Raw genomic sequence first — 57,671 nt, 5'->3', positions numbered from 1 at the left:
AATCATTGCCGGCAGCAGCCACTGGCGTTTGCATCTGTGGATCATGTGCAGCACTTTCGTGGTGTTCCCGATTCTTGGCTTGCTGCTGGTGTGGTGGCATCCGGTGAACGTCGGGCCAGAGATTTATACCGGCTTCATTTATCTGTGTATTCTGCCTGCCACCGTGCAGTCTGCGATTGCCTTCACCTCCATGGCGGGGGGGAACGTGGCGGCTGCGGTCTGTGCCGCTTCGGCATCCAGCCTGCTGGGCGTATTCATCTCGCCGCTGCTGGTGAATCTGGTGATGAACGTCCATAGCGATGCGCCGAGCAACGGTCTGGAGCAGATTGGCAAAATCATGCTGCAACTGCTGGTGCCGTTTGTGATTGGTCATATGTCTCGTCGCTGGATTGGCGGCTGGGTGGAGAAACATCGCAGCCTGATTGGTAAAACTGACCAGACCTCGATTCTGTTAGTGGTCTACTCCGCGTTCAGTGAAGCGGTGGTCAATGGTATCTGGCATCGCGTGGGTGTGGATACGCTGCTGTGGATTCTGGCAGGCAGCGTGCTGATTCTGTTTGTGGCGCTGGCGATTAACCTGGGTGCCTCGCGTCTGTTTGGTTTCAGCCGCGCCGATGAAATCGTGGTGCTGTTCTGTGGTTCGAAAAAGAGTCTCGCTAATGGCGTGCCGATGGCCAATATCCTGTTCCCGGCCAGCTCAGTGGGGATTATCGTGCTGCCGCTGATGATCTTCCATCAGGTGCAGTTGATGGTCTGCTCCTTCATCGCTCAACGCTATAAAGCGGGCAATGAGAAGCGGCTGGCGCAACAGCAAGTTGAAGCACAAAAATCATAAGTAAAATGGCCCGCGATTGCGGGCCATTTTGTTATTCACTGCGCTTGAGGGGTTTAACTAACCCCTGCAATCCTTCAATTTTGATCGCTAAGGTCAGTTGCATCAGCTCGCCCAACTTCCCTGCCGGAAATTCATTTTTACGCGCAAACCACAGCAGATACTCCTCTGGCACATCAATCAGCATACGGCCTTTATACTTGCCGAACGGCATAGCGGTATTGGCAATTTCAACCAGCTGATGTTTGTCCACGTTAAGCTCCCAGTAGCCGAATCATTTCCGCTTCATCAATCACCGGAATACCAAGCTCCTGCGCTTTCGCCAGTTTGGAACCCGCTGCTTCGCCAGCGATCAGTAAGTCTGTTTTCTTCGACACGCTGCCGCTCACTTTCGCGCCCAGCGCGACTAAACGTTCTTTGGCATCATCGCGATTCATCTGTGACAGCGATCCGGTCAGCACCACGGTCTTGCCGGCAAAAGGACTGTCGATCTCTTCAACATTCACCACTTCCAGCTTTGGCCAATGCACACCCACCTCTTCGGTGAGTTCGCGGATGACTTCGCGATTGCTCTCTTCTTCCATGAAATTACGCACGTGTGCCGCCACCACTTTACCCACGTCCTGCACCGCAATCAGCGCATCCAGATCGGCGTTCATCACCTTCTCAAGATCGCCAAAATGATTGGCCAGATTGGCCGCAGTGGCTTCGCCGACTTCACGAATCCCCAGCGCATACAGGAAGCGAGGGAGCGTGGTGAGTTTGGCTTTTTCAAGCGCATCCACCACATTTTGCGCTGATTTAGGCCCCATGCGATCCAGTCCGGTCAGCTTGCCCGCCGTCAAACGGAACAAATCGGCAGGTGTTTGTACGTACTCTTTTTCGACCAGCTGATCGATAATTTTGTCGCCCATGCCGTCAACATCCATCGCACGACGAGAAACAAAATGCTTAAGCGCCTCTTTACGCTGAGCACCACAAATCAGCCCACCGGTACAACGGGTAACGGCTTCGCCTTCCACGCGCTCCACATCGGAGCCACACACCGGGCAATGGCTGGGGAAGACGATTTCACGGGTATCATCCGGACGTTCGGATTCCACCACGTTGACCACCTGCGGAATCACATCTCCGGCGCGGCGAATCACCACTTTGTCGCCAATGCGCAGGCCAAGACGCGCGATTTCATCGGCGTTGTGCAGTGTGGCATTACTCACCACCACGCCGGCTACCTGCACCGGCTCCAGACGCGCAACAGGCGTAATCGCGCCGGTACGTCCCACCTGGAATTCAACATCGCGCACGAAGGTCATCTGCTCCTGCGCCGGGAATTTAAAAGCAACGGCCCAGCGCGGGGCGCGGGCGACAAAGCCTAATTGTTCCTGCAGTGCCTGCGAATCGACCTTGATGACCACACCATCAATATCGAATCCGAGTGTCGGGCGATCCTGCTCAACCTGACGATAAAATTCCAGCACCTCTTCCGCGGTATGCGCCAGACGAATACGGTCGCTGACCGGTAAACCCCAGGCTTTAAATTGCTGCAGGCGCTGCCAGTGGCTGGCGGGCATGTCACCGCCTTCCAGCAGGCCGAAACCGTAACAGAAGAAAGTCAGAGAACGTTTAGCGGTAATGCGCGGATCGAGCTGACGTAGCGATCCCGCCGCGGCGTTGCGCGGGTTGGCAAACACTTTCGCGCCGGTGCGACGTGCATCCTCATTGAGTTTCTCGAAGCCCGCTTCGGTCATAAAGACCTCACCGCGAACTTCAACACGCGCAGGAATATTGTCGCCGTGCAGGCGCAGTGGAATAGCATGGATGGTGCGCACGTTGGCGGTGATATTCTCACCCGTGGTGCCATCACCGCGTGTCGCCGCACGCACCAGCAGTCCATCTTCATACAACAGACTGACCGCCAGACCATCCAGCTTAAGCTCGCAACAGTAGGTCAGATCGTCGCTGCTTTTCAGGCGATCCTGGACGCGCTTATTGAAGGCAAGGAAACCGGCTTCATCGAAAGTGTTGTCGAGTGACAGCATCGGCACCTCGTGGCGCACCTGTTCGAAGGCGGCCAGCGGTGCTGCTCCCACGCGCTGAGTCGGCGAATCCGGGGTAATGAGATCGGGATGTGCCGCTTCCAGTTCACGCAGTTGCTGCATCAGTCGGTCATATTCCGCATCCGGAATTTCCGGCGTATCCATCACGTGATAGAGATACTCATGGTGACGTAACGAGGTGCGCAGCGCGGTGATCTGCTCCTGAACCGATTTCATAGTGTTTTATCCGATAAAAAACCCCCGACATGCGGGGGTTGTTTCGTTAATATTTGATTTTGCTCGCGGCTATCAGCCGATAACTTCGCGAATACGCGCTTTGTAAGTTTCCAGTTTCTGAGGCGTCATCATGCGACGCTCATCATCCAGAACCACACCGCCAACATCATCCGCGATACGCTGTGCAGATTGCAGCATCAGCTTGAAGTTTTGGTTCGCATCGCCATACGACGGCACCATCATAAAGATGGAGATACCTGGCGTGCTGAAATCGCCCATGGTGTCGGGATTAAAGGAGCCCGGTTTCACCATGTTCGCCAGACTGAACAACACAGGACCGCTGCCCGCTGGGCTCAGGTGACGATGGAAAATATTCATCTCACCAAACTGGAAGCCCGCTTGCAAAATACCCTGCAACAGAGCTTCACCGTTCAGTTCGCCACCGGTGTGGGCAGCAACATGCAACACCAGTACCGCTTCATTTTTTCTCTGGGTAGAAGCAGCAGACTGTTTTGGTTCATCGTGTGCAACCGGCGCTTCTTCTTCGTATTCGGGCTCTTCAGCAGCCTGGAATTCAGGCGCAGGCTGAGTCGATGAAAGTGGCTCGTTATCCAGTAAGGGATCGGCCTGAACGGAGTGAGGCTGCGGTTGTGGCTGCGGCTGCGGCGCAGGTTTAACCACCGGCGGTTGCGGCGCAGGTGCAGACTGGCGCACTTCCGGCTCATCATCCAGCAGCGGATCACCCATCAATGGGGTTTCATGACGCGGGAATGGCTGACGCGCAGGTTCAGGCGCACGTGGCGCGCTGACAGGCTTCGTCACAGGTGCGTCGAATTCGGGTTCGACATGCGCGTCACGATTGCGACGGACACGCACTTCGCCGACACCATCATCATCTTCTTCGCTCAGCAGATCTTCATCCGCTTCTTCGCGCTGTTTCAGACGTTTGTGCGGGCGATCGCGAAACACGGAAGAGCGCTCTTTACGGCTGGTCCACAGTCCGTGAAGTAGCAACGCTATTATGGCGATCGCGCCAACAACGATTAATATCAGACGCAAATCCTGCATCATTGTATTCTCTGTTGTTCCAATACCTTGCCACCACGGCAAACTTTATCCTCTAACTGTATTTGCCCAGCTAAACAAGTGCAAGTCTGTGCAGTATTTTCTGACAAATAAGATAGCTGCCCCACGCTTTTTTGCTGATTTTTCGCGCAAAGTGCGCCTGCCACCGACAAAAAGCCAGGTTATGATGTTCGCGCCGCCACATAAAGGAGAAAGGCTCGCTATGCCCGTTGAGAAATCGCCCTCATCATTCAATGGTATTCATTACTTTGCCGAAGGCTGGAGACTGGTACGTCTGCCTGGCATTCGTCGTTACGTCATTATTCCTCTGCTGGTGAACATTTTGCTGCTGGGAGGCGCCTTTATCTGGCTGTTTCAACGGCTCGGAGAGTGGATTCCGGCCTTGATGTCGCACATCCCTGATTGGCTACAGTGGCTCAGTTATTTGCTGTGGCCGCTTTCCGTCATATCGATTGTGCTGGTATTCAGCTACTTCTTCTCCACCATCGCGAACTGGATTGCCGCCCCCTTTTGTGGATTGCTGGCTGAGCAACTGGAAGGTCGCCTCACCGGTCACCCGCTGCCGGATAGCGGTTGGATGGCGATGGTTAAAGATATCCCGCGCATCATGAAGCGCGAATTACAGAAGCTTGGCTACTATTTACCACGTGCACTGGGACTGCTGCTGCTTTACTTTATCCCCGGTTTTGGACAAACGGTGGCACCGGTATTATGGTTTCTGTTTAGCGCGTGGATGCTGTCTGTGCAATACTGCGACTATCCGTTTGATAACCACAAAGTGAGTTTTCAGCAGATGCGTAGTGCGTTACGTCAGCATAAAACGGCGAACATGCAATTTGGCGCGCTGGTCAGTTTGTTCACCATGATTCCAATTCTGAACCTGGCTATCATGCCGGTGGCCGTATGTGGCGCGACTGCGATGTGGGTTGATCGCTACCGCCTACAGCATGCACGTCACTAAAGCTTCAAAAAGCCTTATGCATTTTTGCGTAAGGCTTATGGTTGTGGGCTATATAGATATGCGATTTCTTTCCTTCCGCACACCGGAAGAACAGGTATGCTCTGAGGGTTCCTAATATTTCATACAGTTAAGGACGAGCTATGAGTAAGATCTATGAAGACAACTCTCTGACAATTGGTCATACGCCGCTGGTTCGACTGAACCGCATCGGTAATGGACGCATCCTGGCGAAGGTCGAATCGCGTAACCCGAGCTTCAGCGTCAAATGCCGTATCGGTGCCAATATGATTTGGGACGCAGAAAAACGCGGAATCTTAAAGCCGGGCGTTGAACTAGTTGAGCCAACCAGCGGTAACACCGGTATTGCACTGGCTTACGTGGCCGCCGCTCGCGGTTACAAACTCACGCTGACCATGCCAGAGACCATGTCTGTTGAACGTCGCAAGCTGCTGAAAGCACTGGGCGCGAATCTGGTGCTGACCGAAGGCGCAAAAGGTATGAAAGGTGCCATTGCTAAAGCCGAGGAAATCGTTGCCAGCGATCCGGATAAATTTGTGCTGCTGCAGCAGTTCAGCAATCCGGCTAACCCGGAGATCCATGAGAAAACCACCGGCCCGGAAATCTGGGAAGACACCGACGGTGAAGTGGATGTGTTCATTGCTGGCGTGGGCACCGGCGGCACGCTGACAGGCGTGAGCCGTTACATCAAGAACACCAAAGGCAAAAAAGACTTAATCACCGTCGCGGTAGAGCCGACTGACTCTCCTGTCATCGCTCAGGCTATCGCTGGCGAAGAGATCAAACCGGGTCCGCATAAGATTCAAGGCATCGGCGCAGGTTTCATCCCCGGCAACCTTGACCTGAAATTGGTTGATCGGGTCGTTGCGATTACCAACGAAGAAGCCATCAGCACCGCGCGTCAGCTGATGGAAGAAGAAGGCATTCTGGCCGGTATCTCTTCAGGTGCGGCAGTGGCTGCAGCACTGAAGCTGCAGGAAGACGAAGCATTCGCCAATAAGAATATCGTGGTGATCCTGCCCTCCTCTGGCGAGCGCTATTTAAGCACCGCCCTGTTTGCCGATCTGTTCACTGAAAAAGAGCTGCAGCAGTAACCGCCATAGTCTGAAAACGATGAAAAAAGCACCCGAATGGGTGCTTTTTTGTGGCGCAGATCTCACTTTTATCACCAGACAGATTGATTTCAATGACGCGGCTCTGGTATTTAAGCTCCCAATTATTTCGGTGCCTGAAATTAATCTGGCTTTGAAGTGGATCAAGCTGAATGGAATTACTGATTTGGCGAAACGGCGAATCACGGCATACTGAGCAAGGTGACCTTTTCGCACAGTTTTTGATCTGCTGCTGAAAGACGCACATTACTAAGCGCATTTTTTGGTCAGCTTAATGCCACACCAGCGCACCTATACAGGCTAAAGTGACGGCTCCAGGCTAGACTTTAGATCCATAACACCAAACCTGATAAAGTTGGGGAAATAGAATGTTCCAGCAAGAAGTTACCATTACCGCACCTAACGGCCTTCATACCCGTCCTGCAGCTCAGTTCGTGAAAGAAGCTAAGGCTTTCCAGTCAGACATCACTGTGACCTCTAATGGCAAATCTGCCAGCGCGAAAAGCCTGTTCAAACTGCAGACTCTGGGTCTGACTCAGGGTACGGTTGTTACGCTGTCTGCTGAAGGTGAAGATGAGCAGCAAGCGGTTGAGCACCTGGTGAAACTGATGGCTGAGCTGGAGTAATTCCGCTCAGGCAAGCAACTAAACCGACTCCTTTGCCCCATTGAGTGCAAATATCTTGATCGCGGACAACCTGTCCGCGTTCTTGCTTCCTTAGAGTACTGTTCCGCGACAGTGGCAACGCATTGGGTCAATGAGCCATCGTGATTAAAAGGTAGGGTTATGATTTCAGGCATTTTAGCATCACCGGGTATCGCTTTCGGCAAAGCACTTCTGCTGAAGGAAGATGAGATCGTCATCAGCCGTAAAAAAATTACTGACGATCAGGTTGAGCAAGAAGTTCAACGCTTCCTTGATGGACGTGGCAAAGCGGCAGTACAGCTCGAAGCCATCCGTGTCAAAGCCGGTGAAACCCTCGGTGAAGAGAAAGCGGCGATCTTTGAAGGTCACATCATGCTGCTCGAAGACGAAGAGCTTGAGCAGGAAATCATCGACCTGATTAAGAAAGATCACGCAACGGCTGACGCTGCGGCGTACTCTGTCATTGATGGCCAGGCCAAGGCGTTGGAAGAACTCGACGACGAATACCTGAAAGAGCGTGCGGCTGACGTGCGTGACATCGGTAAGCGTCTGCTGCAAAACATCCTCGGTCTGCATATTGTCGACCTGGGTGCTATCGCAGAAGAATCTATTCTGGTGGCGAAAGATTTAACGCCGTCAGAAACCGCACAGCTGAACCTGAAGAAGGTGCTGGGCTTTATCACCGATATCGGTGGCCGTACTTCGCATACGTCCATCATGGCGCGTTCTCTGGAGATCCCAGCGATTGTCGGTACCGGTAACGTCACCACGCAAATCAAAAACGGTGATTTCCTGATCCTCGATGGCGTGAATAACAAGATTTACGTTAATCCTACCGATGCTGAACAAGAAGAGCTGAAAGCCATCCAGACTCAGTACCTGTCTGAAAAACACGAACTGGCGAAGCTGAAAGATCTGCCCGCTATCACGCTGGACGGCCATCAGGTGGAAGTGTGCGCTAACATCGGTACCGTGCGCGATGTCGCTGGTGCGGAGCGCAACGGTGCGGAAGGCGTGGGCCTGTATCGTACCGAGTTCCTGTTTATGGACCGCGATTCACTGCCAACTGAAGAAGAGCAATTCCAGGCGTACAAAGCGGTGGCGGAAGCCATGGGCTCTCAGGCCGTTATCGTGCGTACCATGGACATCGGCGGCGATAAAGATCTGCCGTACATGAACCTGCCGAAAGAGGACAACCCGTTCCTCGGCTGGCGTGCGATTCGTATCGCCATGGATCGTAAAGAGATTCTGCATGCACAGCTGCGCGCTATCCTGCGTGCCTCATCCTTCGGCAAACTGCGCATTATGTTCCCGATGATCATTTCGGTGGAAGAAGTGCGTGCGCTGAAGGCCGAGCTGGAGCTGCTGAAAACCCAGCTGCGCGAAGAAGGCAAAGCCTTTGATGAGACCATTGAAGTGGGCATTATGGTGGAAACACCGGCTTCAGCGGTGATTGCGCGCCATCTGGCGAAAGAAGTCGACTTCTTTAGTATTGGGACAAATGACCTGACGCAGTATACTCTGGCGGTCGATCGTGGTAATGATTTGATTTCACACCTCTATAACCCAATGACGCCATCGGTACTCGGCCTCATTAAGCAAGTGATCGACGCATCACATGCCGAAGGGAAATGGACCGGCATGTGTGGTGAGCTGGCTGGTGATGAACGTGCTACACTACTGTTACTGGGAATGGGGCTGGACGAATTCAGCATGAGTGCCATTTCAATCCCGAGCATCAAGAAGATTATTCGTAATACTAATTTCGAAGATGCGAAGGCATTGGCGGAGCAGGCTCTGGCTCAACCCACAGCGGAAGATTTAATGAACCTGGTGAACAAGTTCATTAAAGAAAAAACGCTCTGCTGATCCACGAGACGCTGGCCCCAAATTACTGCTTAGGAGAAGATCATGGGTTTGTTTTCTAAACTTTTTGGCGAAAAATCAGAGAGCGCGTCAGGGACTATTGATATCGTTGCGCCTCTGTCAGGCGAAATCGTGAATATCGAAGACGTACCTGATGTGGTATTTGCTGAGAAAATCGTGGGTGATGGTATCGCCATTAAACCGACTGGCAACAAAATGGTTGCACCGGTTGATGGTACTATCGGCAAGATTTTTGAGACCAACCACGCCTTTTCAATCGAATCTGACAACGGCATCGAGCTGTTCGTCCACTTCGGTATCGATACGGTTGAACTGAAAGGTGAAGGCTTTAAGCGTATCGCTGAAGAAGGCCAGAAAGTGAAAAAAGGCGATGTGGTGATCGAGTTTGATCTGCCACTGCTGGAAGAGAAAGCAAAATCTACGCTGACGCCGGTTGTGATCTCGAACATGGACGAAATCAAAGATCTGATCAAACTCTCCGGTCAGGTGACTGTGGGTGAAACCCCGGTTATCCGCATCAAGAAGTAAGCAGCGTCTGGATAGTAAAAACGGCACCCAATGGGTGCCGTTTTTGTTTGTGTGGCTGGCTGGAACTGCAGGGTGCGTACAAGATGGGCGCGCTGCTATGGATTCACAAGAACGCGGTTAGATTGTGAGCGCTTAAGCCTTCAGTCTTGCTTCCAGCGCGGCAGTCGTAACGTTAGCTCTAAGCCACCCTCAGGGCGATTGACCGCCTGTACCTCACCGTGGTGCGCCAGAATCACCTTACGCACGATGGAGAGCCCTAAGCCGTATCCTTTGCCCATCAGTGGCGAATTAACGCGTACGAAGGGATCGAAGATGCTGGAAAGCTTTTCATCGTCAACGCCCGGGCCCTGATCGCGCACGCGAATCGCCAGCCATTGATTCTCCGCCTGTAGCCTCACGCTGATATGCTGGCCTTTGTGCGAGAAGCGCAACGCATTACGCAGGACGTTCTCTACACCACGGCGAATCAACTCGGCATTGCCGTGCACGGTGTAGTCGGCGTTCTCATCGACCTGAAAGTCGACTTTTACGCCCGGAATCTGTGCCTCATAGCGCACGTCCGTGACCACCGCGTGCAGCAGGCCAGTGAGGTCGAAATACTGCTCGCCCGGCATGCTTTCGTGTTCCGCACGCGACAGCGTCAGCAATTCCCCGATCATCTTGTCGAGACGACGCGCTTCTTCATCGATGCGGTTCAGAGAGGATTCCACTGATTCCGGCGTTTGCCGCGCCAGACCGGTCGCCAGTTGCAGGCGCGCCAGCGGTGAACGCAGTTCGTGGGAGATGTCGTGCAGTAATTCCTCACGCGCCTTCACCAGCGTATCCAGGCGCTCCACCATGGCATCAAAGTCTTGCGCCACGCTGGAGAGTTCATCATGACGACGGCGCATCACCGGATAGAGTCGCACCGACAAATCGCCGCTGGAGACGCGGGCAAAGCCTTCACGCAGCTGGCGCATTGGGCGCGTCAGGTTCCAGGCCAGTAATAAGCTGAACAGTAATCCTAGCGCCCCGGCAAAGGTGAACATCGGCTCTGGAATGTTGAGGATACGGCGCGGGCCACCGCCGCCCATCGAACTATCCTCACGCAATCCCTTAACGTCGTAACGCAGCTCGTATTCTTTGCCATCCTGCCCTTTCACCCAACGGACGATGATATCCGGGAACGGACCATGGAAGGGTTCACTGAAGGTTTCCGGCGGCGCATTACCGGGCGTAGCGGCAGGTTTATCATGCTGGATGACTGAGAAGAACTGGCGGTCGTTGGGCTCCCAATCGGCCATCATGTCATCCAGTGAACTCGGTCCGCCGCGCTCCAATACAGAAACTGCGGACGCCATCTGTAAATTCACAATACGACGGATAGCCACAATTTCGGGTGGCTCGTGACGATTACCGGAAAGCGTAAAACCAAGCCACAGCAGCTGGCTGATGATGACAAATACGATCCAGAAGCCCAGTAAGATCTTCCAGAACATGCGGCCGCGATAGCTGTGTTTCATCGAATGCGATAACCAATACTGCGCACAGTTTCAATGTTGATGCTGTCAGCGGTGAGCGCGGCCAGCTTCTGGCGGATATTGCTGATGTGCACATCCACGCTGCGATCGTAAGCTTCACGCGGACGACCGAGCCCTTTCTCTGACAGTTCATCCTTCGACACCACGCGATCGGGCGCACGCAGCAGCAGATCCAGCAGGTTGAACTCCGAGGCGGTCAGATCAAAGGCTTTGCCCTGCCATTCGGTGATGCGCGTGGCCGGATTCAGGCTCAGCTCACCCCAGCGCAGCAGTTCTTTTTTGTCCTGAACCGGTGCCTGATCTTCGAAACGACGCAGTACGGCCCGCAGACGCGCCACCAGCTCACGCGGGTAGCATGGCTTTGGTACATAATCATCCGCACCCATTTCCAGGCCAATCACGCGATCGATGTTGTCGCCTTTCGCCGTCAACATGATCACCGGCAAACGGCTGTTCTGGCGCACCTGACGCAGCACATCAATACCGCTCATATCCGGCAGCATAATGTCGAGAATCATCGCGGTATAGTTGCCCGACAGCGCCCCTTCAATCCCGGCGGTTCCGGTTAAAACCAATTGCGTTTCAAAGCCTTCCGCAATCAGGTATTGGCTCAGCATGGTGCCAAGTTCTACATCGTCATCAACAAGCAGAATTTTCATCTTTATCTCTCGTACAAAATTGCCGCTATTTTGGCCTGAGTTGGCAATGAGCGCAGCCGATTTTACTCGATCCTTACAGTGCCAACACCAGAGGATTATCAGGGAGACTATAGACAAAAATGGCCCGGTCGCACCACAACAGCGCGCTCAGGCCAGATAAAATGCGGAGAGAATGGGATCAGTGGAACACGCCGGTGGAGAGATAGCGGTCACCGCGATCGCAAACTATCGCCACCACGACGCTGCCAGGATGGGCAGTAGCGATGCGCAGCGCGCCTGCCACCGCACCACCAGAACTCACGCCGCAGAAAATTCCTTCACGTTGCGCTAACGCACGCATGGTTTCCTCGGCTTCCCGCTGTGCCATATCGATGACCTCATCCACTAATTCAGGACGGAAAATCCCCGGCAGATAAGCCTCGGGCCAGCGACGAATACCCGGAATGCTGCTGCCCTCCTGCGGCTGTAAACCAATGACTTTCACCGCTGGTGCAAACTCTTTCAGATAGCGTCCAACGCCGGTGATGGTGCCCGTCGTGCCCATACTGGAGACAAAATGCGTCATGCGCCCCTGCGTCTGCTGCCAGATTTCCGGGCCGGTGGTAAGATAGTGGCCGAGTGGATTATCAGGATTGTTAAACTGATCCAACACCCTGCCCTCGCCACGGTCGGCCATCTCTTGCGCCAAATCACGTGCGCCTTCCATACCCTGCTCGCGCGTCACCAAAATCAATTCTGCGCCATAGGCACGCATGGCATCCTGCCGCTCCTGGCTCATGTTATCCGGCATCAGCAGGCGCAACTTGTAGCCTTTCATTGCCGCGATCATCGCCAGGGCGATACCGGTGTTGCCGCTGGTGGCCTCAATCAGGGTATCGCCGGGTTGAATGTCACCGCGCAGTTCCGCCTGGTGAATCATCGACCAGGCCGCACGATCTTTTACCGAACCGGCCGGATTATTGCCTTCCAGCTTTAACCAGATTTCACTGCCGTTATCGGGCGTCAGGCGTTGCAGCCTGATCAACGGCGTATTACCGATGGTATTTTCCAGTGTGGTCACGGTTTGATTCCAGACAGAAGAGAGGCAAATAAATCGGGCGGGAAAGTCCCGCCCGAAGGAGTGTCAAAAATATCAGGCGCTTTCGGCAAAGGCAACCGGACGCAACGGCGTCGTGCCGTTGTACAGTCGTGCCTGCTGCAGGCCAACAAACAGGCGTTCACCGCGAATCGGAGCGGTGTGATCGCCGTCATAGACCACGGAGAAGACCTCACCCTGCCAGCCGCTTGGCTGCACCACTAATTGCCAGAAGTGGCCACGCGGACTGATCTCCAGCACTTGCACCGGCAGCGGGGTTTCGAGACTGCTCTGACGCGAGATATCCACTTCCCACGGACGCAGGAACAGCTCAACTTCGCCCTGATGCGCGGGCGTATAGCCCAGCGGCCAGCGATGCGCCCCCACATGGAACTGTGAACCGTGTACCTCACCGTCGAAGCGATTCACTTCGCCGAGGAACTCCAGCACAAAGCGGGTGGCCGGTTCCTGCCAAACCTCATCCGGCGTGCCGACCTGTTCGATATTGCCCTGACTCATCACCACCACGCTGTCTGCGACTTCCATCGCCTCTTCCTGGTCATGGGTGACGAACACGCTGGTAAATTTCAACTCTTCATGCAACTGACGCAGCCAGCGACGCAGCTCTTTGCGCACCTGTGCATCCAGCGCGCCGAAAGGTTCATCCAGCAGCAGAATTTGCGGTTCCACTGCCAGCGCGCGCGCCAATGCCACGCGCTGCTTCTGTCCACCCGAAAGCTGAGCCGGGAAACGATTGGCGAGATGCGCCAGCTGCACCATTTCCAGCAGGCGCGTCACTCGCTGTTTGATTTCAGCGGCGGATGGGCGCTCGCGGCGCGGCAACACGGTTAAACCAAAGGCGATGTTATCGAACACGGTCATATGGCGGAACAGCGCATAGTGCTGGAACACGAAGCCGACCTGACGATCGCGCGCGTGAATACGGCTGACATCTTTACCGTGGAAATGAATCTGCCCGCTGTTCTGATGCTCCAGACCCGCGATGATGCGCAGCAGCGTGGTTTTGCCCGAGCCCGACGGCCCCAGCAGCGCCACCATTTTGCCGGTAGGAATATCCAGAGAGATATCGTTTAGCACCGGCGTACGGCCGAACGCTTTGTTAATGTGTTTAATCTCAATGCTCATGATTTTCCTCCTGTTGGCGCTTCTGCTGATGCTCTAATCGCCACTGCACGATGCTCTTCAGAAACAGCGTCAAAATGGCCATCAGGGTCAACAATGCAGCCGCGGTAAAGGCGCCAACCGTGTTGTAATCCTGATGCAGTAATTCAACCTGAAGCGGTAAGGTGTAGGTCTCACCGCGAATCGATCCCGAGACCACCGAGACCGCACCAAACTCACCAATGGCACGGGCATTGGTAAGCACCACGCCGTACATCAGCGCCCAGCGAATGTTCGGCAGCGTCACGCGGCGGAACATCTGCCAGCCCGATGCCCCTAACAGCACCGCGGCTTCATCTTCATTGCTGCCCTGGCTCAACATCACCGGCACCAGCTCACGCACCACAAACGGACAGGTGACAAAAATGGTGGCCAGCACCATACCCGGCCAGGCAAACATGATCTGAATGTTGTGCGCGTCCAGCCAACCACCCGCCGGGCCGTTGATGCCCCAGAACAGCAGATACATCAGCCCCGCCACCACCGGTGACACGGCAAAAGGAATATCAAACAGCGTCAGCAGCAGTTGGCGGCCAGGGAAAGTAAAGCGCGTTACCAGCCATGCCAGCAGCGTACCGAACACCAGATTGACCGGCACGGTAATCAGCGCCACCAGAATCGTCAGCCAGATGGCGTGCAGCATGTCACCCTCTTTTAAATTAGAGAGCGAGGCAATAACCCCCTGGCTCAGGGCTTCCCAAAAGATGGAGATCATCGGGACCACCAGCAGCAGGAAAGAGACCAGCGCGCCCATGCCAATCAGCAGCCATTTCCCCCAGTTCACCGGCTGACGCTCAGCGTGATTAATCTGCGAAATCTCCGCCATTAGTGGCCTCCTAAGCGACGGCCAAAGCGGCTCTGCAAGGTGTTAATCGCGAACAGCAACAGCAGCGAAGCGGCCATGATGACCGAGGCAATAGCACTGGCCGCCGGATAATCAAACTCTTGCAGGCGAACAAAAATCATCAGCGAGGTGACTTCGGTTTTCCACGCGATGTTACCCGCAATAAAGATAACCGCACCAAACTCACCCAGGCTGCGCGTGAAGGATAACGCCGTGCCGGCTAACAGCGCGGGCGCCACTTCCGGCAGAACCACACGGCGGAAGCTCTGCCACGGTGTCGCACCCAGCGTTTCAGCCGCTTCTTCATATTCCGGGCCTAACTCTTCCAGCACTGGTTGCACGGTGCGCACCACAAACGGGATGCTGGTGAAGGCCATCGCCACCGCAATGCCCAACCAGGTGTAGGAGACTTTAATATCGAAATGAGCCAGCCATTGACCATACCATCCACTCACCGAGAACAACCCCGCCAGCGTCAGACCGGCAACGGCGGTAGGCAATGCAAACGGCAGATCCATCAAGCCATCCAGCAACGCGCGGCCAGGGAAGCGGTAACGCGTCAAAATCCATGCCATTAACATGCCAAAGAACGCATTGAAGATGGACGCCACGCCCGCTGACAATAGCGTGACTTTATACGCCGCAATCAGCTGTGGATTGGTGACCACATCCCAATACTGTGCCAGTGTCATGTTGGACAGTTGCATCAGCAGTGCGCTGATCGGCAACAGCAGGATCAGGCAGGTAAACAGCAGGCTGGTGCCGAGGCTGAGACCGAACCCTGGCAGCACGCGCTTTTGCGCTAAAGCAAACATCAACCGCGCCCCGCTGCCAGTAATTTATCCAGCTCACCGCCGCTGGCAAAATGGGTTTTCATCACGTTATCCCAGCCACCAAAGGCATCCTGCACATTAAACAGCGCGGTCTGCGGGAAGCGATCTTTCTGTTCCGCCATCAGCTGTGGATTGTTCACGCGATAATAGAAACCGGTAATGATTTTCTGCGCCTCAGGGGAATAGAGGAAGTTCAGATAGGCTTTGGCCGCGTCAGAGGTGCCGTTGTGCTCGACGTTTTTGTCGACCCACGCCACCGGAAACTCCGCCAGAATATTGGTCTTAGGCACGATGACTTCGTAGTCATCTTTGCCGTACTGATTGCGGATGTTGTTCACTTCCGATTCGAAGCTGATCAGCACATCCCCTAAACCGCGTTCGGCGAAGGTGGTCGTCGCGCCACGGCCGCCGGTATCAAACACCTCGACGTTTTTCAGGAATTTCGTCATAAAGGCTTCGGTTTTGGCTTTATCCTTGCCGTCAGCCTGGTCGGCTGCGCCCCAGGCGGCCAGATAGGTATAACGGCCATTACCGGAGGTTTTTGGATTCGGGAATACCAGCTTCACGTTGTCTCGTGCCAGATCCGACCAATCATGGATCTGCTTAGGGTTACCTTTGCGTACCAGAAACGCCATGGTGGAGTAAAACGGTGAGCTGTTGTTCGGCAGACGGGCTTGCCAGTCGGCTGGAATCAGGTTGCCTTTATCATGCAACACCTGCACATCCGTCACCTGGTTGTAAGTCACCACGTCCGCGCGCAGGCCCTGCAAGATAGCCAGTGCCTGTTTTGATGACCCGGCATGCGATTGTTTAATCGTCAGCTTGTCAGTGGGGTGCGCAGCATTCCACTGTTGTTCAAATGGCGCATTCAGGGCAACAAACAGCTCGCGCGAGACATCATAAGAGCTGTTCAACAACTCTGTTGCCTGCGCTGCACCGGCTAACGCCAGTGACAAGGCGATTCCGCTCATCCATTTTTTCGCAATCGGAAGTGTCATGCTGCACCCTGCTCGTCGGCGACATCGCCAATGCCATTAGATGCTGTCAGTGTATTTATAACTCAGGGCAAACCAGTAACGGTTTTATATATCGTTTGGGGATTTCAAAGTCTAAAAAGGCATAAGACGGCGGGAGAGATTATGCAACAGACGGGATTCGTGGTGAGCAGCACGCAAGGCCGCTCACTGGCGTATTACAGCGCTTGCAGGGCATCCAGCGCAGGCGCAAAGAAGTAGCTGCCCGTTACCGGCTTAGTGAAGCGCAGCATCGCATCCATTTTGCCGTCACGCTCGCCGAACATGCTCAGCAGTTGCTGCTCGATGTTATACAAGCGGTTGCAGTACGAGATAAAATACAGGCCATGAGTGCCGCTGGCCGAACCATACGGCAGGCTCTGGCGCAGAATCTTCAGCCCTTTGCCCTCTTCTTTCAAATCAACGCGGCTGAGATGCGAGGTGGCGGGACGTTGATCGCCCGGCAACTCTTCATTATCCACTTTGGTGCGGCCAATAATCGCTTCCTGCTTTTCCACTGCCATACGATTCCACAGTTTGAGATTGTGCTCCCAGCGCTGAGTGAAAACATAGCTGCCACCGGCATCCGGGCCTTCAGCAATTATTGCCACCTGCTGACGCGCCTCGCCTTGCGGGTTTTCCGTGCCATCAACAAAGCCGGAAAGATCGCGCTCTTCCACCCAGCGGAAGCCGTGGGTCTCTTCTTCAATATTCACGGCGTCAGCAAAGGCCGCTAATGCCGCCTGTGCCAGCGAGAAATTCACGTCATGACGCAGAGATTGGATATGGATAAGCAGATCGCGTTGCGTGGCGGGTGCAATGCCTTTGCCCAATGGGGAGAAGGCTTTCAATTCTGGCGCTGAATCCGCACCTTGCAGATCGCGCCACAGCGCATCGCCAAAGGCGATCACCGCGCCCAGTCCGGCATCGGCAAATTTCTGTTGCAGCGCATCGAGTTGTTGCAGGAAGGTTTTGCTCCCCTGGCGGACAGCATCGAGATCGCCCGAAATACGAGCTTCTAGCCAAATGGCGAAACGGCGGTGTTCCAACAGGATCCCGCTCTGGAATTGAGGCATTGCACTGCTCTCCGGCATGAAAGTTAGGACGATTTTTCGCCCATATCATACCGGAAAGCCACACAGTGATTGTGCGTTAACGCAATTATTTTTTGCTTAGCGCTGCCAGACGATTTTGCTGATTTTCCAGCTTTTCAAGGTGTCGTCAGCCGGCATCAATCCCTCTGGTCCATGCCCTTCGCCGCTGTAGACATAAGAGATGTGCTGACTGCCCGGAGCACGGCACTCAACATCGCGCGCATCTAATCCGGTAGTGAGTTTGCAGTTGTCGAAGGCTTTGCTGAATTTGGCGCTAAACAGATCGCCAATCTTGCTGCCGTCTGTACTCTTTGCATCGGCATCCATCACTTCAACGCGTTCAACGCTGCTCTGGCCGTTGATCACCAGTTTCACTTTGCCATCTTCCAGCGCCTGCCAGAAATCAACCACCTGGCCATTCTGCGTGCGCATGCCCTGACGCAGCTGATAATCATTGTTTAACGCTTTACCGATCGCCGCTTCTGACATCGGGGTGGTGCTGCTTAAGCCTGCCACACCTTGTTCGGTCACGGTTAACGAGCCGCCAAACCAGTTCATTGGATTGAGTGCCGACCAGTGATAACTCAGCGGATTATACCAATGGCTTTCGCTCGCGCTGGAGGCGGTAGAGGAACCTGAACTGGCGCAACCTGCCAGCATCATGGCGCTAACCAGCAGTGCGGGACGAACAACTTTCATGAATGCTCCTTGATCTCTTGTGCCGATTGGCGTGCCTGTTGGAGTCGCAAACCGGCAAAAAGTTTATTCGATGTGATGTTCCGGCAGAAAACAGTCGCGCAGGCGCTGATGGGTTTGCAGCCAAATCAACGCCAGCAGATCAAACAGCGTTAAAAGTAACGGCCGCGGAGAGTCCGGAAAAGCGCCCTGTATCAGCCCGTAGCCTTGTGACAACAGACTGATCAATAACGACACACTCAGCACCTGCCGCCAACTCTGCCACAGTCGCGGCCAGCGTTGGCGATAGCCGGTCAGCAGCAAACCCGCTGCCGCCGGAATGCCCAGCGCCAATCCAATCCAAAAGCTCTGACGATCGGGATAGAACAGCGCCAGCAGATCGTTACCCTGCTGACGGGACGCGCCCGCCATCACCAGTAACAGCCAGGTGCGCGCCTGCAATAACAGAATCGGCCAGAAAAGAAACGGCAGCCGTAGCTGCCCTTTTGCATCGTATTCGTCTGGCAAATATTTCAGCCCCATCATCGGCGGCTTAATATTCGCGGTCTTCGATTAAACGTTTACCCAGCAACACCGAATCCACAGGCTCGTAGTCGAGTTTCTCGTAGAAGGCGAGAACCTGATCGTTCTCTTCACGCACCATCAGATTGATCTTCGGACAGCCACGCGCAATTAACTTTTTCTCCAGACGATTCATCAGCGCATTAGCAAATCCGCGCCCCTGATAATCGGGATGCACCGCCAGATAGTAGACCGATCCGCGATGGCCATCGTAACCGCCCATCACCGTGCCGACCACTTCACCGCCGACTTCCGCCACCAGAAAAAGCTCCGGATCGTGGTTCATTTTACGTTCGATATCCAGTTCCGGATCGTTCCACGGACGTAACAGATCGCAACGCTCCCAGAGCGTGATCACTTCTTCAAAATCTTCCTGGCGGAATGAGCGGATTTCCATCGGCGTTACCCTGCTATTAAGCACAATTCGCTGATTATCACGCATTCTTTGCCAGGCGCAACCCTCCCGCCGCGCAACGGTGGAAAAAAACGGCTAAATTGCTGTTAGTAACGTGTAATACAAAGTAATGCGCTGAAATGGTTGTGAAGTCGCCGCAAGGCAGTTGTTACGATATAACACTGGGCAGGATTTTCTGTCAGGGGCCCCATTATGAGTAAAATTTCACTGCTGAAGCGGCTGACCAATCGCCGCCAGTTGATTCTCTCTGGCCTGGCGCTGGCGGTGCTGTCACCGCGCGCGGTGATGGCAAAAGAAGAGAGCGCCGATTTGCGCGTCAGCAAAGGTCACACCCCGCCGAAACCGGCGACTAACGGTAAACGCATCGTGATGATCGATCCGGGCCACGGCGGCATTGATTCGGGCGCGGTGGGCGAAGAAGGTTCAGAAGAGAAGCACATCGTGCTGGCAATCGCCAACACCGTGCGTACGCTTTTGCAAAATCACCCTAAAGTGGAAGTGCGACTGACGCGAGAAAGCGATCACTTTATTCCGCTCTATCAACGCGTGGAAATCGCGCATCAGCACGGCGCCAATCTTTTTATGTCGATCCATGCTGATGGCTATACCAGCCCGGATGCCAACGGCGCGTCGGTATTCGCCCTGTCGAATCGCGGCGCCAGTAGTGCCATGGCGCGCTATATGTCACAGCGTGAAAACGATGCCGATAAGGTCGGTGGCGCGGCAGTGCAGGAGAAAGATAACTACCTGAACCAGATTCTGTTCGATCTGGTGCAAACGGACACCATCCGCAATAGTCTCACGCTGGGCAAACACGTACTGGATCAAATTCGCACGGTGCATCATCTGCACAGCCAGCACACCGAGCAGGCCGCGTTTGCGGTGTTGAAGTCGCCCTCAATTCCGTCAGTGCTGATCGAAACTTCCTTTATTACCAACCCGCGTGAGGAGCAACTGCTGGGTACCACTGCCTTTCGCCAGAAGATCGCCAGCGCGATTGCCGATGGCATCGTCAATTACTTCAACGAGTACGATCGTCGCCAGGCGTAGCTTTTTCCTGTGGTAGAATCGCGGCAAATTTCCGGAACGAGTGACTCATGAGCAATCCCGATATTTCCCGCGTCAAAGCGTTTTTATTGACGCTACAGGATGAAATTTGCGCCCAGCTGGCCGCTGCCGATGGTACAGCGACCTTCGCCGAAGATGACTGGCAGCGCCCAGGCGGCGGCGGCGGACGCAGTCGCGTACTACGCAACGGCGCGGTGTTTGAGCAGGCAGGCGTGAATTTTTCCCACGTACACGGTGATCAGATGCCCGCCTCTGCCACCGCACATCGCCCTGAACTGGCCGGCCGCAGTTTTGAAGCGATGGGCGTGTCACTCGTGGTCCACCCGGAAAATCCGTACATCCCCACCAGTCACGCCAACGTGCGTTTCTTCATTGCTGAGAAGCCGGGTGCCGATCCCGTATGGTGGTTCGGCGGCGGTTTCGATCTCACGCCCTATTACGGTTTCGAAGAGGATGCGCTGCACTGGCATCAAACCGCGTTTGACCTGTGCCAGCCGTTTGGTGAAGACGTCTATCCGCGCTACAAAAAATGGTGTGACGACTATTTCCACCTCAAGCATCGTAATGAACAGCGCGGCATCGGCGGGCTGTTTTACGATGACCTGAATACGCCAGACTTTGATCACTGCTTCGATTTTATGCAGGCAGTGGGCAAGGGTTATCTGGATGCCTATTTACCGATTGTCGCGAAGCGCAAGGCGCTGCCATGGGGCGATCGCGAACGTCAGTTCCAGCTCTATCGTCGCGGGCGTTATGTCGAATTCAATCTGGTGTGGGATCGCGGCACGCTGTTCGGCCTGCAAACCGGCGGCCGCACCGAATCGATTTTGATGTCGATGCCGCCATTGGTGCGCTGGGAATATGATTATCAAACCGAAGCTGGCACGCCAGAAGCGGCACTCTACAGCGATTTCTTGCCGGTGAAGGATTGGCTGGGATTGGGTGAATAGTTCTTTTGCATAGCAGATGTTAAGGCTGGCAGGTGGATTTGATGGTATGCCTTCTGGGCTGCGGATAACGCTGTTTGGGATCGCTTGTTGGATATAAAGTTAGCGCTGTCTGGGGCCGCTTGGGGGCTGGCGGTCCCAGCCTGCTGTTAAACTTCATTACGTGCTGTTGAAAAGAGTACAACCTTTCCGGCATAGAGCCTCCCTTCAACAAAACTAACCGAAGCGCTCACGCATTTTGCCGAAAAGGGCACAAATGTTGATGGCCTTAGCCCCTCTGCTGCTGCAAGGGCTATCCGCAGCGCTGAGGCTTTTACGTTGGGCCAGGAGATCCACGCAGGGATGCGTGGATCAGTTCGGGGCCGACCAGGGATGGTCGATCCCCGAACGGTCCGTCGGCACGACGTGGAAGCCGAGGGCACCGCGTTAGCGGCGCGAGGACTGCCCGGCAGCAGCAGAGGGGCTAAGGCCCGCACCAACACCCTCCTGGCCTTTAGCCCTTAGCCACGTCATCACCTCACAACGGCTCGGTCTGCGCCTCCACTACCGCTAACGCCACCATATTCACAATGCGCCGAACCGATGCAATCCGCGTCAATACATGCACCGGCTTGCTGATCCCCATCAACACCGGCCCCACCGTCACGCCTTCCGAACACGACACACGTAACAGGTTATAACTAATACGCGCCGCTTCCACGTTCGGCATAATCAGCAAATTAGCCGTGCCTTTCAGCGGACTGTCGGGCATCAGTTCACGGCGGATACTCTCTACCAACGCCGCATCGCCGTGCATCTCACCGTCGATCTCCAGTTCCGGCGCACGGCTTTGAATCAGCGCCAACGCCTCGCGCATTTTACGCGCCCCCGGCGCATTAGACGTGCCAAAGCTGGAGTGCGACAGCAGCGCCACGCGCGGTTCAATACCAAAGCGACGCACCGTTTCGGCCGCCAGCAGCGTGATATCCGCCAGCTGTTCCGCGCTGGGATCTTCATTCACGTAAGTATCCGCAATAAAAGTATTCCCGCTCGGCAGCAGCAGCGCGTTCATTGCCCCAGCGACCTTCACGTCGTCGCGGAAACCAAACACCTTCTCCACCACATCGTAATGCTCGCGGTAATCGCCGATGGTGCCGCAAATTAACGCATCAGCCTCGCCACGATGCACCATGATCGCGCCGATCAAGGTTGGATTACCGATCACCGCGCGCTGAGCGGTTTCCGGCGTCACACCGCGCCGTTTCATGATCTGGTAATACTCGTTCCAGTATTCTTTAAAGCGCGGGTCGGACTCGTTGTTGACGATCTCAAAATCTTTACCCGCTTCAATTTTTAATCCTTGCTTCTGAATACGCATCGCAATTACGTTTGGGCGACCAATCAGAATCGGCTTCGCCAGCCCCAGTGATACCAGCTCCTGCGTCGCATGCAGCACGCGCACCTCCTCCCCTTCGGCCATCACCACGCGTTTCGGATCTTTGCGTGCCTGCGAGAAAATCGGCTTCATAAACAGGTTGGTTTTATACACAAATTCGGTGAGCTGCTCGCGATAGGCATCAAAGTCAGCGATGGGCCGCGTCGCCACGCCGGACTCCATCGCCGCTTTCGCCACAGCAGGCGCGATCTGCACAATCAAACGCGGATCGAACGGTTTCGGGATCAGATATTCCGGTCCAAAACTCAGATCCTGATCATCATAGGCGGAGGCCACCACATCGCTCTGCTCGGCCTGCGCTAAGGCCGCAATCGCATGCACCGCCGCCAGTTTCATCTCTTCGTTAATTGCCGTGGCACCCACATCCAGCGCCCCGCGGAAAATAAACGGGAAACACAGCACGTTGTTCACCTGATTGGGGAAATCTGAACGTCCGGTGCAGATAATCGCATCCGGCCGTACCTCTTTGGCCAGCGGCGGCATGATCTCCGGTTCGGGATTGGCGAGCGCCAGAATGAGTGGATTGGGTGCCATTTTCTTCACCATCTCTGGCGTCATCGCTTTCGGACCCGAGCAGCCGAGGAAGATGTCCGCACCGGCAATCACCTCATCCAGCGTACGCGCGCCTTTATCTTCTATGGCGTACTCGGCTTTGGTCGGCGTCATATTGGGTTCACGATCGCGGTAAATCACCCCTTTGGAATCACACACCACAATGTTGTGCTTCTGCATGCCGAGCGCCACCAGCAAATTCAGGCAGGCAATGGCTGATGCGCCCGCCCCAGACACCACCAGCCGCACATCTGAGATGGCCTTTTTCACGATGGTCAAACCATTGAGCACCGCCGCAGTACAGATAATTGCCGTCCCATGCTGATCATCGTGAAACACCGGAATCTTCATGCGCTCACGCAATTTCTGCTCAATGTAAAAGCACTCTGGCGCTTTGATATCTTCGAGGTTGATGCCGCCAAAGGTCGGCTCCAGCGCGGCGATCACCTCAATCAACTTATCCGGGTCCAGCTCATCCACTTCGATATCGAACACATCAATGCCGGCGAATTTCTTGAACAGTACCCCTTTGCCTTCCATCACCGGCTTACCGGCCAGCGCACCGATATTGCCGAGACCGAGCACTGCCGTGCCGTTCGAAATCACCGCCACCAGATTGCCGCGTGCGGTGTATTTGTGCGCCGCCAGCGGATCGGCAGCAATCTCGAGGCAAGGTGCCGCCACACCCGGCGAATAGGCCAGAGCTAAATCACGCTGCGTCGCCAGCGGTTTGGTGGGGGAAACCTGAATTTTTCCGGGAGTGGGATATTGGTGGAAATCGAGCGCACTTTGCTTGAGTTGATCGTCCATTTGGCATCCTTTGGCACGGCTGAAAAACCACCAGTATAGGAATCTGCGGCACAAAAGAGGGTGAAGGCGCTCAAAGAACGAGGGCACAGATTGCCACGGCTTCGCCTGCGGCTTTGGCGCAGCCTGCTATCCTTAATGGTGGCAAAACACGTAGCTGAACCGATCAGGCACCCCCTTCCGTGACAGATGCCCTTCAGCGCCACAATCAGAGAAAACGCATTTTCTTCGTGCAACGTCTGTAGCACTGTGTTGAGCCACGACTCAACAGGAAAGGGCACGACTCGTTTGCCCATATTATTGCTAATCAAGGAGTTAAGCGATGAACCAGCTAGATGCATTGAAACAGTTCACCACCGTGGTGGCGGACAGCGGCGACATCGAATCCATTCGCCATTACCACCCGGAAGACGCGACCACCAACCCTTCGTTGATCCTGAAAGCTGCCGGTCTCGATGCTTATAAACATCTGATTGATGACGCTATCGACTATGCGAAAAAACAGGGCGGCAGCAAAGAGACGCAAATCATCAACGCCAGTGACAAAGTGGCGATCAACCTCGGTATGGAAATTCTGAAAAGCGTACCGGGCCGTGTTTCGACCGAAGTAGATGCGCGCCTCTCCTTCGATCGTGGCATGTGTGTCACCAAAGCGGAGAAACTGGTACGGATGTATGAAGAGAACGGTATTGATCGTTCGCGCATCCTGATCAAACTGGCCTCAACCTGGGAAGGGATCAAAGCCGCTGAAGAACTGGAGAAAAACGGTATCCAGTGTAACCTGACGCTGCTGTTCTCCTTTGCGCAGGCGCGTGCCTGTGCTGAAGCGGGCGTGTTCCTGATCTCCCCGTTTGTCGGCCGTATCTATGACTGGTACAACTCACGCAAACCGCTCGACCCGTATGTGGTAGATGAAGACCCCGGCGTAAAATCCGTGCGTCGTATCTATGATTACTACAAAAAGCATCGTTACAGCACCGTCATCATGGGTGCCAGCTTCCGTAAGGTTGAGCAGATTCAGGCGCTGGCCGGTTGTGACCGTCTGACCATCTCCCCTAACCTGCTGGAAGAGCTGGCGAACAGCGATGCACCGCTGGAACGCAAGCTGGAGCCATCAACCGAAGGCTTCCACCAGCCTGCTCCGCTCTCTGAAGCCGAGTTCCGCTGGGAACATAACCAGGATCCGATGGCAGTGGAAAAACTGTCTGACGGCATCCGTCAATTCGCCATCGACCAGCAGAAGCTGGAAGATGTGCTGGCATCACGCCTGTAAATCACCACACTTCTCACGCCGGACGGGCGTCTGCCCGTCCGCTATTGCCCAATCACAAGGGAGTACCCTATGTCTTCACGCAGAGAGTTGGCTAACGCGATTCGTGCTTTGAGTATGGATGCGGTACAGAAAGCAAATTCCGGTCACCCCGGTATGCCGATGGGAATGGCTGATATCGCCGAAGTGCTATGGCGCGACGTTCTCAAACACAATCCCAACAATCCGGCGTGGGCTGACCGCGACCGCTTTATCCTCTCCAACGGCCACGGTTCGATGCTGCAATACAGCCTGCTGCACCTCACCGGTTACGATCTGCCGATGGAAGAGCTGAAAAACTTCCGCCAGTTGCATTCCAAAACCCCTGGCCATCCGGAAATTGGCTATACGCCAGGCGTGGAAACTACCACAGGTCCGTTGGGACAGGGTTTGGCCAATGCGGTGGGCATGGCCATTGCCGAGCGCACCCTGGCGGCGCAGTTTAACCGTCCCGGCCACGACATCGTCGATCACTACACCTATGTGTTTATGGGCGATGGCTGTTTGATGGAAGGTATTTCACATGAAGTCAGCTCGCTGGCCGGCACCCTCGGCCTCGGCAAACTGATTGGTTTCTACGATCATAACGGCATCTCGATTGATGGTGAAACCGAAGGCTGGTTCACCGATGACACGCACAAACGCTTCGAAGCCTACAACTGGCATGTCGTCGGCAGTGCAGCAGGCATTGATGGGCACGATCCGGAAGCTATCGCAGCCGCCATCAAAGAAGCGCAGAGTGTCACCGACAAGCCTTCGCTGATTATCTGCCGCACGGTCATTGGTTTTGGGTCGCCGAATAAAGCCGGTAAAGAAGAGTCACACGGCTCGGCACTGGGCGAGCAGGAAGTGGCCTTAACCCGTCAAAAACTCGGCTGGCACTATCCACCGTTTGAAATCCCGAAAGAAATTTATCAACAGTGGGATGCCAAAGAAGCCGGCAGTCAGCGAGAGAAAGCCTGGGATGAGAAGTTTGCTGCCTATAAAGCGGCGCATCCAGATCTCGCCGCTGAGTTTAGCCGCCGTCTGGACGGGGGAATGCCCGCGCAATGGAGTGAGGCGACTCAGGCATTTGTTGATGAGCTACAGGCCAATCCGCAAAAAATCGCCAGCCGTAAAGCGTCGCAAAACACACTGGAAGTGTACGGCAAGCTGCTGCCAGAGTTGTTGGGTGGCTCTGCTGACCTTGCGCCGAGTAATCTCACCATCTGGTCAGGTTCGAAATCGATCAAAGAAGACATCGCCGGTAACTACATTCACTACGGCGTGCGCGAATTTGGTATGACGGCGATCGGCAACGGTATTGCCCAACACGGCGGCTTCATTCCATACACCGCCACCTTCCTGATGTTTGTTGAGTACGCGCGTAACGCGGTGCGCATGGCGGCGTTGATGAAGGCGCGCCAGGTGCTGGTGTATACCCATGACTCGATTGGTCTGGGCGAAGATGGCCCAACGCACCAGCCTGTGGAACAGCTCGCCAGCCTGCGCGTAACGCCGAATATGAGCGTCTGGCGTCCGTGCGATCAGGTGGAAACCGCTGTAGCGTGGAAAGCCGCCGTTGAGCGCCACCATGGCCCGACCGCGCTGATTCTGTCGCGTCAAAATCTGCTGCAGCCAGAGCGCAGCAAAGCACAGGTGGCCGATATCGCCAAAGGTGGCTATGTGTTGCAGGATTGCGCGGGCACACCAGAAGCGATCATCATCGCCACCGGATCTGAGATTGAAATCGCGCTGGGCGCGGCGGATAAACTCGGGGCCAGCGGCCACAAGGTGCGCGTGGTGTCTCTGCCCTGCACCGACGTGTTCGACAAGCAGGATGCAGCCTACCGCGAATCGGTGCTGCCATCCGGCGTAAAAGCGCGCGTGGCGGTAGAAGCAGGTATCGCCGATTACTGGTTCAAGTATGTCGGCCTGGATGGCGCGATTGTCGGCATGACCACCTTCGGTGAGTCTGCACCGGCAGGCAAGCTGTTCCCGGAATTTGGCTTTACGGTGGAAAATATCGTGAGCCATACCGAAGCATTACTCAAGCCGCACTAATCGATCCGGCCCTGCGTCTTTTGACGTAAGGGCCGTTTTTTGATCACAGCCTGATACAGAAAAAAATCCTCCCTTCCCTCTTCACGCCTCGCACAAACTGATTACTATAAGCTTTCCTCCGAATCCTGTTGCGGACGCTTTCCCGTTGAAAAAACGTACTCCTTTTTTACTGGCCTTAATGGTTTCAGTGCTTCCATTAAAAAGCATGGCGCAGACGGTAGCCGATCCGCTGCTGGCCTCGCAGATCGTTGATCGTTATGCCGAGCATATCTTCTATGGCAGCGGCGCAACCGGCATGGCGCTGGTGGCGATTGATGGCAATCAGCGCGTATTTGCCAGCTTTGGCGATACCAGCCCTGGCAATAACGTGCGCCCTCAGCTCGACTCCGTGATTCGCATCGCCTCGCTGAGTAAGTTGATGACCAGCGAAGTGATGGTGAAAATGGCGGAACGCGGACAGATTCGCCTTGATGACCCGTTGAGCAAGTATGCTCCGGCTGGCGCACGCGTCCCGAATTACAACGGTCAGCCGATTCGCCTGATCAACCTCGCCACCCATACCGGCAGCCTGCCGCGTGAGCAGCCGGGCGGCAAACCGCATCGTCCCGTGTTTGTCTGGCCAACCAAAGCCGATCGCTGGCAGTGGCTGCAGGGTGCACAACTGAAAGCCACGCCAGGAACACAAGCCTCCTATTCCAACCTCGGCTTTGACCTGCTGAGTGATGCGCTGTCGAAAGCGGCAGGTACGCCTTATCCCGCCCTGCTGCAACAGCTGGTGACGCGTCCGCTGGGAATGAAAGACACCACCTTTACGCCATCCCCCGATCAGTGCCAGCGCCTGATGATCCCTGAGAAAGGGGCCAGCCCGTGCAATAACACCCTGGCGGCAATTGGCAGCGGTGGCGTGTATTCAACGCCGGATGATATGGGCCGCTGGATGCAGCAATTCCTCAACTCGGCGGTTAATCACCGCACGCCGCAGATTGATCGTCTGCAAACGCTGATCTATCGCCGTGACCAGTTGACCAAAGTGGAAGGTATGGATGTGCCTGGCCGTGCCGATGCCTTAGGCATGGGCTGGGTGTATATGGGGCCAAAAGAGGGACGTCCAGGGATTATCGAAAAAACCGGCGGCGGCGGCGGCTTTATTACTTACATGGCGATGGTGCCACAGAATAACGTCGGAGTATTTGTGGTGGTGACGCGTTCACCGCTGTCACGCTTCACACCGATGAGCGATGGCGTGAATAATCTGTTGGCGGAGTTGGTGGGCAATCAAAATGGCTCACCGATGATGATCAATGCCATACCTTCCCCCTAGATAATTCGTGACGCAGAAAGACGGCAATTGAATGAATCCCCAGGAGCTTACATCAGTAAGTGACTGGGGTGAATGAAAACAGCCAACGCATCTGCAGTGCGAATTATGACGGGGGCTGGCTGACCCACAGGGTGGGCCATTTATCACTGCTATGCCATGCGTCACAGGTTTTCTCTTCAGCATACTCTGCCAGCACAAAGTCATTTCCGTTGTACTGCCAACGCGTGGCGACACCACAATCTCCCAGACCGCGGCCTTTACTGAAGGTGTAAAGCAAACCGCTGCTGGCATCGAATTCAGCGTTCACCAACTCCATCTGATTGTCACTGCGTCCGGGTGGCGTGAATGGCAAGGTCAACGTCAGCCCGCGAGCAACGTAAGGCTGGCTACGCGTCACCTCAAAGGCCAAATCAATCACGTTATAGGCACCGGCTTCACAACTGATCAAAAGCAGCGCTTTGGTGTCGGTGAGCGGCGCTACACTCACTTCTCGTCTCAGCGGATCGAGCGAACAGTTGTCGGTATTAACCCGCCAGGTACCGTAATCAATTAACCCGCTGGTTTCTTCCTGAGTTAACGGCGCTGGCTGCGGTAAGCGAGCGGGCAGTTGCGGTACCTGCGGCACAGGGGGAACGTCCGATGGCGCGCGATCGCCCCGCTTCACCCAGGCGCTGGCGCCATTTACCCGCCCCTGAACGTCATCCATCAACAATAGCGCGGCTTTCATGCCGCTGAGTGGGATAGTGGCTTTCGCCTGATAGGTCAGTTGCATAGTATGGGCATCCAGCGTTTGCGCCAGAAATTCGTCGATGGCGATGGCATTACTGGTGGCGAGATGGTGTGGCTCCACGCTCCAGTGTTTGAGGTCTGGCGTCAGGCGACGTTGATCCAGCAGCAAATTTTCCTTCAGCGGTCCGCCGGGCAGCTCTCCGCTGTACGCGCTGCCGTAATCAATACGCAGCAGCGGGCGATCGTTAACGCCAGCGCCACGTGATAGGGTCATCACTAATCCGTTGTCCCCCGGAAAGCTGCGTGCCACGCAAAAAGCCGCGTTGTTACAGGTGAGCTGCCAGTCAGAAAATGACTTTTGCAATGGCTCAGCCTGAACGCACGCGACAAACACAAAGGGCAATAAAAGCAGCGACTTCATCCAATAAGACATCAAAAAAAAAGGTCCCCAAATTCCCTGAAAAGAAATCATAGCGTAACGACAACGTGGTCAGCAGGCCGAAACTGTGAGCTGGCCCTAAAAGTGGTACTAACTGCTGAAAAAGCCGTCGCCTGAGGGCGATCTGAGGCTGGAGAAGCAAGAATTCCATCATCCGTTTCGACTGATTTCCGCTCAATCGGATTCGTCGGACTATGGAGTCATGTTTGTCTGAAAGCGTGTATCTGGGTAATACCTCCGTCCGCTCGACGTCATGCCGTCATGCCGTCAAAGACGGGTTTGGCTAAAAACAATTTTGCGCACATCACAAATCGGTCAAATACACACAAACGGTCATACTCGGTCATGATAAGGTGTTTTCATACGGTAATAATTGTTTGCTACCGATCCCCCGATTTAGCGCTAACACGCGTGTTTATGTGAATCAGATCTCTATTACATGAAAAATAGACATCTCATTTACATAAAAATTTAACCCATATCACTCTAACGTCGCCGGGCATTTTGACCACTGCGGACTCGTGCGCAGTCCACATTTTCCCGCTGCGGTATCCAGTACTTTATAGCCATCGGAGGGAAGTCATGTTGCCGATTGAAAGACAGCAGCGAATTATTGACGAACTAAATTTAAATGGTCGGGTTATTGTCGCTGAATTAGTCACGTTGTGTCAGGTTTCGCAAGAAACTATTCGTCGTGATTTAACTCAGCTGGAGAAACGTGGGCTGTTGCAACGTAGCCACGGCGGTGCAGTACCAGCAAAACGACAAGCCGCTAACATTCAGGGGAATACGAGGGGTGTTAACGAGTATGAATTATCTTTCCGCCAGCGCATGAATGAACATGTAGATGCAAAGATGGCAATAGCCAAACGTGCACTCGATTTCATCAGCCCCGGCGATTGTATATTACTCGACAGTAGCACCACTTGCTGGTATTTGGCGCGACAGCTACCGGATATTGAATTAACGGTATTAACCAACTCTATCAGAATAGTGCAAACCCTTGCGGCGCGCGGCAGTATCCGCACCATCTGTCTGGGGGGAGAATATTCTGACCGTTATGAAGATTTCCACGGTGTTGTCGCTGAGCAGCCTTTACGGGAATTTCAGATCAATAAGATCTTTTTTTCCTGTAGCAGTTTAGGCAATGACGGTTATTTACGTGAAGGTAACGAAAACAACGCACATTTAAAACAACAGATGTTACTGGCAGCAGAAAGAAAACATCTGCTGCTGGATGCCAGTAAATTCCTGCGGCCCTCATTCGCGCGTATTTGTCATTATCGCGATGTGGACTTTCTCATCACTGACCAATTAAAAGACAAAGAGCTGGAACAAGAATTAGCCTGGAACGGCGTCAATATTATTGATTGCTCACAGCGCAACAATTCAATGCAGCTTATAAAAAATTAATCCGGAGTCTTTATGAAAAAACATCTTATCGCCTGTTCTCTGCTTGCTCTGTTTGCCGCTACCGGCGCGCAAGCTGCTGACAAATTACGCATGGGCATCGTGGTGAAAATTGGCGGTATTCCATGGTTCAACGCCATGGAAGCGGGCATCAAGAGTGAAGCGGCGAAACGCGGCATTGATGCATGGATGGTAGGCCCAACCGCCGCCGACCCTGCCCTGCAGGTGCGTGCGATTGAAGATTTGATTGCGCAGAAAGTCGACATCATCGGCGTAGTGCCGAATGACCCGAAAGTGCTGGAACCGGTACTGAAACGTGCACGTGAAGCCGGCATTCAGGTGATCACCCACGAATCACCGGATCAGAAAGGCGCGAACTGGGACTTCGAACTGGTGGATGCCCCGACACACGGCATCAACCACATGAAAGCGCTGGCGAAATGCATGCATGAAGAGGGCAAATACGCCATGTACGTCGGCAGCCTGACTGTGCCATTGCACCAACAGTGGACCGATGCCGCGCTGAACTACCAGAAAGAGCACTATCCAAAAATGCAGATGGTGACCGACAAGTTCGGCGTCGGCGAATCACTGGATGACTCCATCCGTACCACTAACGAACTGATGTCCAAATACCCGGATCTGAAAGGCATTATGGCGTTCGGCTCACAGGGCCCAATCGGTGCCGGTCGTGCCGTGATGAACCGCAACAAGATTGATCAGGTGTGCGTCATTGGCGCCTTCAGCCCAGGCCAGGGTGCTTCACTGGTGCAGCGTGGCGCGATCAAAGGCGGCTACATCTGGAACCCGCAAACCGCTGGCGAAGTGTTCGTACGTATCGCCGACATGATGCAGAAGAAAGAGCCGATCACCGACGGTATGACCATCGACGGTCTGGGCAAAGTGAAAGTTGACGAGGCGACCCACACCATCCTCGGTAACAACACCGAAAGCCTGGATAAAGAAAACCTGCCAAAACTGGTGAAAATGGGGCTGTAATGATGAAAGAGGTGATCCCACAGACGTTAATTGCGCTCGACAACCTGTCGAAAACTTTTGGTGGCAACCGCGCACTGAGCGATATCTCGCTGAGCTTACTGGCGGGCGAAGTGCACTGCCTGGCTGGCACCAACGGCTGTGGCAAGAGCACCTTAATCAAAGTCATTTCCGGGGTACACGCCCCGGACAGTGGCAGCCGCATTACCCTGGGTGATGGCCCGACCTTCCCGCGTCTGACCACCCGTCAGGCGCGTGATTTCGGTATCCAGGTGATTTATCAGGATCTGTCGTTGTTCCCGAATTTGAGCGTGGCCGAGAACATCGCCTTTGAGCACAACCTTAATGGCCTGCTCGGCTGGCACCGCAAGGCGAAGCTGCGTGAAACGGCAACCCGTATTATTGAAGAACTGAAATTCGATCTCGATTTGGATGAGAAAGTCTCGGCGCTGTCGATTGCTGCACGTCAGCAGGTGGCGATTTGCCGTGCACTGGTCGCCGATGCGCGCCTGGTGATCATGGACGAACCGACGGCTTCTCTGACCCGCACCGAAGTAAACCAACTGCTGCGCACTGTGCGCTACCTGAAAGACAAAAACATCTGCGTGGTGTTCGTCAGCCACCGTCTGGATGAAGTATTAGAGATTTCGGATCGCGTGACCGTGATCCGTGACGGACGCAAGATGGGCTGCTGGCCCGCTAAAGAGATGACGCCACATCATCTGACTGAACTGATGACCGGGCTGAAACTCGATTATCAACTGAAAGCGCCAACGCGTAATGCTGATCGCGCCATTCTCGAAGTCGAGAACCTAACACGCGCCGGTCAATACCATGACGTCAATTTCAAGCTGTATCAGGGCGAAGTACTCGGTCTGTGCGGCCTGCTCGGCTCCGGTCGTACCGAACTGGCGCTGTCGCTGTTTGGCATGACCAAACCCGATAGCGGCAAAATCTGGCTCGACAGCAAACCGGTGCGTTTCCGCGGCCATGAAGATGCTATCAAAGCCGGCATCGGTTATGTCTCTGAAGACCGCTTAACCCTCGGTCTGGTGCAGCAGCAATCGGTGGCCGACAACATGGTGCTGCCGATCCTCGACAAACTACAAAACCGTTTTCACATCATCGACGAATACCGCAAGAACAAGCTGATCCTGCAATGGATTCAACAGCTCGGTGTGCGCGTGGCCGATCCCAATCTGGCGATATCTACCCTCTCCGGGGGTAACCAGCAAAAGATCGTACTCGCGAAATGGGTGCTGACCCAGCCGCGCATTTTGATTCTGGACTCGCCGACCGTGGGGGTGGATGTCGGCGCTAAAGCCAGCATCTATCAGTTGATCCACGAGCTGGCGAAAGAGGGTCTGTCGATCATTCTGATTTCCGATGAAGTGCCAGAGGTTTGGTACAACTGCGACCGCATTCTGCACTTCCGTGATGGCACCGTTCATGCCGAATACCAACCCGATACCGTTGAGCAAGAACAGCTGGCGGAGGTGATCAATGCCTGATTTTTCTCGTTTACGCCCGCACTCCAGTCAAGGCTGGCTGGCGTGGGTGCTGCTGGCTTTCATCCTGTTTTTCTCGGTGGCCAGCGACCAGTTCCTCTCCGTGCAAAACCTGCTGGACCTGGCCGAAAGTTACGCGGTGACCGGTATTTTTGCCCTCGGCCTGTTTGTGGTGCTGGTGACCGGCGGGATTGATATCTCCTTCGCTGCGGTGGCGTCGGTGGTGCAATACCTGATTGCTTCGCTGTTTGTGCAGTTCCAGTTTGATAATGCGGCGCTGAGCATCCTGCTGGCGATTGTCTGCGGCACCACCTTTGGCGTGATTAACGCCCTGCTGATTACCTCGCTGCGCGTGGTGTCGATCATCATCACCATCAGTATGCAGTCGCTGCTGTTTGGTCTGCTGATGTGGGTGACCGGCGGTAAAAGCCTTTATTCCCTGCCGGACTGGTGGATCACGCTGCGCAGCGTGCTGCCCTTCACCTGGCAAGGCAACAGTTTCCAGATTGGTTTGCCGCTGATCACCATGCTGGTGATTGCCGGATTGACCGCGCTGCTGCTCAACAAAACCAACCTCGGCCGCCAGCTGTATGCGGTGGGCGGCGATGCGGAATCCGCACGTCGTATCGGGATTCGTGTCGGTCTGATTCATGTCTTCGCTTACGGCTGGCTCGGTGCGATGGCGGCGATTGGCGGCCTGGTGCAGGTGTATCGCATGGGTGAAGTGGTGCCGAATGCGTTAGTCGGTGGCGAGCTGGATGTACTGGCGGCCACGGTACTCGGCGGTGCCAGCCTGATGGGCGGTAAAGGCACGGTGAGCGGCACACTGATGGGCGTGTTCCTGATCGCCATCCTGAAGAACGGCCTCAACCTGATTGGCGTCTCCAACTACTTCATGAACATCGTGGTAGGCGGCGTGATCATGGTGGCGATTGCCGTCACTCACTACAAAAAACGTAAAGAAACTGACGTCAGTTTCGTCTGACAGGAGCATTCACATGAAATCACTCTCTGCTCTGCGTCCGGACGGCACCAATATTGGCCTGATGCTGCTGATTGCGCTGGCGCTGGCAATCTTCACCTTCATGCTGCCGGGCCGCTTTATGACCGACTCGACCTTTATGAGTATGGCGTTCCAGCTGCCGGAACTGGGCTTGCTGACGCTGGCAATGTTTATCGCCATCCTCAGCGGTGGCCTGAACCTGGCGATTATCGCTACCGCTAACCTGACCGCACTGTTTATCGCCTGGACGCTGATGAGCGCCCTGCCCGCCGATGCCGGCACCGGTCAGCAACTGCTGTGGCTGTTTATCGCCATCGTCGGCGCAATGCTGATTGCTGCCTTTATCGGTGTCATCACCGGTGTGATGGTGACGCGAATTGGTGCTCACCCGATTCTGGTGACGCTGGCGACCATGATGACGCTGAACGGCATCGGCATCTGGCTGACCAAAGGTGCCGCTGTCAGCGGCATGCCATCGGTGGTGCAGGCACTCGGTTCCAACACGCTGTTGGGTATGCCGCTGCCACTGTGGGTGTTCCTGATTGCCGCTGCGCTGCTGGCGTTGTTCCTGGGTAAAACCCGCGCCGGTAAATGCATCTACATGGGCGGCAGCAACATTAATGCCACCTGGTTCAGCGGCATCAACACGCATCGCATGGTGGTGCTGGTGTACGTCATCTCCAGCCTGCTGTGCGTGTTAGCCGGATTGATCATGATGGCGCGCTTTAACTCAGCGCGTATGGGTTACGGCGATGCGTATCTGCTGCTGACCGTGCTGGCGATTATTCTCGGCGGCACCGACCCGAACGGTGGCTTCGGCCGCGTCACCGGTGTGGTACTGGCGCTGATTGCCCTGCAAGTGCTCTCTACCGGTTTCAACCTGATGAACATCAGCCAGCACGTAAGCCTGGCGATGTGGGGCGCAGTGCTGATTGTGGTACTGGCCTTCAAACAATTCAAAGCCCGTTTTAATGAACATCGTGCCGTCAAGCTGAGCAAGCTCGCTGCGGCCCTTAATCCTCTGACCGAAAAAAAGGAAGTCTAATGCGTATTCAAGTCTCCCCGTCGTTGATGTGTATGAATCTGATGGAGATCAAGCACCAGCTGGAAGTGCTGGACTCCCGCGCAGACTTCCTCCATATCGATATCATGGACGGTCACTACGTTAAGAACATCACGCTGTCGCCGTTCTTTATTGAGCAGATTCGTCCACACACCAAAGTGGCGCTGGATGTGCATTTGATGGTGGAACACCCGACCGACTTCATTGAAGTGATTGCCAAAGCGGGTGCCGACTACATCTGCCCACATGCAGAAACCATCAACCGCGATGCGTTCCGCGTGATCAACCTGATTCGCAGCTTTGGCAAGAAAGTCGGCGTGGTGCTGAACCCGGCCACACCAGTATCGTTTATCCATCACTATATTCATCTGCTGGACAAAATCACCGTGATGACCGTGGATCCTGGCTATGCCGGACAGCCATTCATCCCGGAAATGGTCGCCAAAGTGCAGGAGCTGAAAGCCCTGAAGCAGCAGCATGGGCACAAATATCTGATTGAGATCGATGGTTCCTGCAATACGCGCACTTACAACACGCTGGTTGGAGCAGGTGCAGAAGTGCTGATTGTCGGTACCTCGGGCCTGTTTAACATCCATGACGATCTGGCAACGGCCTGGGACATGATGCGTGACAGCATTGATGAAGCTCAGGGCCTGGCGAAGGTATCCGCATGATTCCACGCTGGCTGGGCATCGACATTGGCGGCACCGGCACACGTCTGCAGCTGATGGAAGAGGGACGCATCTGGTCCAGCTTCCGCAAGGTGCCGACGGCCAGCTGGGCGCAGCAGCCCGACGCATTGACGGCACTCGGGCAGTTAATTAGTGACACACTGGAGCAGCAACCGGTGAGCGGCGTGATGCTGGGATTGCCGGGCATTCTCAGCCGCGATCGTCAGCAGGTGATTTCGCTGCCGTTTATTCAGGCGCTGGATCATCAGCCTGTGGCGGCGATCCTCACCGAACGTCTTGGCGTGCCAGTGGCGATGGATAAAGATGTTAACCATCTGATGATGTGGGATTTAATGCAGCTGGAACAGTTGCCGGATATCGCGGTAGGTTTGTATCCCGGTACCGGTATGGGCAACAGCTTGTGGATCAATGGTCGCTTTTACCACGGCCAGCACGGCGGCGCGGGTGAATTGGGCCATGTGCCGATTGCCGGTAACGATCTACCCTGCCCGTGCGGCAACCGGGGTTGTGCGGAGACGGTGACTTCGGGCAATTGGTTGAGTCACTGGGCTAAGGCTCACGTGCCGAATACCGATATGTCGGCGCTGTTTACGCAACATGGCGACCATCCGGAGTTGCAGGCATTTGTTTATCGTTTGGCGCAGCTGATTGCCACCGAAATGAACATCCTCGATCCCGAATACCTGATTCTGGGTGGCGGAGTGCTGGCGATGGCGGACTTCCCGCTGGCGCAGTTACGCAGTCAGATTCAGCAGCATCTGCGTCCACCGGCCACGCGTGACAATTTGAAGATCGTGTTTAGTCAATCCACCGATCACACCGGCTGTCGCGGTGCCTGTTTAGCCGCCGAACGCCTGTTCAGGAGTGCATGATGAAAGGAAAAGTGTGTGTGTTTGGCTCGTTCAACCTCGACGTCGTCGCGGTGATGAACCGTTTCCCGATGCCGGGTGAATCACTGACTGCGCACAACAGCATGATGGGACCGGGCGGCAAAGGCGCAAACCAGGCCACGGCGGCGCTGCGTGCCGGGGCGCGCGTGCACTATATCGGCAAGGTCGGTAATGATGATTTTGGCACTTTCGCCCGTCGTCACCTCGAAAAAACCGGCTTTGATGCGATTACGCTGTTTACCTGTAAAGAGAAGCCTACCGGCAACGCACTGATTTATGTGGCCGGGGATGATGCTGAGAACATGATTTCGGTGTTCCCAGGCGCGAACACCACGGTGACGGCGGCGGAAGTGTCGCGCTGTCAGCCTACGGTAGCCGCAGCGGATATCTTGTTGGTGCAGCTAGAGAACAACCTGAATGCCATTCAGCGCATGATTGATAATGCGCGTGCGGGTGGCACCTTTGTGATTTTAAACCCGGCGCCGTGGCAAAAAGTGAGTGATGCACTGCTGGCGAAGGTGGATTTACTGACGCCCAATAGCACCGAAGCGATGCAGATTACCGGCGTAAAGGTGACGGATTTTGCCAGTGCGCAGAAAGCCGCAGAAGTGATGCACCGCAAAGGCGCGCGTCAGGTGATTATTACCCTGGGGATGGCGGGCGCCCTGTTGTCCAATGCGGAACAGCAGCCGCTGCGCATTCCGCTGTTCCCGGCACAACCGCTGGATACCACCGGCGCGGGCGATGCGTTTAACGGTGCGCTGGCAGCGCGTTTAGCGTCTGGCGATGAACTGCCACAGGCGGCCCTGTTCGCTTCGGCGTTTGCTTCGTTGTGTGTGGAACGTTCTGGTGCGGCTAATTCAATGCCGTCGTACGCCGAAGCGCTGGCGCGTATGCAGGCACATCCGGAGTGCGTGCCCGAGCCGTTGGAAGTGATGGCTTGAATGACTGTGGGCGGCCATAAAAGTCGCCCTTAGTGATGCACCGGTCAGGCTTTTAACCAACCTGCAATCTGCGCATATTGCAGCAGCATAATCGCTTTACCGTCGAGGATGCGGCCATCTTTCACCATCGCCAGCGCTTGCGGGAAAGGCAACTCCAGCACGGTAATCTCTTCATCTTCTACGCCACCACCGGCATTGGCGCGCATTGCATCGCTATACTCTGCCGCGAAGAAATGGACGATTTCTGTTACGCCACCCGGTGACATGTAGGCTTCAAACAGCTTCTCGACCTTGCCGACCTCATAACCGGTCTCTTCGATGGCTTCTTTGCGGATGCAATCTTCCGGCGTGTCGTTATCCAGCAGCCCCGCGCAGGTCTCAATCAATTCACCGCTGGCATTACCGTTAACGTAAGTCGCAATGCGGAACTGACGAATCAGCAGCACGGTATTTTTATCGCGGTTATAAAGCAGGATGGTGGCGCCGTTGCCGCGATCATAGACTTCGCGTTTGTGGCGGATGACTTCGCCGTTGCTACGGGTCAGTTCGTAGGTGAAGTTACGCAGGATAAAGTAATTATCTGACAGTAACTTATCTTTAATGATGTTGATCTTTAACGACATGGCCGCTCCACCGCTTAATGAGGGAGCCTGAGATAATAGGCGTTAGCGGCGGGGAAAACTATCTGAATCCGTGCGGTCAATGCGCAATGATGGGCGAGAACGGTCGCGCAATACGTTGCGCCGCTACGACAGGGTGCAGGGAAAACTATCTGAATTCGTGCGGCCAGTGCGCAATGAAGGGCGAGAACGGTCGCGCAATACGTTGCGCCGCTACGACAAGGTGCAGAGAGAAGTAGCGGCGCGATTTATCGCGCGAATGGATGACAATGCGAAAATCAAAAACCGTTCTTCTGCTCGCTCATATCCGGCAGGTGATGCGCAATTCCTTTGTGGCAATCAATACAGGTTTGCCCATCCTCCACCGCTTTGCTGTGCATTTTTGCTGCCACCGTCTTCTGCGCGGTGAAATCCATATACTCGAAGTTGTGGCAGTTTCGGCACTCCTGCGAATTATTGTTCTTCATCCTGCGCCACTCATTCTGTGCCAGCTCGATACGCGTCTCTTCAAACTTCTGCGGTGTGTCGATCAGGCCGAAGATCTTGGCGTACACCTCTTTGCTGGCTTGCAATTTGCGCAGCATTTTCGGACCCCATTCGTGCGGCACATGGCAATCCGGGCAGGTTGCACGCACGCCGCTGCGGTTGTTGTAGTGCACCGTCTGCATATACTCCTGATACACGTTGTTGCGCATCTCATGGCAGCCAATGCAGAACTGCTCGCGGTTGGTCATCTCCATTGCGGTATTAAAACCGCCCCAGAAAATAATCCCACCGGCAAAACCCAAAATCAGCAGCGTGCCGAGTGCTAAGCGGCTGGGGCGTCGCCACCAGCGCCAGATGCGTAATAATCTCTGTTTCATTGATAACCTCACTGCCCAAAGCCGTTAGCCGGTTTAAAGGTGTTCTCCACCACCGGTTTAGCATCGGTTTGCGGGACGTGGCACTGCAAACAGAAGTAGCGGCGCGGCGATACCGTGCTGCTCACCAGGCCATCACGATCGGTAAAGTGTGTTGGGCTCACGCGCGGTGCGCCGGTGGTCAGGTAACTTTGCGTGCCGTGGCACTGCAGGCAGCGGTTGACGTTTTTCGTCACCTGGTAGCCATCGACGCTGTGCGGGATCACCGGCGGCTGATTCACGTAGTTCAGCGGTTTGCGGCTCTGCTCTTTAGGCTGATGGATCGTGCCCTGCTGCGTGGCCGTGACTTCCGGAGATTGTGTGAGATCCACGCCATGACCCGCGTAAACCACGCCGCCCAGCGTCAGGGCGGCAACGGTGATAAGAGTAAATAAGGGTTTCATTGCATCCTGCCTTAAATTTTGACCAGCTTAACGGCGCATTTTTTGTAATCGGTCTGCTTCGATAGCGGATCGGTGGCATCCAGCGTGACGTTGTTGGCCAACACGCCAGCATCAAAGAACGGCATAAACACCAGCCCTTTTGGCGGTTGATTACGTCCGCGCGTTTCGACCGTGGCGACGGTTTCGCCACGGCGTGATACCACGCGGACCTTCTCGCCACGGCGGAAACCGCGATCTTTGGCGTCCAGCGGATGGATATACAGCAGCGCCTGCGGCACGGCACGATGCAGCTCCGGCACACGACGCGTCATGGTGCCGGTGTGCCAGTGTTCCAGCACGCGGCCGGTACAGAACCACATATCGTACTCGGCGTCCGGTGCTTCAGCGGGCGGCTCATACGGCAGGGCAAAAATGGTGGCTTTGCCATCTGGTTTGCCATAGAAACGCACGCCCTCGCCCGCTTTGACGTAGCTGTCAAAGCCTTCGCGGTAGCGCCAGCGCGTCTCTTTGCCATTCACCACCGGCCAGCGTAATCCGCGCGCTTCATGATAGGCATCGAATGGCGCCAGATCGTGACCGTGTCCGCGACCAAAACTGGCATACTCTTCAAACAGACCTTTTTGGATGTAGAAGCCAAAATCGCGCGCCTCGTCGTTCAGTCGATCATCGGCCACTTCGCTCAACGGGAATTGATTAACCTGGCCGTTGGCGTACAGCACGTCATACAAGGTTTTATCCCGCAGCTCTGGCTGTTGGGCAGTCAATGCTTCCGGCCAGACTTCCGCCACGCGGAAACGCTTAGCGAAATTCACCATCTGCCACAGATCCGATTTGGCCTCACCCGGTGCTTTCACCTGTTGATGCCAGAACTGGGTACGACGCTCGGCGTTGCCGTAAGCGCCCTCTTTCTCCACCCACATTGCCGTCGGCAGGATTAAGTCCGCACACAAAGCACTAACGGTGGGATAAGGATCGGACACCACGATAAAGTTGCGTGCATCACGCCAGCCCGGCATGCGCTCCTGTGTCAGGTTCGGTCCCGCCTGCATGTTGTTGTTACACATCACCCAGTAGGCATTGAGCTTGCCATCTTTCAGCGCGCGATCCTGAGCGACCGCATGCAGGCCGATTTTGGCGGGAATGGTACCCTGCGGCAGCTTCCACAGTTTCTCAGCCGTCGCACGGTGCTTATCGTTATTCACCACCATGTCTGCGGGCAGGCGATGCGAGAAGGTGCCGACTTCACGTGCGGTTCCGCACGCGGAGGGTTGCCCGGTGAGCGAGAAGGGACCGGTGCCGGGGCGCGAGATTTTTCCGGTCAGCAGATGGATGTTGTAGCACAGGTTATTGGCCCACACGCCGCGCGTATGCTGATTAAAGCCCATGGTCCAGTAGGAGACCACGTTGATGTTTGGGTCGGCATAGAGTTCGGCCAGCGCAATCAGCTGATCCTGCTCTACACCGCTCATCTCACTGGCTTTCTCTACCGTGTATTCGGCAACGAATTTGGCGTACTCGTCGAAGCTGATCGGTGTCGATTCGCCGCTATCCGGGTTTTTCGCTGAGGCCTGACGCGGATCGCTTGGGCGTAATCCATAACCAATATCCGTGACGCCTTTACGCAGCGTGACGTGATTCTGCAGGAAGGCTTTATCGACTTTGTTGTTCTGAATGATGTAGTTGGCGATGAAGTTAAGAATCGCCAAATCGCTTTGCGGCGTAAACACCATGCCGTTATCAGCCAGTTCAAAACTGCGATGACGGTAGGTAGAGAGCACGGCGACTTTAACATTGTCATCGCTCAGGCGACGGGCCGTCAGGCGTGACCAGAGAATCGGATGCATCTCGGCCATGTTCGAACCCCACAGCACAAAGGCATCGGCCACTTCGATGTCATCGTAGCAGCCCATCGGTTCATCCATGCCGAAGGTACGCATAAAGCCCACCACCGCCGAGGCCATGCAGTGGCGCGCGTTAGGATCGAGATTGTTGGTGCGGAAACCGGCTTTCATCAATTTAGAGGCGGCATACCCTTCCCATACCGTCCATTGACCGGAACCGAACATGCCGATGGATTCAGGCCCGTTGGCTTTTAGCGCCGCTTTGAACTTCTGTTCCATGATGTCGAAGGCCTGATCCCAACTCACCGGGGTAAACTCGCCTTCTTTGTCGTAGTGGCCATCGGTCATGCGCAGCAACGGCTGCGTCAGGCGGTCTTTTCCGTACATGATCTTGGGCAGGAAATAACCTTTGATGCAGTTCAACCCACGGTTCACTTCCGCCTGCGGATCGCCCTGTGAGGCCACCACGCGTCCCTCCTGGGTGCCCACCAGCACGCCACAGCCGGTGCCACAAAAACGACACGGCGCCTTTTCCCAGCGGATCGGGGCGCCCAGTGCGGTCACGGCTTTGGTGACGCTGGGAATCGTAAGTCCTGCGGCCACTGCCGCCGCTGCGGCCGCATTGGCCTTCATAAATTCTCGACGACTGACTTTCATGATGCTTCCTTGTGACGATATTCCGTTTCGTCTTGCTGGTGATACACCAGAGAAACGGCCAATACATGCGGGATATTGCGGGTGGCTTCGATGTTATTCAGCAAGGCGCGACTATCAGCAGCACCCAGGGTCACGGCCAGCGTGCCGCGTGCGCTGTCTTCGGCGGCGATTTCGCAATCAGAAAGCAACAGCAATGCCTGCTTTACCGCCGGGATGGCGTGAGATCGCGCCTGGATGACCAGACCGCATACGTGCCAACAGCTTTCAGGGAGAATGGAGTGCGTCATGCGCTCACCTCGTTTAGCCAGCTTGAGATGAGGCGTAAAATACCCTGAGCTTTTACAGGGCTATATCACCCGAAAGGTGTATATCCCGATGTGGGATCAAGGGAAGGACAATTGAAATGAAAACGGGGGCCAAAAGGCCCCCGTTGATGAGAATGGCTGCGATTAACGCGAGCTATCTTCCGCCAGCTTAGCTGCCCCATCATCCTGTTCGTCATGATGATGGTCGTGCTCTTTCATGGCTTCCGCATGCACGCGTTTGCGCACACCGAACCAGCCCAGCACCAGTACCACGGCAATCAGCGGGATGGATGCAATAGTGTAGGTACCGTTTGGATAATCAAACGCCATCAACACCAGCACGCTCACCAGGAACAGCAGCGTCAACCATGAGGTGAACGGTGCCCACGGCAGCTTGAAACTGACGTCTTCCGCTTTACCTTCTTTAATCGCTTTGCGCAGACGCATCTGGCACACCACGATAAAGCCCCAGGAAGAGATGATGCCCAATGAAGCCACGTTCAGTACGATCTCAAACACCTGCGATGGCACATAGTAGTTGAGCACCACACCAACCACGTACACCGCGATGGTAACGAGGATACCGGCGAACGGCACCTGCTGTTTGCTCATCTTCGACATGAACTGAGGCGCAGAACCGCCCATCGACATGGAGCGCAGAATACGACCGGTGGAGTACAAGCCCGAGTTGAGGCTCGACAACGCTGCGCTCAGCACCACGATGTTCATCACGCTACCAATGTAAGGCACGCCCAGTTTGGAGAAGAAGGTCACAAACGGACTCTGCCCTGCCTGATAGGCGTTCCACGGCAGCAGCAGTACCAGCAGCACCACCGAACCGACGTAGAAGAGACCAATACGCCAGATCACGCTGTTGATGGCTTTAGGCAGCATGGTTTTCGGGTCTTTACACTCCCCGGCCGCGGTGCCCACCAACTCAATCGAGGCGAAGGCAAATACCACCCCTTGCACCAACACCAGCGCCGGCAGCAAGCCGTGCGGGAAGAAACCGCCGTTGTCCGTGATCAGATGGAAGCCGGTGGTATTGCCGTCCAGCGGTTTACCGCTGCCCAGGAACACCACACCGACGATCAGGAACACCACGATCGCCAGCACTTTCACCAATGCGAACCAGAACTCCATTTCGGCGAACCACTTCACGCCGATCATGTTCATGGTACCGACAATCGCCAGTGCGCCAAGGGCAAATACCCACTGCGGCACATCACCAAACGCGCCCCAGTAGTGCATATACAACGCAACTGCGGTGATATCCACGATACCGGTCATCGCCCAGTTAACGAAGTACATCCAGCCTGCCACGTATGACGCTTTTTCCCCGAGGAATTCACGTGCATAAGAAACAAAGCTGCCGCTTGATGGGCGGTGTAATACCAGTTCGCCCAACGCACGAAGGATAAAGAAGGAGAAGATACCGCACACCAGATAGACCAGTGCCAGAGCAGGACCAGCCATCTGCAAGCGCGCGCCTGCACCAAGGAACAGGCCGGTACCGATGGCACCGCCAATGGCGATCATTTGTACCTGACGGTTACCCATTGCTTTGTGGTAACCGCTGTCGTGGGAATTGAGCCAGCGTCTTTTCGCAGCGCGTTGTTCGGCTGCGGTTTTTTTAGTTGAATTCATAGCTTTCCTGTTTGTCCTGACCATCAATCATCGCCTGACCAATCGTTTGCGTGCGGCGGTGCGAAATGGGGTAAAACCCGCTACCGATACGGCGGAACGATGTCGCGCGGTGAGCCGGGAATTTACGGCGATGAATCCTACCCGTTCTGCATGAACGAAGCAAAAAATACCGTTTGGTTGCACGAGTTGATTTGTAAGAATCGGTCGCGGTGCACAAAAAAACCGGCCAGTGAATGGCCGGTAAAGGGGTGGCTACAGGGAAATACTACGGGAGGGGATTAACGGTAAATCTCTGCGGTGCCGCTCCACAGGCTGGAATCGCCTGGGTTTTGCACGCCTATGACGCGGTAATGGCTGGCGCCCATATCTTCCGCTTTCTGCGACAGCTGGCGGGTTGCATCATCGATGGAACCGCGAACGCCGCTGATGGAAACGGTACCGCTGCTTTGCAGGTTTTCCGCCTGCTCAGCACTTAAGGGTTGCGCGGCGAAGGCCGTGAAACTTGCGGTGGCAAGCAGTGCAGCAGTCAGAATGGCAATCGGTGTCTTCATCATTTGCTCCTGTTGTCGTCCGTTCATAAAAGTGATTACGCTGCAAATTATCAGCGAAGTAATGAAAAGCAGGCACAGCAGGCCGTAAAGCCGTTCAATAATTCGCCAGCTAACGAGATGCAATCCAGGGAAAGGTAAAGAGAAGTGGATTTCTCTGCTAAAAGTAACCTGATGTGACGATTTCCGGCTCGCTGTCCGCCAGACGCTGCCTTATAATCCCACGCTCTTATAAGGGTTTTATTGTGATAGTGAAACGTCCTGTTACCCGCACCATGGCCCGTGCCCTGAGCGCGATTGTGTTGTTATCGCTGCTCACCACCGGCCTGGCGCTGTTAACGCTCTCCAGCAGTTTGCGTGATGCCGAAGCGGTGAATGTCGCCGGCTCACTGCGCATGCAAATTTACCGCCTTGCCTGGGATACCACGCGCGATCCGCAGCAGTTGACGCAGCACATCCAAATCTATCAGCAAACCCTCAGCTCACCGGCTCTGCAGCATCTGGAGCGCCCATGGGTGCCGAAAGAAGTGGCCAGCCGCTATCGCTATCTGCGCGACAGCTGGCCGCAGTTACAGCTAACGCTGCAGCCCGAGCGCGCGCAGATCTATCAGCAGCGCGTTGCCAGTTACGTGAGTGAGATTGATCGCTTTGTGCTGGCACTGCAACATTACGCCGAACTGAAAATGCATCTGGTGGCGGCCAGTAGCCTGTTTGGTTTCCTGGCGATTGTGGCACTGGCGCTGTGGACCATCCGCTTTATCCGTCGCAATGTGGTACACCCGCTGGATTCGCTGGTTACCGCCAGCCAATACGTTGAGCAGGCGAATTTCAGCTTTCCACCGTTGTCCGTTTCTCAGACCACCGAATTGGGTGTACTGGCACAAGCTTTTACTCACATGGCTGAACGTCTGCACTCGCACTATCGCCTGCTTGAGCTGGCGGTGCGCAATAAAACGGAAGATCTGACGCAAGCCAACCGCACACTGAAATTACTCTATGAATGCTCGCAGGTCCTCACCAGTAGCCCACTTAATCCGGAATTGTTCCAGGGATTGCTGCGGCTGGTTCAACGTCGTGAGGCGTTAACCCTATTGAGCATCGCCAGCGACGGTATTGATTTTCAGGCCGGCGTGGCAGAGGACGGTCTCGAATGGCATCGTTTGCCGCTGCAACAAGAAGATCAGTCACTCGGCGAACTGTGCTGGCAAACACGGCGAGCGCCTCCTGCCGATGAACTGATGCAAAGCCTGGCCAATATGCTGGCGCGTTCGTTATGGATTTGGCAGACGCAAAAACAGTACCAGCAGATGCTATTAATAGAAGAGCGCTCCACCATCGCGCGTGAACTGCATGATTCGCTGGCGCAGTCGCTCTCCTTCCTGCGCATCCAGCTCACGTTGTTGCGCCGCAATGTCGATCACACCCAGCCCCAGGCACAATCGATTATTGCCGAGTTTGATCGCGCCCTGGCCGAGGCCTATCAGCAACTGCGCGAGTTACTGACGACCTTTCGTCTGACTATCGAACAGGCAGATTTAGTGCAGGCGATGCAGGCAATGATCGCCCCGTTGCAGGAACAGTCTCACGCCGCGATCGCCTTCGATTACCAATCGGGCCTGCAAACGCTGGATGCGCAACAGCAGGTGCATGTGCTGCAGATTGCACGTGAAGCCCTGCTGAACGCCATTCGTCACGCACAGGCGCAGCAAATCCATATTTTTTATCAGCGCGATGAAGACGCATTCCATTTGCTGACGATTGAAGATGACGGTTGCGGCATCCGTAGCCTGGAAGAACCTCCAGGCCATTACGGTCTGACGATAATGGCGGAGCGCGCTGCCCGGCTTTCTGGCAGCTTACTGATTACTCCGCAGACGCGTGGCACGCGCGTTACGCTGCGTTTCCCACCGCGACCGGCACACCGGCTGGCTTAACGCGATACACTTATGTTGAATGGACTTTGACTGGAGAATTTATGGCCCCCTCTTCCCTGACTATTATGATCGTTGACGATCATCCGCTGATGCGTCGTGGCATCCGCCAACTGCTGGCACTGGAACCACGTCTGGAAGTGGTGGCCGAAGCCAACAACGGTACCGAAGCGCTGGCTGAAGCACGTCGCCTCTCGCCCGATGTGATATTGCTCGATCTGAACATGAAAGGCATGTCGGGTTTAGATACCCTGAAAGCCCTGCGCCACGAAGGGATCGCTTCGCGCATATTGGTGCTGACCGTTTCCGACGCACGCAATGATATTTACGCCATGGTCGATGCGGGAGCCGATGGTTATTTGCTGAAAGACAGTGAGCCGGAATTATTGCTGGCGCAGGTCATGCGCGGTGCAATGGGTGAGAATGTGTTTAGTGAAGTGGTGGCAGAATATCTGGCAACGCGCCAACCGAGCGCCAATCCTTTCAAACAACTCACCGAGCGTGAACTGGATGTGTTGCAGGAAGTGGCGCGCGGGTTATCCAATAAAGAGATTGCCGCCACCTTGCATATTTCCGAAGAAACGGTAAAAGTGCACATCCGCAATCTGCTGCGTAAACTGGACGTTCGTTCACGCGTCGCCGCCACGGTACTCTGGCTCGAGAGCCGCAATGTGTAGCAGCGCACAGAAAACCAGCACGACATTTACACTTTCTCCATAATTTATCCACGATTCTCTAATTTGCGCCGCGTACAGTAGGCAGCAGCAGGAGTTTTCGGGATAGCACCTTGCACTCCGCCGACGTGAAGCCGACTGCGCTTCACGTTTTACATAATAAAAGTAAAAAATACGCAGCTGAGGAGTGTCGGTTCCATGTCGAATTTTTTTATCGACCGCCCCATTTTTGCCTGGGTTTTGGCTATTTTGCTTTGTCTTTGCGGCACACTAGCGATCATCTCCCTGCCCATTGAGCAGTATCCCGATCTCGCACCGCCTAACGTGCGTATTACTGCCAATTATCCCGGTGCCTCTGCGGAAACGCTGGAGAACACCGTTACCCAGGTTATCGAACAGAACATGACCGGTATCGATAACCTGATGTATATGTCCTCAAACAGCAGTAACACGGGTCAGGCGCAAATCACCCTCACCTTTACCGCTGGCACCAATCCTGATGAAGCCCGCCAGCAGGTACAAAACCAGCTGCAATCCGCACTGCGTAAATTACCCGCCGCCGTTCAATCTCAGGGCGTCACGGTGAATAAAACCGGTGACAGCAATATCCTGATGATTGCGTTTGTCTCTACCGACGGAAGTATGGACAAACAGGATATTTCAGATTATGTCGCCAGTAACATTCAGGATCCGCTGAGCCGCATCGATGGTGTGGGTCAGGTTGATGCCTATGGTTCGCAATACGCGATGCGTATCTGGCTCGATCCTAACAAGCTGATTGCCTATGCGCTGACCACCGATGATGTGGTGACGGCGATTGAATCGCAGAACACCCAGGTGGCGGTCGGCCAGGTTGGCGGCTTGCCATCAGTGGATAAACAAGCGCTCAATGCCACCGTCAATGCTCAGTCGATGTTGCAAACCCCAGAGCAGTTCAAAGCCATCACGCTGAAAACCAACAGTGACGGCTCGGTAGTAACACTGGGCGATGTGGCTGACGTAGCGATGGGGGCGGAAAAATACGACTTCCTCAGCCGCTACAACGGTCAGGCGGCGTCCGGTCTCGGTATTAAGCTGGCGTCCGGTGCCAACGAAATGAACACCGATAAGCTGGTGCGTGCACGTGTGGAAGAGTTGTCGCACTACTTCCCGCACGGGCTGGAAGCCAAAATCGCCTACGAAACTACGCCGTTTGTGAAAGCCTCGATCACCGACGTGGTGAAAACGCTGCTGGAAGCGATTCTGCTGGTGTTCCTGGTGATGTATCTGTTCCTGCAGAACTTCCGCGCCACGCTGATTCCGACCATTGCCGTACCGGTGGTGCTGCTCGGCACCTTCGCGGTGCTGTATGCCTGCGGATTCAGTATCAACACGCTCACCATGTTCGCCATGGTGCTCGCCATCGGCCTGCTGGTGGATGACGCCATCGTGGTGGTGGAGAACGTTGAACGCATCATGAGTGAGGAAGGACTTTCACCGCGCGCCGCCACGCGAAAATCGATGGGACAGATCCAGGGGGCGCTGGTGGGCATTGCGCTGGTGCTGTCGGCGGTATTCGTACCGATGGCCTTCTTCGGCGGCACCGTGGGCGCTATCTATCGCCAGTTCTCGATCACCATCGTGTCGGCGATGGTGTTGTCGGTGTTGGTGGCGATGATTCTAACGCCAGCCCTGTGCTCGACGCTGCTCAAACCCCTTGAACAAGGCCATCATCATGGACGTCGCGGCTTCTTTGGCTGGTTTAACCGCAACTTTAATGCCAGCGCGGAACGCTACGAACGCGGAGTCGCGCGTATCTTGATGAAGGGCGGGCGCTGGCTGGTGCTCTATCTCGGCATCATCGGCGTAATGGCGTTTCTGTTTATCAAGCTGCCGACCTCGTTCCTGCCGCTGGAAGACCGGGGCGTATTCCTGACGCAGGTGCAGCTGCCGCCGGGCGCGACCTTGCAGCAGACCTCCAACGTGGTGGCGAAAGTTGAAAACTATTACATGACCGCCGAGAAAGACAACGTGCTGTCGGTGTTCTCAACCATCGGCGCCGGTCCGGGTGGTAACGGCCAAAACGTGGCGCGCCTGTTTGTACGCCTGAAAAACTGGGAAGAGCGTCCAGGCAGCGATCGTACCTCATTCGCCATCATCGATCGCGCCACCAAAGCCTTCCATAAAATCAAAGAGGGCCGCGTGATCGCCAGCAGCCCACCGGCGATTACCGGCATGGGCAGCTCCTCCGGTTTTGATATGGAATTGCAGGATCACGGCGGCATTGGTCATACCCAGTTGATGGCAATGCGTGACAAGCTGCTGGAGTTGGCTGACAGCAATCCGGCCCTGTCTCGCGTGCGTCACAACGGTCTGGATGACAGCCCGCAGCTGCAAATTGATGTCGATCAGCGCAAAGCGCAGGCGCTGGGCGTTTCGCTCGACACCATCAATGACACGCTGACCACCGCATGGGGCTCAACCTATGTGAATGACTTCCTCGATCGTGGCCGCGTGAAGAAAGTGTATGTGCAGGCCGCAGCGGAATTCCGCATGCTGCCAGGCGATATTAACAAATGGTACGTTCGCAATAGTAGCGGCACTATGGTGCCCTTCTCCGCCTTCGCCACCAGCCGTTGGGAAACCGGTTCGCCGCGTCTGGAACGTTACAACGGCTACTCATCGCTGGAGATTGTCGGCGAGGCAGCCAATGGCGTCAGTAGCGGCACCGCGATGGATGTGATGGAGAAACTGGTGGGGCAACTGCCGTTAGGCGTTGGCTTCCAGTGGACCGGTGCCTCTTATCAGGAGCGCCTCTCTGGTTCACAGGCGCCGGCGCTGTATGCGATTTCGCTGCTGGTGGTATTCCTGTGTCTGGCCGCACTGTATGAGAGCTGGTCGATTCCGTTCTCGGTGATGCTGGTGGTGCCGCTTGGCGTGGTGGGTGCGCTGGTGGCAACCTGGATGCGCGGACTCGAGAACGACGTGTACTTCCAGGTGGGCTTGCTCACCGTGATTGGCTTGTCGGCGAAGAACGCCATCCTGATCGTAGAATTTGCTAATGAGATCAACAGCAAAGGACGCGAGCTGATGGAGGCGACGCTGGAGGCTTCACGTCAGCGTCTGCGCCCGATTCTGATGACGTCGCTGGCCTTTATCTTCGGCGTGCTGCCGATGGCGATCAGCAGCGGGGCGGGTTCCGGCAGCCAGCATGCGGTCGGAACGGGCGTCATGGGCGGCATGATCTCCGCGACGATATTAGCGATTTTCTTCGTGCCGCTGTTCTTTGTGCTGGTGCGTCGTCGCTTCCCGTTAAAAGAGAAGTCACACGATTAAAGCCTAAAATAAAACGGGGCCGCGATATTCGCAGCCCCGTTGTTATTTGGATTGAATTACAGCAAGTTGGGAGTGCCCTGCTTTTCTCTTCGCGATTACTTACTACGTAACATCGCTTCAATAAATTCTTTCCAGTTCCCCAATTCGGTGTCGACCATCATACCCTCTCTTATTGTAGTGGTGATTCTACGCCGATTTTTTCTACAGGTGAATACGTTTCCACCACTCAAGACTATCGGCAAAAGCGCAAAAAACCTTCAATTTGTCGAAAATGCGTACTGACGCACATTTCAGCAAGCCGTTAACACCACAGGGAAAAATCACCTGCGTTTTCGGGTAGCACATTTTTTCGATTAGGATAATTATTAGGAGACTGATGATGCCACCAGGAACTATTCAGGACGTTAATGAAAACGTTTACTGGACCTAATTAATAGAATTGATAACGCAGAAATTATCATTAAAAAACAAATAAAACGCAGCGCCTGATGGCTCAGAGGTCACAGCCAGCAGAGCGCTATGGTAAACTCGCGCTTTATTTTTCACAGGATGGGAACAGGCGATGACAGCGCAGTGGGTGATGTACGGAATTAAAAATTGCGACACCATAAAAAAAGCACGCAACTATTTAGCAGAATCCGGCACCGACTATCGTTTTCACGATTATCGCGTGGATGGCATCGATGACGCGCTACTGCAATCGTTTATCGATCAGCTTGGCTATGAAGTGCTGCTCAATACGCGCGGTACCACCTGGCGTAATCTGCCAGAAGCGGAGCGTGCAGCAGTGACCGATGCGGCCAGCGCGAAAGCCGTGATGCTCGCCCAGCCTGCCATTATCAAACGTCCGGTATTGTCTGCCCCTAACGGTGACTTGCTGGTCGGTTTCAAAGATTCCCTTTATCACGCGTTTATCCAGGAGAAGTCATAACATGTTCTGTCCGGTCATTGAGCTGGCTCAGCAGCTAATTCGTCGTCCGTCACTGAGTCCGGATGATGCCGGTTGTCAGGCGCTGTTAGTGGCACGTCTGGAAGCGATTGGCTTTACGGTCGAACAGATGCACATCGGCGATACCCTGAACTTCTGGGCCACACGTGGTCAGGGCGAAACCCTGGCGTTTGCCGGTCACACCGATGTGGTGCCGCCGGGTGATGCCAATCGCTGGATCAGCCCGCCGTTTGAGCCTTCGATTCGTGATGGCATGCTGTTTGGTCGGGGCGCTGCGGACATGAAAGGATCGCTGGCGGCGATGGTGGTGGCCGCAGAACGTTTTGTCGCGGCTAATCCGCAACATAAAGGACGTCTGGCATTTCTGATCACTTCCGATGAAGAAGCCAGCGCGGTTAACGGCACGGTGAAAGTGGTTGAGCGTTTGATGGCGCGCAACGAGCGCATGGATTACTGCCTGGTGGGCGAGCCTTCCAGTACCGAAATCGTTGGCGATGTGGTGAAAAACGGTCGTCGCGGTTCGATGACCGCCAATCTCACCCTCCACGGTGTGCAGGGCCACGTGGCCTATCCGCATCTGGCCGATAACCCGGTGCATCGCGCGATGCCAGCACTGAATGAGCTGGTGGCCACCGAATGGGATCAGGGCAACGAATTCTTCCCGCCCACCAGCATGCAGATTGCCAACGTGCAGGCCGGCACCGGCAGTAATAACGTGATCCCCGGTGAATTTTTCGTGCAGTTCAACTTCCGCTTCAGCACCGAACTCACCGATCAGATGATCAAAGAGCGTGTTGCTGCCCTGCTGGATCGCCATCAGTTGCGTTACACGCTGGAGTGGAATGTTTCCGGTCAGCCGTTCCTGACCTCGCGCGGCAAACTGGTTGATGCCGTGGTAAATGCTGTCGCGCACTATAATGAAATTGAGCCACAGTTACTGACCACAGGCGGCACCTCAGACGGACGCTTTATCGCGCGGATGGGTGCGCAGGTCGTGGAACTGGGCCCGGTGAATGCCACCATTCATAAAATCAATGAGTGCGTGAAAGCGTCAGATTTGCAGATGCTGAGTCGTATGTACCAGCGCATCATGGAACAGCTGATCGCTTAAGTAAGCACGCTAAAGGAGCAATGGGATGGAATTCTTTAAAGAGTACTGGTGGATCTTAGTGATCCTGCTGATGGTCGGTATTTTAATGAACGTTTATAAAGACTTAAAACGTATCGATCACAAAAAGTTTATGGATAATAAACCGGATTTACCACCGCATCGCGACTTTAACGATAAATGGGACGATGACGACGACTGGCCGAAGAAAAAATAATTGCGGTTAATCTCCTCCCTGTAAACGTAGCGGCGTGATGCGCCGCGCATCTAATAGCGAAGTCGCTATAGAATTGCGCGATTAATCTCGCCGTTACGTTAAGAGCAACCCTCGCTGTTCAACCATCACATCATCATGATGACATCATCATCGCCCGGTTTAGCCCCGCTGAGCGCCTCGTCGAAGTAGCGACGCGGAATGGTATAACGCAGATGATTCAACGCCAGTTGCATGCTGCGATCATCAATAGCATGCGGCAAATCGTCCACCACATCCAGCGTCACATCCCCACCCAGTGCGGTTAACCGTTGCATTGCGGCTTCGGCATGCTCCAGCGGGATCTGATCATCATAATCACCGTGGATCAGATGAATGGTATTACGAGAGCTGACGCGCTCCGGCAGCGTGCTGTAACGACCGCTAAACACAATCGCGCGTCCTGCCAGATCGGCATGGGCTTTGACGCCTTCCAGTACCATGGTGCCGCCCTGCGAAAAGCCAACCAGCGCGGTAGCTTCCGGCCGGACACCCGATGCCTGCTGCCAGTGACGTACCGATTCCACAAACATCGGCATCACGGCATTCACGCCCTGCTGTTCCGAGCGATCATGCGCGGGAATATCCGCAAACCATTGGCGACCCTGTGGCTCACTAGCCGGATAGGGCGCACCGACCGATACAACGAACGCCTCCGGAAACGCTTTGGCGAACCAGTTGCCGACTTGCGCCATCGAATCAGGGTTGTCATTTACGCCGTGATACAGCAAAAACAGCTGCGCAGCGTGTGTCGGTTGCTGAACAATTACATATCGTAGTGCCATAAGATCCTCCTCAAATCACTATACGCCGCTGAGGCGGGAGTGATATTGGGAAAATTTGAACGAGATAATGGATTTATTGCAACGATGCCAACTGCTGCTGCCACTGTTCCGCCCGGCTGGTATTGCACTGAATTAATGCCTCAGCCGTCTCCTGGCGTAAGCGTTGCACCAAAGCTTTACGACCACTGAGACCTGCTTGCTGTGTTGCAGCGCTAAGAGGTTGTTTTTGCACAAGGATGGCTTCGAGTATCGGTTGTGGTGATGCGCGCACCAGGCGCTGCAACGCGGCATAGCTCGCCTCATAAGGCCGTTGCGCCCAGGCAAATCCTGCCAGTAGCGGCCAGTCATCCTCGCTCAGTGTCTGAGAGTGATCGGTCGTCTTGAAGGGAACATCAATAATGTCACGCAACCACACCGCGTCACGCGCAAATCGCTGTGCCGCCTGCTGCTGCAGTTGTTCTCCGGCGGGCGTTAGGGCACGTATCGCCATCGCCGCATAGCAGCCACTGCTGGCTTCACGCTGTGAGCCAATGCGTACCAGAGTAAAGCCACAGCGCTGCCAGAACTGCCAGAGCGATTCGGTATAGCCAAAACTCACCGAAAGGAAATCGCATCCTTCCGCCTGCTGCTGTGCCATGGCCACCAACGCGCTGCCAATACCGCGCTGTCGTTGTGCGGCTAACACGGCAATGCGACTGATACGCTGCGAGCGCAAGGTGGCGGCTTCGGCGAATCCCGCATGGGCTGCCAGTGACTGTGCGACCAGATTGCCGCGTGGACGGCGCAACCCCGCCCAGACGGCATCAGCCAGTGATTTGTCTAACCCCCCCTCCTCCACCAGCCACAGAGCGCCGACAATATTTTCCGGTGCTCCTGCCAGCCAGAAACGCATGCCCGGCGCATCCAGCATGCGGCGGAGATCCAGAGGAGAAGTGCGGTAGTGTGCGCTCGCCAGCAAACGATAGCCCGCTTCCAGCGCGCCTTGCTCTGACGTGGCCGGGAAAATCGTTATCTCGCCGCCATCTTCGCTTTCTATCGCATCCTCAAACAACAGCGCCTGGCTTAGCCACTGCTCCAGTGGATCGTGCGCTGACCAGCGCAGTGGTTCATCAAGCTGGAAATAACGCACCTGTGGCAGGGTGGCGCAGAAGCGCAGCATAAAGCCGCGCCCGGTGCCTTCGTAACCCTGCACGGTGGTGATCATCAGCACACGGGGGAAACGCTGCACTAGCTGCTGCAACAACGGTGCTGGAATGGCGGCCGCTTCATCAACAATCAGCCACTGTGCTGACGGCTCAGCATCCATCGCGAGAATGGCATCTGGCGCCATAAAATGAAAATGTTCACCGGCAAACGCTGCTAACACCTCAGTGGAAACCTTGGCCGGAGCCGTCACCAGGCAGTGCTGATTATGCTTCGCCAGCATCCCCGCCAGCGCCGATTTGCCCCGTCCACGTGCAGCCGTAATCACCGCCACGCCGGAGGGCATCTTAAGCAGCTGTTGCAGGATCTGCTCCTGCTGCTGTGGTGCCTGACAGTGCCAATCGGGTAAGTCCAGTAAGGCAGGTGTACGCGCAGGCTGGTGTGGGTGCAGTAATTCGGGTGCGCGCTCAGGTTGATGCTGATGCAGTAATTCAGATGCGCGCTCAGGTTGATGCTGATGCAGTAATCCGGATGCGCGCGCAGGCTGGTGTGGGTGCAGCAATTCGGGTGCGCGCTCATGCTCATGCTGGTACTGATGCTGATGCTGATGCTGATGCTGCAACATGACCTGCGGATCCTGTTCAATCAGCTGCTGCAGATGGTGAATAAAATGAGGCGTGGCGATAGGTTCAGCGACATCGGCCCAGCGCAGGCTGTCGCAGTCCGGTTGTGTGGCCCAGTCTTGCCATGGCGGCGTCAGTAACAACAACCAGCTTCCCGCACGCAACGTGCCCGCCAACGCCGCAAAGGCCTCCGCATGGAAACCGCTGCGCGCATCGAAAATCGCGTGCTGGAATTCACGACCCAGCAGCGTACGCAGGGCTGCAGGCGCCACGCGCTGGGGGAAATCATCGCTGTCGCTCAGCGTCAGCCAGTCGCCGGACAGCGCTACACGCCACTCCATTGCCTGCTGCGGTGCCCAGTCAGCGTCACCGGCGATCACACACAAGCGACGAATACCCGCTCGCTGCATCGCGGCGGTGATATCAACTAACGACATCAGTTGGCTGCGAAGGTGTTGCAGTCGCCCGGGTTTCCGCTGTCAAAACCGCGTTTGAACCAGGTATAGCGCTGTTGTGAAGTGCCGTGTGTGAAGCTATCCGGCACCACGCGGCCCTGGCTTTTCTGCTGCAATCGGTCATCACCAATCGCTTCTGCGGTATCCAGCGCTTTCTTGAGGTCGCCCACTTCCAGCATATTTTGCTGCTGCACATAATGGCCCCACACGCCGGCAAAGCAGTCTGCCTGCAACTCCATTTTCACCGACAGCTGATTGGCCTGTGTCTGAGTGGCACCCTGCTGCATCTGACGCACTTTAGGCTCGATGCCCAGCAGCTTCTGGATGTGGTGGCCGACTTCATGCGCAATCACATATCCCTGCGCAAAGTCACCCCCTGCACCCAGCTTGGTTTTCATATCATCGTAAAACGACAGATCGATATAGACGGTTTGATCCGCCGGACAGTAAAACGGCCCCATCGCCGACTGGCCAGTGCCGCAGCTGGTTGAGGTGTAGTTGCGGTACATCACCAGCTTAGGTGGCACATACTGTTTGCCCATTTTCTGGAACAACGTGCCCCAGGTCTCTTCGGTGGTGGCGAGAATCACCTTAGTGAATTTGGCATCCTCATTATCCTGCGCAGAGTTCACCGGGCGCTGTTGCTGTTGTGTCACCGGCGTGCCGCCTTCCAGCAGCGCGGTGAGGTCGTAACCGTAATAACCCGCCACGGCCACCACAATCAGCAGAATGATGCCGCCCTTGCCGCGTGGAATGCGGATTTGCCGACCGCCGCCGCCCAATCCGGGTGAATCATTGCGACGATCTTCTACATTGTCGCTTTCACGACGACCTTGCCAGCGCATGGCTCGCTCCTGTTAAAAGGTTTTGCATGATTTTAGTTGGCGGCATCGCTAATCACCAGCGTTGCGGCGTTAGCGTCGCGAGATTGAGAGAAAGGAGGCGTATTAGATAACGTGCAGGCAGGGTAGAAACAGAAAAGGCCGTCACCGATGACGTAATGCTTGTCAGTTAAGATCTTAATGGAGGCCGCAACGGATAACGTTGTGGCCTCTTTTTTACCGCCCTTGGGTAATGCCGCACTCTTCTTTCCGGCAGCACCAGCCCTGGAGCCATCGCCATTAT

The 57,671-nt window shown here is 55.2% G+C and carries 53 protein-coding genes (1 of these 53 running past the window's edge); 25 read left to right on the top strand and 28 right to left on the bottom strand.

Annotation, left to right across the window (positions count from 1 at the left end):
• Positions 1-835, top strand: the 3' portion of a protein-coding gene (locus F3J37_RS24955) for a bile acid:sodium symporter family protein (RefSeq protein ID WP_097118552.1). It extends 167 nt beyond the left edge of the window; the window shows 835 of its 1,002 coding nt (coding positions 168-1,002); its start codon lies beyond the left edge, outside the window; the stop codon is at positions 833-835.
• A 31-nt stretch (positions 836-866) separates the two neighbouring features.
• Here F3J37_RS24955 and F3J37_RS24950 read toward each other — a convergent pair whose 3' ends face one another.
• The 3 genes from F3J37_RS24950 to zipA all read right to left on the bottom strand — a co-directional run bounded on the left by F3J37_RS24950 (position 867) and on the right by zipA (position 4,176).
• On the bottom strand, positions 867-1,085 hold the full coding sequence (locus F3J37_RS24950) for a DUF3820 family protein (RefSeq protein WP_038645584.1): 219 nt from the start codon (positions 1,083-1,085) through the stop codon (positions 867-869).
• 1 nt (position 1,086) lies between these two features.
• Positions 1,087-3,105 (bottom strand): NAD-dependent DNA ligase LigA, encoded by a 2,019-nt coding sequence (gene ligA / locus F3J37_RS24945; protein ID WP_166936399.1) that lies wholly within the window; start codon positions 3,103-3,105, stop codon positions 1,087-1,089.
• 72 nt (positions 3,106-3,177) lie between these two features.
• Positions 3,178-4,176: a cell division protein ZipA gene (gene zipA / locus F3J37_RS24940; protein WP_166936397.1), complete on the bottom strand. Its 999-nt coding sequence runs from the start codon at positions 4,174-4,176 to the stop codon at positions 3,178-3,180.
• Positions 4,177-4,393: 217 nt separating this feature from the next.
• Here zipA and cysZ point away from each other — a divergent pair, with 217 nt between their 5' ends.
• The 5 genes from cysZ to crr all read left to right on the top strand — a co-directional run bounded on the left by cysZ (position 4,394) and on the right by crr (position 9,341).
• Positions 4,394-5,152, top strand: a complete 759-nt coding sequence (gene cysZ / locus F3J37_RS24935; RefSeq protein WP_166936395.1) for a sulfate transporter CysZ — start codon at positions 4,394-4,396, stop codon at positions 5,150-5,152.
• A gap of 140 nt (positions 5,153-5,292) precedes the next feature.
• On the top strand, positions 5,293-6,264 hold the full coding sequence (gene cysK, locus F3J37_RS24930; protein ID WP_034825880.1) for a cysteine synthase A: 972 nt from the start codon (positions 5,293-5,295) through the stop codon (positions 6,262-6,264).
• A gap of 386 nt (positions 6,265-6,650) precedes the next feature.
• Positions 6,651-6,908 carry a phosphocarrier protein Hpr gene (ptsH, locus tag F3J37_RS24925; RefSeq protein ID WP_034825876.1) on the top strand — a complete coding sequence of 86 codons (258 nt, stop codon included), beginning with the start codon at positions 6,651-6,653 and terminating at the stop codon, positions 6,906-6,908.
• Positions 6,909-7,067: 159 nt separating this feature from the next.
• On the top strand, positions 7,068-8,795 hold the full coding sequence (gene ptsI, locus F3J37_RS24920; RefSeq protein WP_034825874.1) for a phosphoenolpyruvate-protein phosphotransferase PtsI: 1,728 nt from the start codon (positions 7,068-7,070) through the stop codon (positions 8,793-8,795).
• 42 nt (positions 8,796-8,837) lie between these two features.
• Entirely contained in the window at positions 8,838-9,341 is a 504-nt protein-coding gene (gene crr / locus F3J37_RS24915) for a PTS glucose transporter subunit IIA (protein ID WP_034825872.1), read from the top strand.
• Positions 9,342-9,481: 140 nt separating this feature from the next.
• Here the strand turns inward: crr and F3J37_RS24910 are convergent, their stop codons facing one another.
• From F3J37_RS24910 to F3J37_RS24860, 11 genes are all read right to left on the bottom strand, one after another.
• Positions 9,482-10,843 (bottom strand): ATP-binding protein, encoded by a 1,362-nt coding sequence (locus tag F3J37_RS24910; RefSeq protein ID WP_097118557.1) that lies wholly within the window; start codon positions 10,841-10,843, stop codon positions 9,482-9,484.
• Entirely contained in the window at positions 10,840-11,520 is a 681-nt protein-coding gene (locus F3J37_RS24905; protein WP_034825869.1) for a response regulator transcription factor, read from the bottom strand. Before F3J37_RS24905 ends, F3J37_RS24910 begins: the two co-directional genes overlap by 4 nt.
• 178 nt (positions 11,521-11,698) lie before the next feature.
• Positions 11,699-12,580: a cysteine synthase CysM gene (gene cysM, locus F3J37_RS24900; RefSeq protein ID WP_166936393.1), complete on the bottom strand. Its 882-nt coding sequence runs from the start codon at positions 12,578-12,580 to the stop codon at positions 11,699-11,701.
• Positions 12,581-12,652: 72 nt separating this feature from the next.
• A complete protein-coding gene (cysA, locus tag F3J37_RS24895) occupies positions 12,653-13,741 on the bottom strand; it encodes a sulfate/thiosulfate ABC transporter ATP-binding protein CysA (protein WP_160869742.1) in 1,089 nt (362 codons plus the stop codon).
• Positions 13,731-14,603: a sulfate/thiosulfate ABC transporter permease CysW gene (gene cysW, locus F3J37_RS24890; RefSeq protein WP_166936391.1), complete on the bottom strand. Its 873-nt coding sequence runs from the start codon at positions 14,601-14,603 to the stop codon at positions 13,731-13,733. Before cysW ends, cysA begins: the two co-directional genes overlap by 11 nt.
• Positions 14,603-15,436: a sulfate/thiosulfate ABC transporter permease CysT gene (gene cysT, locus F3J37_RS24885; protein ID WP_034825859.1), complete on the bottom strand. Its 834-nt coding sequence runs from the start codon at positions 15,434-15,436 to the stop codon at positions 14,603-14,605. Before cysT ends, cysW begins: the two co-directional genes overlap by 1 nt.
• Complete coding sequence (locus F3J37_RS24880) at positions 15,436-16,452, bottom strand: sulfate ABC transporter substrate-binding protein (protein ID WP_166936389.1); 1,017 nt, start codon at positions 16,450-16,452, stop codon at positions 15,436-15,438. The genes cysT and F3J37_RS24880 overlap by 1 nt, the downstream gene beginning before the upstream one ends.
• Before the next feature lie 194 nt (positions 16,453-16,646).
• Positions 16,647-17,543, bottom strand: coding sequence for a Dyp-type peroxidase (locus F3J37_RS24875; protein ID WP_166936388.1), 897 nt, complete (start codon positions 17,541-17,543; stop codon positions 16,647-16,649).
• Between the two features lie 96 nt (positions 17,544-17,639).
• Complete coding sequence (locus tag F3J37_RS24870) at positions 17,640-18,260, bottom strand: RpoE-regulated lipoprotein (RefSeq protein WP_166936386.1); 621 nt, start codon at positions 18,258-18,260, stop codon at positions 17,640-17,642.
• 63 nt (positions 18,261-18,323) lie between these two features.
• Entirely contained in the window at positions 18,324-18,782 is a 459-nt protein-coding gene (locus F3J37_RS24865; RefSeq protein ID WP_166936384.1) for a DUF2919 domain-containing protein, read from the bottom strand.
• A gap of 7 nt (positions 18,783-18,789) precedes the next feature.
• Complete coding sequence (locus F3J37_RS24860) at positions 18,790-19,215, bottom strand: GNAT family acetyltransferase (protein ID WP_034825851.1); 426 nt, start codon at positions 19,213-19,215, stop codon at positions 18,790-18,792.
• Positions 19,216-19,425: 210 nt separating this feature from the next.
• Here F3J37_RS24860 and amiA point away from each other — a divergent pair, with 210 nt between their 5' ends.
• Both amiA and hemF read left to right on the top strand, forming a co-directional pair.
• A complete protein-coding gene (gene amiA / locus F3J37_RS24855) occupies positions 19,426-20,283 on the top strand; it encodes an N-acetylmuramoyl-L-alanine amidase AmiA (RefSeq protein WP_166936382.1) in 858 nt (285 codons plus the stop codon).
• 47 nt (positions 20,284-20,330) lie between these two features.
• The gene (gene hemF, locus F3J37_RS24850) at positions 20,331-21,251 is read left to right on the top strand and encodes an oxygen-dependent coproporphyrinogen oxidase (protein WP_097118566.1); all 921 of its coding nucleotides are present in this window, start codon (positions 20,331-20,333) and stop codon (positions 21,249-21,251) included.
• Between the two features lie 514 nt (positions 21,252-21,765).
• On the opposite strand, the gene maeB is transcribed toward hemF, so the two are convergent.
• Entirely contained in the window at positions 21,766-24,045 is a 2,280-nt protein-coding gene (maeB, locus tag F3J37_RS24845; protein WP_034825845.1) for an NADP-dependent oxaloacetate-decarboxylating malate dehydrogenase, read from the bottom strand.
• 319 nt (positions 24,046-24,364) lie between these two features.
• On the opposite strand from maeB, the gene tal reads away from it, so the two are divergent.
• The 3 genes from tal to ampH all read left to right on the top strand — a co-directional run bounded on the left by tal (position 24,365) and on the right by ampH (position 28,715).
• Positions 24,365-25,315 (top strand): transaldolase, encoded by a 951-nt coding sequence (tal, locus tag F3J37_RS24840; RefSeq protein ID WP_045814871.1) that lies wholly within the window; start codon positions 24,365-24,367, stop codon positions 25,313-25,315.
• 69 nt (positions 25,316-25,384) lie between these two features.
• Entirely contained in the window at positions 25,385-27,394 is a 2,010-nt protein-coding gene (gene tkt / locus F3J37_RS24835) for a transketolase (RefSeq protein WP_166936380.1), read from the top strand.
• Between the two features lie 145 nt (positions 27,395-27,539).
• Positions 27,540-28,715: a D-alanyl-D-alanine-carboxypeptidase/endopeptidase AmpH gene (gene ampH / locus F3J37_RS24830; protein ID WP_166936379.1), complete on the top strand. Its 1,176-nt coding sequence runs from the start codon at positions 27,540-27,542 to the stop codon at positions 28,713-28,715.
• A 103-nt stretch (positions 28,716-28,818) separates the two neighbouring features.
• On the opposite strand, the gene F3J37_RS24825 is transcribed toward ampH, so the two are convergent.
• Entirely contained in the window at positions 28,819-29,877 is a 1,059-nt protein-coding gene (locus F3J37_RS24825; RefSeq protein ID WP_166936377.1) for a DUF1176 domain-containing protein, read from the bottom strand.
• 588 nt (positions 29,878-30,465) lie between these two features.
• On the opposite strand from F3J37_RS24825, the gene F3J37_RS24820 reads away from it, so the two are divergent.
• Genes F3J37_RS24820 through F3J37_RS24785 form a run of 8 tightly spaced genes read left to right on the top strand, consistent with a single transcriptional unit; the run spans position 30,466 to position 38,389 of the window.
• Positions 30,466-31,296, top strand: coding sequence for a DeoR/GlpR family DNA-binding transcription regulator (locus F3J37_RS24820; protein WP_034825836.1), 831 nt, complete (start codon positions 30,466-30,468; stop codon positions 31,294-31,296).
• 12 nt (positions 31,297-31,308) lie between these two features.
• Positions 31,309-32,292 (top strand): substrate-binding domain-containing protein, encoded by a 984-nt coding sequence (locus F3J37_RS24815; RefSeq protein ID WP_166936374.1) that lies wholly within the window; start codon positions 31,309-31,311, stop codon positions 32,290-32,292.
• A 2-nt stretch (positions 32,293-32,294) separates the two neighbouring features.
• A complete protein-coding gene (locus tag F3J37_RS24810) occupies positions 32,295-33,800 on the top strand; it encodes a sugar ABC transporter ATP-binding protein (protein ID WP_034825973.1) in 1,506 nt (501 codons plus the stop codon).
• The gene (locus F3J37_RS24805) at positions 33,793-34,782 is read left to right on the top strand and encodes an ABC transporter permease (RefSeq protein WP_034825832.1); all 990 of its coding nucleotides are present in this window, start codon (positions 33,793-33,795) and stop codon (positions 34,780-34,782) included. The genes F3J37_RS24810 and F3J37_RS24805 overlap by 8 nt, the downstream gene beginning before the upstream one ends.
• Before the next feature lie 13 nt (positions 34,783-34,795).
• Complete coding sequence (locus F3J37_RS24800) at positions 34,796-35,845, top strand: ABC transporter permease (protein WP_058959087.1); 1,050 nt, start codon at positions 34,796-34,798, stop codon at positions 35,843-35,845.
• Positions 35,845-36,537, top strand: a complete 693-nt coding sequence (alsE, locus tag F3J37_RS24795) for a D-allulose 6-phosphate 3-epimerase (protein ID WP_038645526.1) — start codon at positions 35,845-35,847, stop codon at positions 36,535-36,537. Before F3J37_RS24800 ends, alsE begins: the two co-directional genes overlap by 1 nt.
• Positions 36,534-37,427, top strand: a complete 894-nt coding sequence (gene alsK / locus F3J37_RS24790) for an allose kinase (protein WP_166936373.1) — start codon at positions 36,534-36,536, stop codon at positions 37,425-37,427. Before alsE ends, alsK begins: the two co-directional genes overlap by 4 nt.
• Entirely contained in the window at positions 37,427-38,389 is a 963-nt protein-coding gene (locus F3J37_RS24785; protein ID WP_034825823.1) for a ribokinase, read from the top strand. Before alsK ends, F3J37_RS24785 begins: the two co-directional genes overlap by 1 nt.
• A gap of 44 nt (positions 38,390-38,433) precedes the next feature.
• Here the strand turns inward: F3J37_RS24785 and nudK are convergent, their stop codons facing one another.
• The 7 genes from nudK to F3J37_RS24750 form a co-directional block, all read right to left on the bottom strand.
• Positions 38,434-39,012, bottom strand: a complete 579-nt coding sequence (gene nudK / locus F3J37_RS24780) for a GDP-mannose pyrophosphatase NudK (protein WP_097118572.1) — start codon at positions 39,010-39,012, stop codon at positions 38,434-38,436.
• Between the two features lie 275 nt (positions 39,013-39,287).
• Positions 39,288-39,872 (bottom strand): cytochrome c-type protein NapC, encoded by a 585-nt coding sequence (napC, locus tag F3J37_RS24775; RefSeq protein WP_034825804.1) that lies wholly within the window; start codon positions 39,870-39,872, stop codon positions 39,288-39,290.
• 8 nt (positions 39,873-39,880) lie between these two features.
• Positions 39,881-40,312 (bottom strand): nitrate reductase cytochrome c-type subunit, encoded by a 432-nt coding sequence (gene napB / locus F3J37_RS24770; protein WP_045814877.1) that lies wholly within the window; start codon positions 40,310-40,312, stop codon positions 39,881-39,883.
• A gap of 11 nt (positions 40,313-40,323) precedes the next feature.
• A complete protein-coding gene (gene napA / locus F3J37_RS24765; RefSeq protein WP_166936371.1) occupies positions 40,324-42,810 on the bottom strand; it encodes a nitrate reductase catalytic subunit NapA in 2,487 nt (828 codons plus the stop codon).
• Positions 42,807-43,097 (bottom strand): chaperone NapD, encoded by a 291-nt coding sequence (locus F3J37_RS24760; protein ID WP_166936369.1) that lies wholly within the window; start codon positions 43,095-43,097, stop codon positions 42,807-42,809. Before F3J37_RS24760 ends, napA begins: the two co-directional genes overlap by 4 nt.
• 162 nt (positions 43,098-43,259) lie before the next feature.
• The gene (ansP, locus tag F3J37_RS24755) at positions 43,260-44,762 is read right to left on the bottom strand and encodes an L-asparagine permease (RefSeq protein ID WP_097118576.1); all 1,503 of its coding nucleotides are present in this window, start codon (positions 44,760-44,762) and stop codon (positions 43,260-43,262) included.
• A 278-nt stretch (positions 44,763-45,040) separates the two neighbouring features.
• Positions 45,041-45,313: a YdgH/BhsA/McbA-like domain containing protein gene (locus F3J37_RS24750; RefSeq protein ID WP_058959094.1), complete on the bottom strand. Its 273-nt coding sequence runs from the start codon at positions 45,311-45,313 to the stop codon at positions 45,041-45,043.
• A 242-nt stretch (positions 45,314-45,555) separates the two neighbouring features.
• Here F3J37_RS24750 and narQ point away from each other — a divergent pair, with 242 nt between their 5' ends.
• The 3 genes from narQ (at position 45,556) to acrD (ending at position 51,230) form a co-directional block, all read left to right on the top strand.
• On the top strand, positions 45,556-47,244 hold the full coding sequence (gene narQ, locus F3J37_RS24745) for a nitrate/nitrite two-component system sensor histidine kinase NarQ (protein WP_166936367.1): 1,689 nt from the start codon (positions 45,556-45,558) through the stop codon (positions 47,242-47,244).
• Positions 47,245-47,285: 41 nt separating this feature from the next.
• On the top strand, positions 47,286-47,918 hold the full coding sequence (locus tag F3J37_RS24740; protein WP_058959096.1) for a response regulator: 633 nt from the start codon (positions 47,286-47,288) through the stop codon (positions 47,916-47,918).
• A 195-nt stretch (positions 47,919-48,113) separates the two neighbouring features.
• Positions 48,114-51,230 (top strand): multidrug efflux RND transporter permease AcrD, encoded by a 3,117-nt coding sequence (gene acrD, locus F3J37_RS24735; RefSeq protein WP_034825785.1) that lies wholly within the window; start codon positions 48,114-48,116, stop codon positions 51,228-51,230.
• A gap of 95 nt (positions 51,231-51,325) precedes the next feature.
• Here the strand turns inward: acrD and ypfM are convergent, their stop codons facing one another.
• Positions 51,326-51,388 carry a protein YpfM gene (gene ypfM, locus F3J37_RS28535; protein WP_141399026.1) on the bottom strand — a complete coding sequence of 21 codons (63 nt, stop codon included), beginning with the start codon at positions 51,386-51,388 and terminating at the stop codon, positions 51,326-51,328.
• Positions 51,389-51,792: 404 nt separating this feature from the next.
• Here ypfM and F3J37_RS24725 point away from each other — a divergent pair, with 404 nt between their 5' ends.
• Genes F3J37_RS24725 through F3J37_RS24715 form a run of 3 tightly spaced genes read left to right on the top strand, consistent with a single transcriptional unit; the run spans position 51,793 to position 53,504 of the window.
• Complete coding sequence (locus F3J37_RS24725; RefSeq protein ID WP_034825783.1) at positions 51,793-52,161, top strand: ArsC family reductase; 369 nt, start codon at positions 51,793-51,795, stop codon at positions 52,159-52,161.
• Position 52,162: 1 nt separating this feature from the next.
• Positions 52,163-53,290 carry a succinyl-diaminopimelate desuccinylase gene (dapE, locus tag F3J37_RS24720; protein WP_166936365.1) on the top strand — a complete coding sequence of 376 codons (1,128 nt, stop codon included), beginning with the start codon at positions 52,163-52,165 and terminating at the stop codon, positions 53,288-53,290.
• 25 nt (positions 53,291-53,315) lie between these two features.
• Entirely contained in the window at positions 53,316-53,504 is a 189-nt protein-coding gene (locus F3J37_RS24715) for a YpfN family protein (protein ID WP_034825779.1), read from the top strand.
• Positions 53,505-53,629: 125 nt separating this feature from the next.
• Here the strand turns inward: F3J37_RS24715 and ypfH are convergent, their stop codons facing one another.
• From ypfH to F3J37_RS24690, 4 genes are all read right to left on the bottom strand, one after another.
• Positions 53,630-54,325, bottom strand: a complete 696-nt coding sequence (gene ypfH, locus F3J37_RS24710; RefSeq protein ID WP_166936363.1) for an esterase — start codon at positions 54,323-54,325, stop codon at positions 53,630-53,632.
• Positions 54,326-54,398: 73 nt separating this feature from the next.
• Complete coding sequence (locus F3J37_RS24705) at positions 54,399-56,528, bottom strand: tRNA(Met) cytidine acetyltransferase TmcA (RefSeq protein WP_240154170.1); 2,130 nt, start codon at positions 56,526-56,528, stop codon at positions 54,399-54,401.
• Positions 56,528-57,391 (bottom strand): KPN_02809 family neutral zinc metallopeptidase, encoded by an 864-nt coding sequence (gene ypfJ, locus F3J37_RS24695; protein ID WP_058959102.1) that lies wholly within the window; start codon positions 57,389-57,391, stop codon positions 56,528-56,530. Before ypfJ ends, F3J37_RS24705 begins: the two co-directional genes overlap by 1 nt.
• A 32-nt stretch (positions 57,392-57,423) precedes the next feature.
• On the bottom strand, positions 57,424-57,671 hold a 248-nt coding region (locus F3J37_RS24690), incomplete at its 5' end, for a hypothetical protein (protein ID WP_166936361.1).

The organism is Candidatus Pantoea communis, assembly GCF_011752685.1.
Classification (GTDB): Bacteria; Pseudomonadota; Gammaproteobacteria; order Enterobacterales; family Enterobacteriaceae; genus Pantoea; species Pantoea communis.
Note: the sequence above shows the minus strand (reverse complement) of the source record. Positions and strands in the feature narration are given on the sequence as shown.

Bases quoted from the DNA above. Each gene is read 5' to 3' on its own strand.
- F3J37_RS24870 (WP_166936386.1), bottom strand. From the start codon at position 18,260: ATGAAAGTTGTTCGTCCCGCACTGCTGGTTAGCGCCATGATGCTGGCA.
- ptsH (WP_034825876.1), top strand. From the start codon at position 6,651: ATGTTCCAGCAAGAAGTTACCATTACCGCACCTAACGGCCTTCATACC.
- F3J37_RS24815 (WP_166936374.1), top strand. From the start codon at position 31,309: ATGAAAAAACATCTTATCGCCTGTTCTCTGCTTGCTCTGTTTGCCGCT.
- crr (WP_034825872.1), top strand. From the start codon at position 8,838: ATGGGTTTGTTTTCTAAACTTTTTGGCGAAAAATCAGAGAGCGCGTCA.
- amiA (WP_166936382.1), top strand. From the start codon at position 19,426: ATGAGTAAAATTTCACTGCTGAAGCGGCTGACCAATCGCCGCCAGTTG.
- F3J37_RS24865 (WP_166936384.1), bottom strand. From the start codon at position 18,782: ATGATGGGGCTGAAATATTTGCCAGACGAATACGATGCAAAAGGGCAG.
- F3J37_RS24875 (WP_166936388.1), bottom strand. From the start codon at position 17,543: ATGCCTCAATTCCAGAGCGGGATCCTGTTGGAACACCGCCGTTTCGCC.
- dapE (WP_166936365.1), top strand. From the start codon at position 52,163: ATGTTCTGTCCGGTCATTGAGCTGGCTCAGCAGCTAATTCGTCGTCCG.
- F3J37_RS24750 (WP_058959094.1), bottom strand. From the start codon at position 45,313: ATGAAGACACCGATTGCCATTCTGACTGCTGCACTGCTTGCCACCGCA.
- alsE (WP_038645526.1), top strand. From the start codon at position 35,845: ATGCGTATTCAAGTCTCCCCGTCGTTGATGTGTATGAATCTGATGGAG.
- F3J37_RS24905 (WP_034825869.1), bottom strand. From the start codon at position 11,520: ATGAAAATTCTGCTTGTTGATGACGATGTAGAACTTGGCACCATGCTG.
- ypfH (WP_166936363.1), bottom strand. From the start codon at position 54,325: ATGGCACTACGATATGTAATTGTTCAGCAACCGACACACGCTGCGCAG.
- cysA (WP_160869742.1), bottom strand. From the start codon at position 13,741: ATGAGCATTGAGATTAAACACATTAACAAAGCGTTCGGCCGTACGCCG.
- napB (WP_045814877.1), bottom strand. From the start codon at position 40,312: ATGAAACCCTTATTTACTCTTATCACCGTTGCCGCCCTGACGCTGGGC.
- F3J37_RS24810 (WP_034825973.1), top strand. From the start codon at position 32,295: ATGAAAGAGGTGATCCCACAGACGTTAATTGCGCTCGACAACCTGTCG.
- F3J37_RS24725 (WP_034825783.1), top strand. From the start codon at position 51,793: ATGACAGCGCAGTGGGTGATGTACGGAATTAAAAATTGCGACACCATA.
- cysT (WP_034825859.1), bottom strand. From the start codon at position 15,436: ATGTTTGCTTTAGCGCAAAAGCGCGTGCTGCCAGGGTTCGGTCTCAGC.
- F3J37_RS24715 (WP_034825779.1), top strand. From the start codon at position 53,316: ATGGAATTCTTTAAAGAGTACTGGTGGATCTTAGTGATCCTGCTGATG.
- F3J37_RS24805 (WP_034825832.1), top strand. From the start codon at position 33,793: ATGCCTGATTTTTCTCGTTTACGCCCGCACTCCAGTCAAGGCTGGCTG.
- cysZ (WP_166936395.1), top strand. From the start codon at position 4,394: ATGCCCGTTGAGAAATCGCCCTCATCATTCAATGGTATTCATTACTTT.
- F3J37_RS24785 (WP_034825823.1), top strand. From the start codon at position 37,427: ATGAAAGGAAAAGTGTGTGTGTTTGGCTCGTTCAACCTCGACGTCGTC.
- ptsI (WP_034825874.1), top strand. From the start codon at position 7,068: ATGATTTCAGGCATTTTAGCATCACCGGGTATCGCTTTCGGCAAAGCA.
- zipA (WP_166936397.1), bottom strand. From the start codon at position 4,176: ATGATGCAGGATTTGCGTCTGATATTAATCGTTGTTGGCGCGATCGCC.
- F3J37_RS24825 (WP_166936377.1), bottom strand. From the start codon at position 29,877: ATGTCTTATTGGATGAAGTCGCTGCTTTTATTGCCCTTTGTGTTTGTC.
- cysK (WP_034825880.1), top strand. From the start codon at position 5,293: ATGAGTAAGATCTATGAAGACAACTCTCTGACAATTGGTCATACGCCG.
- ligA (WP_166936399.1), bottom strand. From the start codon at position 3,105: ATGAAATCGGTTCAGGAGCAGATCACCGCGCTGCGCACCTCGTTACGT.
- F3J37_RS24740 (WP_058959096.1), top strand. From the start codon at position 47,286: ATGGCCCCCTCTTCCCTGACTATTATGATCGTTGACGATCATCCGCTG.
- F3J37_RS24910 (WP_097118557.1), bottom strand. From the start codon at position 10,843: ATGAAACACAGCTATCGCGGCCGCATGTTCTGGAAGATCTTACTGGGC.
- acrD (WP_034825785.1), top strand. From the start codon at position 48,114: ATGTCGAATTTTTTTATCGACCGCCCCATTTTTGCCTGGGTTTTGGCT.
- F3J37_RS24705 (WP_240154170.1), bottom strand. From the start codon at position 56,528: ATGTCGTTAGTTGATATCACCGCCGCGATGCAGCGAGCGGGTATTCGT.
- F3J37_RS24800 (WP_058959087.1), top strand. From the start codon at position 34,796: ATGAAATCACTCTCTGCTCTGCGTCCGGACGGCACCAATATTGGCCTG.
- alsK (WP_166936373.1), top strand. From the start codon at position 36,534: ATGATTCCACGCTGGCTGGGCATCGACATTGGCGGCACCGGCACACGT.
- napC (WP_034825804.1), bottom strand. From the start codon at position 39,872: ATGAAACAGAGATTATTACGCATCTGGCGCTGGTGGCGACGCCCCAGC.
- F3J37_RS24860 (WP_034825851.1), bottom strand. From the start codon at position 19,215: ATGGAAATCCGCTCATTCCGCCAGGAAGATTTTGAAGAAGTGATCACG.
- F3J37_RS24820 (WP_034825836.1), top strand. From the start codon at position 30,466: ATGTTGCCGATTGAAAGACAGCAGCGAATTATTGACGAACTAAATTTA.
- tal (WP_045814871.1), top strand. From the start codon at position 24,365: ATGAACCAGCTAGATGCATTGAAACAGTTCACCACCGTGGTGGCGGAC.
- maeB (WP_034825845.1), bottom strand. From the start codon at position 24,045: ATGGACGATCAACTCAAGCAAAGTGCGCTCGATTTCCACCAATATCCC.
- ypfJ (WP_058959102.1), bottom strand. From the start codon at position 57,391: ATGCGCTGGCAAGGTCGTCGTGAAAGCGACAATGTAGAAGATCGTCGC.
- cysW (WP_166936391.1), bottom strand. From the start codon at position 14,603: ATGGCGGAGATTTCGCAGATTAATCACGCTGAGCGTCAGCCGGTGAAC.
- tkt (WP_166936380.1), top strand. From the start codon at position 25,385: ATGTCTTCACGCAGAGAGTTGGCTAACGCGATTCGTGCTTTGAGTATG.
- hemF (WP_097118566.1), top strand. From the start codon at position 20,331: ATGAGCAATCCCGATATTTCCCGCGTCAAAGCGTTTTTATTGACGCTA.
- nudK (WP_097118572.1), bottom strand. From the start codon at position 39,012: ATGTCGTTAAAGATCAACATCATTAAAGATAAGTTACTGTCAGATAAT.
- F3J37_RS24880 (WP_166936389.1), bottom strand. From the start codon at position 16,452: ATGACACTTCCGATTGCGAAAAAATGGATGAGCGGAATCGCCTTGTCA.
- F3J37_RS24760 (WP_166936369.1), bottom strand. From the start codon at position 43,097: ATGACGCACTCCATTCTCCCTGAAAGCTGTTGGCACGTATGCGGTCTG.
- ansP (WP_097118576.1), bottom strand. From the start codon at position 44,762: ATGAATTCAACTAAAAAAACCGCAGCCGAACAACGCGCTGCGAAAAGA.
- napA (WP_166936371.1), bottom strand. From the start codon at position 42,810: ATGAAAGTCAGTCGTCGAGAATTTATGAAGGCCAATGCGGCCGCAGCG.